The organism is Galbibacter sp. PAP.153, assembly GCF_037029175.1.
In the GTDB taxonomy this organism is placed as follows: Bacteria; Bacteroidota; Bacteroidia; order Flavobacteriales; family Flavobacteriaceae; genus Galbibacter; species Galbibacter pacificus.
Window position 1 is genome coordinate 1 of record NZ_JAZEUN010000016.1, and the last position, 57,671, is coordinate 57,671.

Here is a 57,671-nt window from a genome sequence, read left to right on the forward strand (position 1 = left end):
AAGCATCTCTCAATACCCAGTTAAACACAAAATCTCCTAGTTGTTTTACCGGTTGGTACACAACCGATGAATCGATGGTTTCTTGATCGATAAATTGAACGGTTTGGTTGGACTTATGTATAAATATTAAAACCGCACCAAGGATAACCGCTATCTTTAACCCACCAAACAAGGCGCCCAAAATTCGGTTTAAAATACCCAAGGCTACCAAATTTGCAATTTTTGTAAGAAGTTTTCCCAACAGGGAAACTATAATAATAATGCCTATAAAAGTTAGGGCAAAGGCCGTTAAACTTATGTATTTTTGGTCCCAGGTTACCTTATCCTGCAAATAATCGCCTATAAAGTAAGAAAAATTAATGGCGCCATATATTCCTAGAATAAGGGCTACCAAAGAAGCCACTTCAATAAAAAGGCCTTTCATGAACCCGCGGACGAGCCCAAAAAGAATTAATCCGCCCAAAACAATATCTATATAATTCATTTATGGCAATGTAGTTTCAACAAATATAAATCTTTTCTAAGCTTTTATCGCTAGTTATAAACATTCCGTGGACAAAAAAGGTTTTGATCAACTTACAAATGCAAACAATTATCTTATTCAAACCATAGAACTTACTATTTTTGCACAAAGTTTAATTATGGCAAGAGACGAAGAATTAAAAATGAAATGGGACTTACTGGTTACAAAGCTGTCCAGTCAGTTTGCCGATGGAGATACGTTAGAGCTGGATGCCATTATCTATTTGGTGGGCGTACAGGAACTGGGCCAATTGCATAGAACTTTTAAAAAAGATGAAAAGCTTAACCTAATGCACATAGCCATTTGCAGGTTGTTGGAGCCTTATGGATATTACGAGTTTGATTTTTTTGATAAAGATGGCTGGCCTCATTATAAGTTAAAAGAGCAGTTGCCAGTACTTAAGTCGGGGGAGCAGTCGGTATTAATGAAAGAAGCATTGGTTCAATATTTTGTTGAAAACGGTTTTATAGAGTAATGGCGATTCTGATTACCAGCCTAAAGTTGAATTTCGGTGGATGTGTTAAAGCATTACGATTAAGTTTGAGAAGGTGCATTATATTCTCGGGAAATCTTTAAATTTGCCTTTCCAAAGAAAAAATGGTTATGATCGATACTATAAAGGAGCATATTGAAAAAGTAAACAGCTTTACTGCTGGTACTTTAGATGAAGTAGAAGCTTTTAGAATTGAATATTTGGGTAAAAAAGGGTTGTTGAACGACTTTTTTGCCGAATTTAAAAATGTTCCTAACGAGCAAAAAAAAGTATTTGGGCAAACCATCAACGAATTAAAGGCTGCTGCTCAAGAAAAGGTAAATGCCTTAAAAAAGGCCTTGGAGCATAAAGACGTTGATAAAAGTTTCTATGGAGACCTCACGAAGCCCGCAATTCCTTTGGAGCTAGGGAGCAGGCACCCAATAGCTATTGTCAAGAACCAAATTATAGATATATTCTCCAGAATTGGCTTTAATGTTTCTGAAGGTCCCGAAATAGAAGATGACTGGCATAACTTTACCGCTTTGAACTTACCTGAATACCATCCTGCACGTGACATGCAGGATACTTTTTTTATTCAAACCGACCCCGATGTTTTGTTGCGTACGCACACCTCGTCGGTGCAGGTACGGTACATGGAAAACAATACGCCGCCAATTAGGACTATTTCTCCCGGGCGTGTTTATAGAAACGAAGCCATTTCTTCGCGTTCGCACTGCTTCTTTCATCAGGTGGAAGGACTTTATATAGACAAAGGGGTTTCGTTTGCCGACCTAAAACAAACACTTCAGTATTTTACCACGGAAATGTTCGGGAAGTCAAAAATCAGGTTAAGGCCTTCTTATTTCCCGTTTACCGAACCAAGTGCCGAAGTCGATGTGTATTGGGGGCTGGAAACAGAAACCGACTATAGAATGACCAAGGGCACGGGCTGGCTAGAAATTATGGGCTGCGGAATGGTAGACCCCAATGTGTTGGAGAATTGCGGAATAGACTCTAAAGAATATTCCGGGTTTGCTTTTGGTATGGGCATAGATAGGATTGCCTTGTTACTGCACCAAATTTCGGATATTAGAATGTTGAGCGAGAACGATATCCGATTCCTAAAGCAGTTTAAATCTGCCTTGTAGTTATTTTTATACACCATTAAATTAAGTTGCGTGAAAAAAGATATTGAAATTCCTGTTGCAGAAAATGTTTATGTGGCCGCTGTGCAAGAATGGGACGAAAAACGACTATCAAGAACTTGGTATGCATACTTAATAAATAACAGGGAAACCAGCCTGGTGGCAACCATTGTAGTTTCTAAAGGTTATGGGAGCGATGTAATAACATCAACTATGAGGCACGGCTTTGGCTTGATGGAGGCTAAATCGTACCGAAAAATCGAAATACTTCAAGAAGAAGTCTTCAAGTTGAAAAACGAATTTTTCCTTACTTTTTTTGATGATAATAAATTATACGAACGAAAGTTTGTTTTTGAAGAATATCAAATTTCCGAAGTAAATAAAGAGGTTATCCCTTTAATAACCGAAGAGGGGGTTCTTGCCCTATAATAAATACCCATACTTTATCTACACTACTATTTTCTTTATGTATAGATTTTTATAGGAATTATTGAATAGTTTCTATATGTTGCTATTCAATATAATCCATGGAAATAAATACACGATTGCCTTTAATTGTGTCTAAATATACAGCAGCCTATTGTATTGAATATATCTTTTAAAAACATGAAGAAACTTTTTTCGAAAAAAACCCGCAAAATCACATAGTTGAGGTTCTTGGCAGTTTTTGTAATATGGGTAACAATAGCGTCCGACGTTTATATTGAAGCTTGTGTAGACCATAACATTATTAAACTTTGGATAGATATATGGTTGTTAGTCTTAATGGTTTTGAGGCAATTTATGTTGATCAGGCTAAAATATATATTGATTAACAGCATAGAGGGCGAAGACACTACCTTTACGTTGATTCTGCCGTTTCAATGATTGTTTTTTAACATATCTTTTAAAATAACATCAAAAAATAACATTTTATTTTAATCATTTTTAAATAAAGCCATGTGGCTTTTGAAATATTCTCATAGGTTTTTTTGTCGGGCTGATATAACTTGTAGGGGCCTAATTTATAAATCTATAAGAAATGAAAACCAATTACAGAAACAGTAGAAGGGAATGGTTAAAGAAAGGTGCAATAGCTGCGGGCGCGCTTGCTTTTAGCCCCTACGAATTATGGAGTGCCAAAGTGCACGAAAGCCACATTGACCAACAACCACTGATGTTTAAAAATGCTTTGAGCAATTTTAATGAATTCACGCCCCCAAAATTTCCTGATTTAAGCACTGTTAAAGCAAGGTTGGTATGGAACGAAAATCCTTATGGTCCATCTTCAAAGGCATCTGCTGCCTTTCAGCAGGCAGTTACAGAGGGGAACCATTATTCGTGGGGTTCTTTAGGAAAACTGGTAAAAAAAATAGCCCGAAAAGAAGGTGTTGAAACAAAGAATATTATGATGGGGCCGGGTTCTTCCGATTTATTAGAGAAAACGGCAATGGTTTATTTTGGGGATGGAGGGAATGTTATTAGTGGGGATCCTTGCTATATGTCGCTTGTCCATGTAGCCAAAGCATCGGGTGGCGACTGGAAACCCATTAAGCTAACAAAAGACTTTCAGCATGACCTAGATGCAATGGAAGCAGCCATAGATAGTAATACAAAGTTAATTTATATAACAAACCCCAACAACCCGACCGCAACCTTAACAGACACAAAAAAACTATACGATTTTTGTGACCGGATTTCAGATAAAGTGCCTATTTTTATTGATGAAGCTTATATAGAACTTTCGGCAGGGGGATTAAAAAATAGCATGGCACCACTTGTGGCCAAAGGTAAAAATATATTTGTGGCACGTACCTTTTCTAAAATATATGGCATGGCCGGCCTTCGTATAGGGTACATGCTCGGGAACGAAAAGTCCCTTAAAGCCATTAACCAAATTACAAGGGGAGGTATGGGAATTACAGGGCCTACCATAGCTGCTGCAAATGCTAGTTTGGACGATGTTCCTTTTATTGAAGACTGTAAATCCAAAATAACTTCAGCAAAGAAGTTTACCTATAAATTGTTGGATGATAAAGGGATTAAATACCTTCCGTCTGAAACTAATTTTATACTCTTTCCCATTGAAATGGATGGCGATGAGTTCCTGGATAAAATTTACGAATACAAAGTAGTGGTCAGGGCCTTTAAGTTCTGGGACCAAAATTGGTGCCGGGTAAGCATGGGAACCCTAGAGGAAATGGAATATTTTGCCGCTGCAATTAATAAAATCTTAGTTTAATGGAATTCGCATTGCAAAAGACCATATCGTTATTGATTTTTATATTAATTGGCTTCCTCCTTAAACTTAAGTTTAAAAACCCGGAAGAAATAACAGGGCTTAAAAAAATAATCTTAAATCTGGCATTGCCCGCTACCATTTTTATTGCTTTGTTAAAAATAGAAATAAGCACAGGGCTGATGCTGCTTCCTTTTTTCGCCATATTGCTAAATGTGGTTTTGTATGCCATAACAGGATGGATGCTTCCTTTAATAGGTATTTCAAAAAATTCTGCAATAGGCAGGACCAGCCGCTTGCTTATCCCTTCGCTGGCACCCGGGCTATCGTGTTTTCCTTTTGTGCTGGAGTTTTTGGGTGATAGTTATTTGGCAAAAGCCGCTATGGCCGACTTGGGCAATAAAATCTTTGTGCTGGTGGTTTTGTACATTATAGCCATGAAATGGTTTTATAAAAACAATCATAGAGAAATGGGGAGGGTCAACAATTCAAAAAAAATTAAGGATTTGCTTTTAACCATGCTCAAAGAGCCAGTTAATATCTTCATATTTGGGGCACTTGTCTTTGTGTTGTCGGGGGTTCATTTAAATATGTTACCAGTTTTTTTAAAAGATACCTTTACAAGGCTTAGCCTTATTATGACGCCGTTGGTATTGCTATTTATCGGGTTGGCATTTAAAATAAAACGGTTGCAATTTGTCCAGATATTTTCAATGCTCATGTTGCGTGCCGGTATTGTTTTAATATTGGTTTCCCTATTTGCCCATATTGTCGGGATAGGCCAAAATGGCGATGTACTTTTAATGGTGTCTTTTTCGTTAAGTGCCTGTAGCTTTTGGCCATTTGCCCATATCTCTTTGGTCGGTTCTGCCGAAAAAAGCAAACATGCTAGCACTAAAACATTCGATTCTAATTTTGCAATTGGCGTATTGGCACTTTCACTTCCAATATCCACGATCCTTATTTTAGGAATCCTTTCGGCAGGAAATATGTTTGCCCATGCTTTTAACTTGTTAATTTTGGGTGTATTATGCTGTTTTTCAGGTATTTTTGCTGTACTTTGTAAAAATATAAAATTAATTAAACAAGTTTCCTCTTCCAAAGAATATTCAGAGAGCAACGCCTAGTTGCTGTTAACATATCTTTAACTAATAATTAACTTCTTTTAGTTCGGTTTTTGCCGAACTAAAAGTATTTTTGCACTTTTATTATAAAAGAATGGACCGGAAAGAACAAATGTCTAAGCTTAAAAAGGAGCTTATTGAAGAAATGGGCGTGTATTTTGAAAGTCAGGATATATTGTCGCCACTGTCTTCAAGGATTTTTGCTTTGTTGGCATTGGTAGGCTACGACGGTGTTACCTTTGATGAGATTGTAGATGAACTAGAGGTGAGCAAGAGTTCTGTTTCTACCAACCTTCAATTGTTACAGTCCATGGGGCGGATAAGTTATTATACAAAGCCGGGAGATAGAAAGAGATATTTTAAAATATCGGTAAATGATATGGTAAATAGATTGGATGATAAAATTGATTCATGGCAAAAAGAAAGAAAGCTCCACGAAAAAGTTGCGAATTACCGTAAGGAAATTATAGCAATTAGCGATAAAACCAACAGCGAAATACAAAAGGATCTTTCATTCAATATACATTACATAGAATTTGTAGATAAAATGATAGAAAACCTTCAAAAATTAAAAACAAACATATTAATAACAATCAATCAAGAGAAATAATGAGGTCAAAACTATATTTGAAATTACTTATTATAGGTGGAGCTGTAATGCTTTCAAGTTGCGGGGGCAAACAGGAAAGTAATTCGCAACAGCAAGCACCGCCATTTCCGGTAGTAAAAGTTGAAAGCAAAAAAGTAACAGGATACCAAACCTATCCTACAAGTATAGAAGGAATCGTAAACAGTGCCGTGAGGGCAAAAGTTTCCGGATATATAAAGCAGGTGTTGGTAGACGAAGGTCAGAAAGTAAACAAAGGCCAAACGCTATTTAGGCTGGAAACCGAAACATTGACCCAAGACGCCGATGCCGCCAAGGCAAGTGTAAATGTTGCACAAGTTGAAGTGGATAGACTAAAGCCCTTGGTGGAAAAAGGAATTATAAGCAATGTTCAGCTAGAAACAGCCAAAGCCAATCTTGCACAGGCAAAAAGCAATTACAATAGTATCAATGCCAACATTGGGTACGCAACCGTAAAAAGTCCTGTAGATGGGTATGTAGGGGCAATTCCGTTTAGGGAGGGGACCCTTGTAAGTCCAAGCGACCAAGTACCGCTTACAACTGTTTCAGATATCAAAGAAGTATATGCATACTTTTCCATGAATGAAAAAGATTACTTGGACTTTCTTCAAAATACAAAAGGCGAAACTTTAGAGGAGAAAATCAAGAACTTTCCCAAAGTAAACTTATTGCTGGCCAATGGGGAACAATACAAACAAAAGGGGGAAATAAAAACGGTAACGGGACAAATAAACGAAAATACGGGAACGGTTAGTTTCAGGGCTACTTTCGACAACCCAAACAGATTGCTTACCAACGGGAATAGTGGAAAAATACAAATTCCTGCCGTTTATACCGATTTACCCGTGATTTCCCAGGAATCTACTTTTGAAAGGCAAGGTCAGGTACTGGTATATCATGTAAATGGAGATAATAAAGTGTCATCGGAGGTTATAAAAATTAAAGATGGTGTAGACAATTTATACGTGGTAGAATCGGGGGTTAAAATTGGCGATATAATTGTTGCAAAAGGCGTGGGCAAGTTAAGGGCCGATATGGCAATAACCCCACAAGAAGTAGCCTACGATAGTATAACCAAGCCAATAAAAAAATTATTTAGAAACTAATCCAGAAGCTTAAAAAATAAGTCATGCTAAAGACATTTATAGAGAGACCCGTACTATCTACGGTTATCTCAATTATAATAGTAATCTTGGGGGTTTTAGGTATTTTAACCTTGCCTATCGAGCAATATCCAGATATTGCCCCTCCAACCGTTCAGGTAAATGCCACGTATCCCGGGGCCAATGCCGAAACAATCCTTGAAAGTGTAATTATCCCCATTGAAGAACAGGTAAACGGGGTTGAGGGAATGACCTATATTACTTCAACGGCAACCAATTCGGGAACGGCAAACGTTACGGTATATTTCGATCAGGAAACCGACCCCGATATTGCTGCGGTAAACGTGCAAAACAGGGTTGCCCGTGCAAATCCTTTATTGCCGCAAGAAGTAATACAAACCGGGGTAACCACTCAAAAGCAACAAACCAGTTCGCTAATGTTTATCTCGTTTTATTCTACGAATGAAAATTACGATGCCACCTTTGTTCAGAATTATTTAAAGATTAATGTAATACCCGAATTGCAGCGTGTTAATGGTGTTGGAGACGTAAGGGTGTTTTCCAGTCAGGATTATGCAATGCGTATTTGGTTAAAACCGGAAAAACTGGCCGCATACGATTTAATCCCTTCTGATGTAAGGGCGGCCCTTAACGAACAAAGTTTGGAAGCAGCAGCAGGATCCTTGGGCGAAAACAACGGCGAGGCCTTTTCGTATGTAATTAAATATAGCGGACGCTTTAAAACAGAAAAGCAATACGAAGATATTATTATAAAGGCTTTGGGGAACGGGCAATATTTACGCTTAAAAGATGTTGCCGATATCGAGTTGAACGCACAATCCTATGCATCCAATTCTACCACAAAAGGATATCCCAGTATCAATATGGCGATATACCAGACCAAAGGATCGAATGCACAGGAAATTATCGAGACCATCCGTGCTAAACTGGACGATTTAAAACCTAATTTCCCCAAAGGAATAGAAATTTTTATCCCATACGATACCAACGATTTCTTAACAGCATCAATCGATAAGGTAATACATACATTGATAGAAGCTTTTATTTTGGTGTTCTTGGTAGTGTTTATCTTCCTTCAGGATGTGCGGTCTACTTTAATTCCGGCCATAGCGGTTCCGGTGGCAATTATTGGGACTTTCTTTTTCCTTAATGTCTTTGGGTATTCCATAAACCTGTTAACATTATTTGCATTGGTATTGGCCATTGGTATTGTGGTAGACGACGCTATTGTTGTTGTAGAAGCGGTACATGCAAAAATTGAAGAAGGGGGCGCTAAATCGTCCCGCTCTGCAACCATTCATGCAATGGAAGAGATTTCAGGGGCCATTATCTCGATTACGCTTGTAATGGCCGCGGTATTCGTTCCGGTTACCTTTATTCAAGGGCCGACCGGGGTTTTTTATGAACAATTTGGTATTACCCTTATTGTTGCCATTGTTATATCGGCTGTAAATGCATTGACCTTAAGTCCTGCTTTATGTGCCCTGTTCCTTAAAACCCATACCGAAGAAGAAAAGAAAAACACCACTTTCCTGCAAAGGTTTTACAATGGGTTTAACAAAGGGTTTAATGCTACTACCGAGCGTTATGGTAGGTCGTTGGGCTTTTTGTACAAACACAAATGGATTACCGGCGTTGTTATTTTAACGGCCGTTGCCGGAATTGTGTGGGTTTCTTCTACAACGCCAACAGGTTTTGTGCCCAACGAGGACAGGGGTATTATTTTTGCGAATGTTGAATTACCTCCCGGAGCATCGCTCGATAGGACCGGGGAAGTAAACAATAAATTGTACAACGCCGCCAAAGACCTCCCCGGAGTAGAAGGGGTGTCGGTAATTAACGGCTTTAGCTTGCTCGGCGGGCAAGGGAGTAACTACGGACTTGGATTTATAAAATTGAAAGATTGGGAAGAAAGAGATGAAGATTCGCTCTCGGTCGATGCACTTACTAAAAGATTATTTGGCATTGCAGCTACCATTCCCGAAGCCAATATTATATTCTTTGCGCCTCCAAGTATTCCCGGCTTTGGTATTTCTTCCGGTTTTGAAGTGAATTTATTAGATAGGTCCGGAGGTGAATTTACGGCTCTTGATAAAACCAATCAGGATTTTATGATGGCTCTTATGAAGCATCCTCAAATTCAATATGCGCAGTCTTCTTTCAATACAAGTTATCCACAGTACGAAATGGAAATAAACGTACCTGTTGCAAAAGAAATGGGAGTACCCATCAACAGTATATTTTCAACATTGCAAGGATATATTGGCGGTGTTTATGCAGCCGATTTTGCCAGGTTCGGGAAACAGTATCGTGTGTATTTGCAAACGCTCCCCGGTGATCGTGAAAACAAAGGCTCGTTAAACGAACTGTACGTTAGGACCGGAAATGGAGAAATGGCTCCCATTACACAGTTTGTAAAATTAAAAAGGGTATATGGGCCACAATCTGTAACACGCTTTAACCTGTTCAATTCATCGAAAGTAACAGGAGCTTCAAATCCCGGTTACAGTACCGGTGACGCCATTGCCGTTGTACAGGAAGAAGCGGCCAAATTGCCCGGAAATTACGGTATTGCCTATTCAGGTTTAACCAGGGAAGAGGTCAACGCCGGAAGCCAAACCATATTGATTTTTATTTTAAGTATTGTGTTTGTGTATTTCTTGCTATGTGCCCAGTACGAAAGTTATTTGTTGCCTTTGTCGGTTATATTATCATTACCATTAGGGGTGTTCGGAGCCTATTTTACCACCAAAATGGTAGGGCTGGAAAACAATATATATTTCCAAATTGCGCTTATCATGCTAATTGGGCTACTTGCCAAAAACGCCATTTTAATTGTTGAATTTGCCATACAAAGACGAAGAAGGGGCGAAAGCCTTTCAGATGCCGCTATTCATGGTGCAAAAGCGCGTTTAAGACCAATTTTGATGACTTCTTTTGCCTTTATACTTGGGTTGATGCCATTGGCGTTGGCCGGTGGCGTAGGAGCATCAGGAAACCGATCTATTGGTACCGGTGCTGCCGGAGGAATGTTGATAGGAACAATTTTAGGGGTATTTATAATTCCTATCCTATTTGTAATCTTTCAATGGCTGCAAGAAAGAATTAGTGGGAAGCCAGAATCAGTAAAAGAAATTGAAGCTTAAAAATAAGATGATAATGAACGTTAAAAAATATAAAATTTTATTAGGTCTTTGCATCCCGTTACTGTTGCAATCTTGTTTTGTGGCTAAAAAATATGAAAGACCGGACGTAGAGACCGATAATTTGTACCGTACCGATCAAATTACTCAAGACAGCACTTCCATTGGAATGGTTTCTTGGCGGGAACTTTTTAAGGATCCCATACTGGAGCGGCATATAGACACTGCTTTGGTAAATAATTTAGATATAAGAATAGCCATACAGCAAATAGCCGCTTCTGAAGCATATTTGAAACAGGGAAAAGCGGGCAATTACCCCACATTGGGGCTTGATGCTTCGGTAACAAGGCAAGAGAACTCGCAAAACAGTCAGTTTGGGAGCATTTTCAGTCAGCCAATAGAACAATACGACCTAACGGCAAACCTCTCTTGGGAAGCTGATATCTGGGGAAAGATAAGAAGTAACAAAAGAGCTTTTGAGGCTACTTACCTACAGAGCTTGGAAGCACACAAAGCGGTTAAGACCGAGTTGGTTGCCGCTGTAGCTTCAAGCTATTATCAATTGCTTTCTTTAGACGAACAGCTTAGGGTAACAAACGAAACAATAGAAACGCGGGAAAGTAGCCTGGAAACCACTAAAGCTTTAAAAGATGCCGGAATGGTTACCGAGGTTGCCGTACAACAAACGGCAGCGCAATTGTATACTGCTAAAGCCATAAAAATAGATTTGGAAAACCAAATTAAGTTGCTGGAAAATGCTTTTTCTATTCTTTTGGCTCAACCGCCACATGCTATTGAACGCAGTAGTCTTGAATCGCAACAACTAACAACCGATTTAGTGGTTGGGGTTCCTTATTTGTTATTGCAAAACAGGCCCGACGTTGTTGCGGCAGAATTTGGTCTGAGAAATGCTTTCGAGCTTACCAATGTTGCCAGAAGTAGTTTTTACCCATCCATTACTTTGAGTGCAAGTGCCGGTTTTCAAAGTTTGGATTTTGACAATTGGATCGATGCCAGCTCTATCTTCAATACTTTGGTGGGTGGGCTAACACAACCCATATTGAACGGCAGAAAGATTAGAACTCAATATGAAGTTTCCAAAGCGCAACAAGAACAAGCACTACTGAATTATAAAAAGACGCTTTTAACGGCAGGACAGGAAGTATCGGACGCTTTGTACCGTTACGATGCCGCATCAGAAAAAATAGAAGTAAGGGAAAAAGAATACGAAGCTTACAACAAGGCTACCGAGTATTCTGAAGAATTGTTAAACCAAGGGTTGGCCGATTATTTAGAAGTACTGAACGCCCAAGAGAATGCATTAAATTCCGAACTGCTTTTAATAGAAAACAAATACACAAAACTTAATGCTGTTGTTACACTTTACCAAGCTTTGGGTGGAGGATGGCAATAGTATTTTTATGTCTCATAATTTCTAAATTTTATTCATGATTTTGCCCCGGTATTTATGGCCGGGGCATTTTTTTGGTTTTATTAAATAAAAAATGTTATTTAGTTCCCTAAACTATTTTACTATGTCTATAGATCATTTGTCACAAGAAGAAATTAAGGCAGAACAGGCCCGTTTTATGACCAAAGTATATGGGTGGATGTCCGGAGCCTTGATATTAACCGGATTAATAGCCGCTTGGGTGGCAAATACAGAAGCCATTATTAGTGTAATTTTTAGTAACCGTTTGTATTTTTACGGCTTATTAATTGCCGAATTTGCTTGTATTGCTTATTTAAGTGCTGTAATCGGTAAGATAAGGGCTAATACGGCAATTGCTTTATTTTTGGGATATGCCGTGTTAAACGGATTAACATTTTCTGTTATTTTTTTAGCTTTCACAACGGCATCAATAGCCACTACTTTTTACATTACGGCTGGGACTTTTGGCGTAATGAGCATGTATGGATATTATACTAAAACCGACCTCACTTCGGTTGGAAATATAGCTTTTATGGGACTTATAGGAATTATTATTGCTTCTGTGGTAAACTTCTTTTTTCAAAATGAAATGCTGTATTGGATCGTAACCTATGCCGGGGTATTAATTTTCGTGGCACTTACGGCCTACGATACCCAAAAGATAAAACAGCTTAACATAATTGGTAACGAAGGAACCGAAGAAGACACCAAAGAAGCTGTTATGGGAGCACTTACATTGTATCTGGATTTTATCAACTTATTTTTGTTTTTACTTCGCCTTTTTGGCCGAAGGAAGTAGGAAAAAAAGAAGTAAAAAAATAATTACTATAAATCTAGTTGCTTAGTTGGCCTTCTCAGCTTTCAATAAGGCATCAATTGTTGCTTGTAATTCTTCCTTGTTGTTGTAAATAGGGTTTAGGTCTACAATTTCAACCTTTCTAAATTCAACGGGGTGGCTTTCACTTTGTATGGAAATATAACCTTCTGTAAGTGGTTTTCCATCTTCTTTTATAGCCGGATCGAAGTTTTCTACGCCGCCATCGCCAATTTGTGGGTGTGTGTATTCTAAAACAGTTTTACCATCAATAATATGTTTTACAATAGAATCTTTAAGCACTAAAAAAGTAGCCCTTACCCATTGGTCTCCACGGTATGTTTTTGATGAAGAATTGGTGCAATGCGGGGTAAATATAGAATCGTTTAGCATAACGTTGGTGCCGGGGGTGCATAAATTTAAGGTTGGGCGTTCTTCATCGCTATTGGCATCGCCGCCTAAAAACTGCCCTTCTATACTTATGGGGAAATCTTGGTCTTTCAGCATAGTTTCCGGGGCCTGGCCATGCAACATGGCTCCGCTGTTTCTCCATGCCCAACCTTCTCCATCAGCTATTTGTTCGCCAACAAAGCGGTATTCTATTGCAAGAAAATATGCAGAGAAAGACTTGTTGTAAAAAAGATGCCCGTATTGTCTGTCAAAAACATTGTGGTAATCATCGTAATTAACAACAATTTTCCCGTCTTTTACAGAAAAGGTATTGGCATAGTTTTCGCCAACTTCGTGTTTAGAAATTTTAGGAACCCAACCGGAAAGGTCTTTGCCATTGAACAGTTGTTGCCATTCCGGTTGGATTGCTATATCAGTTTTAGATTTTTCAATGATGTTTTCCTTTTTCTCTTCTTTGCCCTTACAGCCAATAACGATTACAAAAAGGCTGCATAGAATAAACTGATATATTTTCATTTTTTAATTGCTTGTTATTCAACAATAAATTTTCCTTGCATAGCGGCAAAATGCCCGGGAAAACTACATAAAAAGTCATATGTTCCGGGAGCGGGTGCTTCAAATTCAATGGTGTCGCTTTCTCCGCCTCCTAATAATTTGGTATGTGCAACAACGGCATCTGTGCCTTCGGGAATATAGTCGTTTTCGGTAGCGGCAGTGGCAGCGGTGGCAAATTCAACCAAATCGACATCTTGTTTTAAAATTACCAAGTTATGCCCCATTACTTTTTTATCTAGTTTGCCCACATGTTTTAAGGTAATGGTAACTTTTTGCCCTGCTTTTACACGAATTTCACTTTTGTTGAATTTCATCATGTCGTTTGCAGTAATAACCACTGTGTTTTGATCTTCTTCTGCATCAGAAGCTTTGCTTGCACTTGTTGATTCTTGCTCGTACTGGAATTTTTCTTCTTTCTTCTCCTTTTTACCATCGCCACAACTAATAATGGCCAATGAAAAAAGACATGCAACAATTTTACTGTATAGTTTCATTTGATCTATTTTTAATTTGAATGCTAATATAAGTATTTCTATGGCTAATGCTGAAGCCATTACTTATAAAAATAGTTTTATAACGCTTTTTTGTATTATAGTGTTAATGTTATCTTTTTCGATTGGTCGACGGCCTTATAAATTGCTTCTATAATTTTTAGGTCTTTTAGTCCTTCTTCGCCATTAACGGGAATTGCGGGTTCTGTACCTTTTAATAGAATGTCTGCCATGGCATCCATTTGGAGGGTTTGCTGCGGGGTATGGTCTTCGGTCAGGGCTTTAAGGTGTGTGCTCCCTTTTATGGGGCCATAACCGGTAGCCGGATGTAGTTGGGCAAAGCCTTTGGCTCCGTTTAAAAAGAATTTGTCCAGATTGTTCATGGCATAGGTCGATAGACATGAGGCCACGGCACCGCTGGGAAATCCTAATTGAAATTGAATGGTCTCATCTACGCCTTCCTTGAATTTTTCGGGATTGGTTTTGGTTTCCTGGGCCGTAACCCAAATAGGTTCTTCGCCTACCATATATCGGGCTCCGTTTATGGAATAGATGCCAATATCTACCAAAGCGCCCCCGCCGGCCAATGCTTTGTCGAGCCTCCATTGATTGGGGTCGCCAATATTAAATCCCGACAGCCCTTGGAAAAAATCTATTTTTCCAAAATCCCCCTGTTTTCTCATGTTTACCACCTCTAGGGTATTGGGCTCAAAATGCATTCTGTAGCCAACTAAAAGTTTTACTCCGGCCTTTTTACAAGCATCGACCATTTCTTTTCCTTCTTGGGCACTTATTGCCATGGGTTTTTCGCAAATTACGTGCTTGCCGGCTTTGGCAACGCGAATGGTTTGGCCGTGGTGCAGGGCATTTGGGGTAATAATGTATACGGCATCTATATTTGGATTGCTGGCAATGGCATCAAAATTTTCGTAGTTGTACCTGCTTTCCTTTGGTACATTGTATTTTTCTCCCCAAGTTTCCAGTTTTTCGGGGGTACCGCTTATAAGGCCGGTTATAATTGCTTTATTGCATTGTTGCATTGCTTTGGCAACCCTGTTTGCATAGCTTCCCAAGCCCATGAGTGCAACCTTTAGTTTTGGTTCTTTTGAAGCGGGATTGTGTAAGTGCATTAAATAATTGGGAGAATTCCAACCTACAAGGGATAGTCCGGCAGTTGATATGGCTACTTTTTCTATGAATTTTCTTCGGCTTTTCATAATTAAATGGTTTTTGATTGTATTTTTAAAAGTAACGTATTTTTAGTGCATGGTTAAGCTTTGCGAGGGAAAATGCGCATCTTTTCATGGGTTACCATTTATTTTACGATGCTTTTAACAAAAGCGATGGCCCTTTTTTCATTGTAATAAACATTATCGCGGTCGAAAAAGCCAACATGCCCCCCGTATTTTGGGATTTCTAAATATAGGTTGTCTTTGTTTTTAGAAATTTCTGATGGATAACAGGAAGGCGATAAAAAAGAATCGTTTTGCGCATTGAGGATTAAACAGGGAACCTCAATATTTTTTAAATTGTTAACAGAACTGCTTTTATCGTAATAATCCAATGCATCATAAAAGCCGTGTGCCCTGGAAGTATATAGGTCGTCAAAATCTTTTAGTGTTTTAATGCTATCTATTTCTTCCAGAGAAACCTGGCCGGGGAAAGCCACTTGTTTTTGCCTTAATTTTTTTAGCAGTGTTTTTTTAAACCGCTTTGCATAAATAGTGTTTTTTAACTTGTGGATTTCTAGCATAGATCCATACAAATCGCATGGCACAGATACGGCCACGGCTGTTTTTATTTCTTTTGGTATGTTATGGGTGCCAAGATATTTTAACACTAAATTTCCACCGAGGCTAAAACCGTTCAATACAATAGTTTTGTAGGTGCCCTTTTTTATAAGATGATGAATTACAAGTTCGACATCGTTTGTAGCGCCCGAATGGTACGATTTAAACGTCTTGTTTGGTAATCCGCTACAGCTCCGGTAGTTAATGGACACTGCGTCAAAATTGTTTTCATTAAATATTTTGGCACTTCCGGTTATGTACGGGCGTTGTGCATTTCCTTCCAACCCGTGTAAAATTACAACTGCCTTTTCTGTTTTTTTAACCGAATAAGACCAATCGATATCTATAAAATCATTATCGGGGGTCTGGATTCGCTCCCTTTCCTGGGAAATACCTTTTACTTGACGGATGAGTCCTGAATAAATTGTTGAAAAATGGCCGTTTTTGAATAAATGCGGGGGATTGTAATTGGAAGGTACTAGTGGCATTTTCTTTTTGTTGAAATGATATTTGTATTTAGTTAAATATTATGCGTGCATAATAATAAGTTTGTAAATTTGTAGGGCTCCTTCAAAGTTAAAGTATTTTTAGGGCAATATAGTTTTCCTATAAAATATTCTTATAGATTTTCGAGGGGTTTTAATGGTAAAATAAATAGACTTAAATATGTACACTAAGGAATTTGAAATACGCTGGAACGATTTGGACGCTAACCGCCATTTGGCCAATAAGGCTTATATAGAATTTGCAGCACATACCCGGATGTCTTTTTTAATAGAAAACGGATTCGACCAACGCTTGCTGGGGAAGTTAAATATTGGGCCGGTGGTTTTTTACGAACATATCTATTATTTTAAGGAAGTTTTTTCCGGAAAGCCATTAACGGTTTCCTTGGAGCTGAAAGGAATGAGCGAAGACGGGATGTTTTTTGAATTTCATCATAATTACTACGATTACAAGGGAAGAAATGTTGCGCATTGCGAAATAATGGGGGCCTGGATCGATTTGGAAGCCCGTAAATTAATAGGTCTGCCAGAGGAGGTAAGTCATTTATTTGATAAAGTGGAGAGGGCAAAAGATTTTAGGGTGCTAACGAAGGAAGATACCCGAAGACACGCTAAAACCCCCGTCGACCTGAACGTTTAAAACATTTTTTGTGCTTTTATCACGCCTTTTCTTTAACAACGGGCGGTTTCTTGGTTTTTGTAACCATATAAACTCCCAAAAACACGAGCCCCGCAGCAATTACTTTTACAAAAGTTAGTTTATCGGCGCCCACAATAATGGCAAATAAAATACCTATAAGGGGTTGCAAATACACAAAAGCACCAATGGTAGATGCTTTTAACTGTTTTAGTGCAAATATGTTTAATAAATAAGTTGAAAATGTTGTGCCCACAACCACAAAGGCCATCCGCCATATGGCATCAAAAGGGAGCGAGGTCCATTTAACAGCCGTAAACTCTGTAATGGTAAAAGGGATGTTGATGATAATTCCAATGGTAAAAAGCCATCTCATAATGGTAAAAGCATGGTATTTTGCGGTTAATGGCTTAACCAGTACCAGATAAATTCCGTAAGAAGTAGCATTAATCATAAACAAAATATTGCCCAATGCTATGTTTGGGGCTCCTTGTTCCACGTTTTCGCCAAACAGGACAAGTCCCAGAGCACCGGCAAAGCCCAACAAAATGCCAAATGTTCTAATAAAGGTTACCCTTTCTTTAATGATAATTGCAGATAATATAAAAACAATTATTGGTGTAAGCGTAACAATAACGGCGCTGTTTATGGGTGTTGAAAGACTTAGTCCTTTAAAGAACATCAACATATTGATGACCATCCCGAAAACGGCACAGCATGCAAGCCGTGGCCAATCCTTCTTGTCAATTTTTTCTTTTGGTCCCCATATGCTTATTATCCAAAATAAAATGGCCGCACCGGAAACCCGCAATAAAATAAACCCGAAAGGCTGTATAAACGTGGGCATTACATCTTTGGCAACAGTATGGTTTATTCCGTAAATCAGGCTGGCACCAAAAGCTGCCAATAGCGCTAATATCCTATTGTTCATGTATGGCTTGCTTTGCGGTTTCTACGGTTTTTTTGCTGTTTCCTATAAAAATGGAATCGTTAACAATAATAACGGGCCGCTTTAAAAAAGTATAGTGCTCAAGAATGAGGTTTTTAAAATCGGTTTCTGATAATTTTTTGTTTTTTAGGTCGCGTTCTTTGTACAGCCTGGCCCTTTTGCTGAACAATGCTTCATAAGAGCCTGCCAGCTGTTTCATTCCTTCCAGTTGGTCGTTGGTAATTGGTTCGCTTTTAATGTCTTGAGAAATAAAATTTTCAGGAAGGTTGATTTCATCAATAATCCTTTTACAGGTATCGCAAGTACGTAAATGGTAAATCTTTTTCATGCTGCAAATTTAAAAGTATTAGTCGGAAATATGTTTCTTTATTTAAGATTATAACATCTTTTTAAAAAGTAGTTTCTACTTAAAATTTAAAAGTTATTTTTGATCATTAAATTCAATTAATAGCAACCCCAAAAAAACCTAAGAATGATCGATTATCAGTTTGATGTCCTCGAAAAAAGTAGGCGTCAGGTACTTAAATTAACCGAAGACCTTACGGAGGAAGAAATTAACCAAATTCCCAAAGGATTTAACAACAACATAGCCTGGAACGTAATCCACTTATTGGTTACCCAACAGCTGCTTTGCTATAAATTATCTGAAAAGGCAGGCTATGTAGACCAAGTTACCATTGACAATTATAGACGGGGAACAGCCCCAGACCCGGCAAGGCAAGTTTCTTTAAAGGAATTTGAAAAATTCAAGGAAGAATTAATGTTGAATGCATCGAGAATTAAAGCCGATTATCCCGAGTTTACAAAATTTAACAGCCTTACCACCAGTATCGGGATAAGCATTAACTCCATTGATGATGCCATTGCTTTTAACAATTATCACGAAGGGTGGCATATTGGTTATATTATTGCCCTTCGGCGAGCCATTCGGGCTTTATAAATTCTTCTGCTTTGCTGTATGGAATTTCAATTTTTGTCAATCCATCGGCATAGGCGGCAATTTCATAGGGATTGTAAATTAATACAATGCCCTGCCCGTTAAAGCCAATGCTATTTGGCAAATGGAAAGCATCGTTTTCAAACATAAACCCGGAGCTGTTAATATTGGCTTCGGGTTTTAGGTTTTCTTGTTTCCTAAAAGCTTCTTCGGCATAATTAACAAAAGCGTCCACATTGGTAAAAAGGTCTTCGGCACTCAATGCTTCGCCGGTAAGGTCGTTAAAGTTTAAAAAACTCACGCTACCATAACCATGTGCGCCACCGGTAAATACATAGCTTTCTATTTTTATAGATGAAAAATGCCCGTTTTCAAAAGAAGTTCCGCCTTTAATGCTAGCTTCCCATGGAACGATATCTTCTGGAAAGCGTTCTTTTAATTTTTTATAATCGTTTCTAAAAATGGCAATGGCCTCATTAATAGTTGAAGCTTTTTTTTCTTCAGAATAATTAAGGACATCAATAACAAAAGAATTGATTTCTGTATTTATCTTTTCGGTAACTGCATTTGCTGGTTGTGCCTGCGGGATATTGATTTTTACCTGGGGGCAATCGGTACAGTTATCGGTTACCATATCTTTGTTTACATAACTAATGGTTTCTTTGTTTTCGCACCCCAAAAACAATGCGGTACATACAATTATGAAGATTGAAAAAGACTTTCTGGACATAGGCTGTTAAATAAAAAATAAAGGTACGGCGTTCTTTGCAATCCCCAAAAGTAAACGATATTTTTGTTATACAATCTTCAAGTTATGAGTAAAGAGAATTTACGCTTTAATTCCAAGGCTATTCATGGCGGGCAAGAACCCGATAAAGCTTATGGGGCGGTAATGCCTCCAATTTACCAAACTTCAACATATGCACAATCTTCGCCGGGCGCGCACAAGGGGTTTGAGTATTCCAGAAGTGCCAACCCAACTAGGACGGCACTGGAAAATAGTTTGGCAAGTATCGAGAACGGCAAATACGGTTTGGCTTTTGCTAGCGGCCTGGCGGCAATAGATGCGGTAATGAAATTACTGCAACCGGGAGACGAAGTAATATCGACCAACGATCTGTATGGTGGCAGTTACCGCTTGTTCAGTAAAATTTTTGAAGGGTTTGGGATCAAGTTTCATTTTGTGAACATGGAAAACCCGGCAGTAATTGAAAACTATATAAATACAAACACAAGGCTTATTTGGGTTGAAACCCCTACAAACCCAATGATGAACATTATTGATATTGCCCAAGTAGCCAACATTGCAAAAAAACATAAGGTTTTATTGGGGGTAGACAATACGTTTGCCACGCCATATTTGCAATTGCCACTCGATTTGGGAGCCGATTTGGTAATGCATTCGGCAACAAAATATATGGGCGGGCACAGCGATGTGGTTATGGGTGCCTTGGTGGTAAAAAATAAGGACTTGGCCGATAAACTGTATTTTATTCAAAACGCAAGTGGTGCGGTTGCCGGCCCCATGGACTGTTTTTTAGTACTTCGCGGAATAAAAACCCTGCACGTGCGTATGCAGCGCCATTGTGAAAATGGAGCAGCCATTGCGAAATTTTTGGCAGATCACCCAAAAATAGAGAAAGTATATTGGCCCGGGTTTAAATCGCACCCCAATCATGAAATTGCCAAAAAGCAAATGAAAGGTTTTGGCGGGATGATTTCTTTTGTGACCAAGGGAAACAATTACCAAGAAGCTATTAAAATTGTGGAAAATTTAAAAGTATTTACATTGGCCGAATCGTTGGGGGGCGTAGAGTCTTTGGCGGGACATCCTGCAAGTATGACGCATGCCTCTATCCCCAAAGAAGAAAGGGAAAAAACAGGCGTGGTCGATGCCTTGATTAGATTGAGCGTTGGGATTGAAGATGTAGAAGATTTAATCGATGATCTTAGACGAGCAATAGGGTAACGAAAACGTTTGAGATTAACGATTTTTTAAAAAACAAGCATTTTTTTTCAATAAAAAGTATAATTTTGCTGTCAAATTATTAAATACACAATTAATCCATTTTTTATGAATGCAATGGACCAAAAAATAAAAACATTTATGGACGAAGTAAAAGTCCGTAATGCACACGAGCCAGAGTTTCTTCAGGCAGTACACGAAGTAGCAGAAACAGTACTTCCGTATATTGCACAGCATGAAATATACAACGGTAAAAACATATTGTTGCGCATGGTAGAGCCCGAGAGAGCTATAATGTTTAGGGTGCCGTGGGTTGACGATAAAGGGGAAATACACGTAAACAGGGGGTATCGAATCCAAATGAGCTCTGTTATCGGTCCGTATAAAGGCGGGCTACGTTTTCACCCAACGGTAAATATGAGTATTTTAAAATTCTTGGCTTTTGAACAGGTTTTTAAAAACAGTTTGACAACATTGCCAATGGGCGGTGGTAAAGGAGGGTCTGACTTTGATCCGAAAGGAAAGTCGGATGATGAAGTGATGCGTTTTTGCCATAGTTTTATGACCGAACTTTTTAGGCACATAGGGCCAAATACCGATGTCCCGGCCGGAGATATAGGCGTAGGAAGTAGGGAAATTGGTTTCTTGTTTGGAATGTACCGAAAAATTAAAAATGAATTTACGGGAGTTTTAACCGGGAAAGGGCTTTCTTGGGGTGGTTCCCTCATTCGTCCAGAAGCTACAGGATATGGAAATGTGTACTTTGCACAAAATATGCTGGAAAGAAAAGGAGATACTTTTCAAGGGAAAACAGTAACGGTTTCCGGTTCGGGAAATGTAGCGCAATATGCTACCGAAAAGGCCACGCAATTGGGCGCCAAAGTAGTTTCGCTTTCAGATTCTTCGGGGACCATTTATGATAAAGACGGAATCGATGCCGAGAAGCTCGCTCATGTAATGTTTATTAAAAACGTAAAACGCGGAAGAATTTCGGAATATACAGAAAAGTATCCTTCGGCAGAATATTATGCAGGCAAAACCCCGTGGCACATACCTTGCGATATAGCACTTCCTTGTGCAACGCAAAATGAGCTGAACGAAGAAGATGCAAAAGCATTAACTAAAAACGGATGCATATGTGTGAGCGAGGGCGCAAACATGCCTTGTACTCCGGGAGCTATTCTTCAATTCCAACACGCAAAAATATTGTTTGCGCCAGGAAAAGCATCCAATGCCGGGGGTGTTGCAACTTCGGGCTTGGAAATGGCACAAAATTCGTTACGTTATAGCTGGACAAGAGAAGAGGTTGATGATAAATTGAAAGGGATTATGAAGAGTATTCACAATTCTTGTATCGATCACGGAGAAGATCCAGACGGATATATCAACTATGTTCGGGGCGCAAATATTGCAGGTTTTGTAAAAGTAGCCGATGCAATTCTAGCCCAAGGAGTGGTGTAATTTATAGTTAAAAGAGACTGTCTAAAATCAAGTGTTTTTAGACAGCCTCTTACTTTTATATGTTTAATCAACAGAAGGGGACGTTGTTGATGCTAATAACGATTTTATTTTTGGATGAAATTTTGCATCAGAAACCCGAAGTATTTCATCCAGTAAATCTGTCGATATAGGTTTCGGGTTAGGATATTTGTATTTGCATAAAAAATTCTTCAAGGCTAAGTTCAACCGGTCTTCTCCAATTAACTTGCTTATTTCAGCAAAAATTACGGCTCCTTTAGAATAGGCTATATAAGGCTGGTTTTTGGTAGCCTTAATTAATGGGACGTCTTTATAGTAACCTTTTTCGGCATTATAAATTTGTCGATGTAATTGTATGCGCTCCTTCATTTTTTCTTCACCGTGCATTTTTTTATAAATCATCAATTCTGTATACATGGCAAGGCTTTCGGTAAGCATGGCATACCCTTCCCTATAATCTGGATTTATTTGATTGTTACCCCACCAAATATGTGAAACTTCGTGTCCAGCAAGCTCATTTATAACATCCTGCTTATCATCAGCCTTAATATTGGCATTGAAGATCATGTTTTCTGTCATAAAAATAACACCCGGGTAAGCTGTGCCGGCAAAACCACTGGTAAATGAAGATATTTCTGCAAAAACAATCTCTTTAAACGGGTATGGGCCAAAGTTTTTGGTGCAATAATCTAATGAAAGTATTGTGTTTTTTATAAGGTGGTCAACATTATTGTCATGCAATGCATTGTACAGAACTTTAATGGTTATGCCATTGTGTATGGTGCTTTTGGACAAATATTTGGCTGAAGATAATGCAAAGCGAAATGGAATGGCGTTTGCCCGATAGGTAAAATAATTTCGTTTTTTATTTTTCCAATGTTTTGTGAGCTCGCCGGTTCCCACGGCTATTTGGTTTTGAGGAGTGGAAATTTCCAACTCTAAATCAATAAAATCATCTGTATTTTCTTTAGGGGCTCCTAAAGGCTTAATGCCTGTGGCTTCCCCCAAATTATATTTATTTCTAATGTTGCTATCCATAGTTTCTTTGCCTTCATCATATCCAAACCGGGGAAAATAGTTGCTGATTCTCATGAAAGACCCATTTTCTACAATGGCATTAAAAGCATCGTGACCATTTACAGCGTACCATTTGTATTTTAATTCAAACTTCAATTTTGCGGTGTCGTTTGGTTGAAGTGGCTTTTGTAGGAAAAGTGCTGAAACCGGGTTGTCAATAATCAGTTTTTCATTTTTATATTGATATGAAAATGATTTGATTATAAAATCTTCCGGGATATGAAGCAATATCGAATCTATGGGTTTTTGGTGCATATTTTTAATGACATAACTTCCCGTAATTTTATATGCATGGTCTTCTGGAAACAAATCAATATTGGCAATAACTTTTTTTATGGTTGGTTGGGGAATGTTTTGATATTTTCTATAGGTTTTTTCATAACGAACGGCTTTTGTTATAGCCAGATCATTGTCCCGGGGGATATAGCCATGTAGAAAGATGTCGGAAATGATAATGCAGAGTACCAAGAGCACCAATGAACCAATAATTTTAGCAATACTGTTTTTATGGTTTTTGAAGGTTCCATACAATAAAAATAGCAGTGCAACTGCCAAAAACCCAAAAGACAAGCGCCATAAGAACAAGGGCAAATATCCGCCATAGCCTAAGAAATCACTATATGTTCCTTTATAATCGGATAGGAACCTAAATAATGGATTCTTGATGAACCCTTGAACCAATTTGGTGCCAAAAACTACAAAGAACGCCATAGAAATGCCCAATGCGAGATTTTTGTTTTTGATTAAGTTGTTTATGAAAAATAAGAAAAGCGATAAAAGTATAAGCGGGAATGTGTTGAAAACAATAACCCCATAATATGCATTCCAGTCAAAATAAGGAAAATTGTAAAGGAATTGAAAAGTTATAGCCTCCATTATCATCAATAGTGTAAAGTAGCTTATCAAGAACAAAATGCTTCCTATGTTGCCTATTAGTTTTTCTTTGGAATAATATGTAGTATCCTGTATAACTGAAAATCCTTCCGCTTTGCTTCGCCAGAAAACATCATTTACAAAATACACAATAGTCAATCCTCCAATAAAATAAAAAATACCGTTAATGGTTTGGGCCAAGAGCCCCGAACTGGCATAATATTGAGGAAGACGGATGCCTTTGTCTATATCGGCATACATTTCCATTCCTACATAAAAAAGCAACAAAACGGATATGGCAATTAAAGAGATGCTTTTAAATAAATAGATACAATCAATTTTTATAAAAGAAAGGATAGCGTACCATTTGGATTTAGAGTCGAATTTGGCGGTTACTTGTGTAAAAGGCGTGAGGGAGGGTTGTGTTTTTAGCAATGGCGCTTGCTTTTTAAATGCTTTGGGCGTAGAAAGGAAGGAAAATAGGTAAATGCCGCCATATAGAAAGCATATTGAACAAATAAAAAAAGAGAGCCTGTTTATCAACCATAAATTGGTGAAAGAAACCACTTGGGTATTACGTTGATAAACTGTAAGATCTTTTCCTTCAAAAAAGTAACTGGACAAACCAAAAGGGTCTACCAAGGCAGAAATGCGTTGTGCAAATAGCGATTGGGGTAATGCCTGCGCCATAAACGGGGCATTAGAAAATACCATAACCACCATATACAAAACATACAGCATTAATCCACTTATGGCAACCATAAGCTTGTTTTGTAATTTCTGCGCAATAAAAAATAGGATGCTACATATAAATAAGGCATTGCACATACCGAACGTAATAAATGGATAAAGGAAATGCCAAAGGTTGAATCCCGGGCTTATTTCAGTTTCTGTTTGGGTATACAAACCTGCCACATAGCCTGTTATAAGAATAAAAAAGCTGAATAGTGTTGTTGAATAGAAAGAAAAAAAACGTGCACAGGCAAAAGTTTTCTTTTTAATAGGAGTGGTAAAAATGATTAAATTGAAGTTGGAGTCTCTCTCTTTAAACAATAGGGCAAAAGCCAATAAAGTGGCCATTAAAATAATGGCAAGGCTTAATAGCCCAATCATGAAGCCTACCGAATATGGAGCGTTTATATAGATGCCTTCTCCAATATTAATGCTGAATTTGTATCCCGCCCAAAAGCCAATAACTGCTAAAACAATCAAGGCAACATAGATATACTTTTGCTTGAGTATTATATGAAGGTCGTTTAAAAATACCGTATTCATTTTTTGTACCTATTTAAATAATTAAAATACACATGCTCTAAAGAGGGCGTAATAGCGTGAAAACCTATCGGACAAACATCTTCATTAACCGTTATATGCATTACTTTCTCTATAAGTTGCTTGCTAATAACACGGTATTCTGTTTCCAATTTTGACAGTTCGCTTTTTTTAATGGCCTTGGCCCATAATTTACCATTTAGCTGTTCTATAAAATATGTTGGAGCACCTTGAGAAATAATAGCCCCCTTTTCTATAATGGCCATAGTAGAACAAAGATTTCTAACATCTTCTACCAAATGGGTAGAAAACACTACAATAATATCTTCGCTTAGTTCGCTCAACAAGGTGTTAAAACGGTTGCGCTCCTCGGGATCCAGACCTGCCGTAGGTTCGTCTACAATTACTATTTTGGGTTCTCCCAATAATGCTTGTGCTACACCAAAGCGTTGTTTCATTCCACCGGAAAAAGTATGTACTTCTTTATTTTTTGCATCCAATAGGTTTACCTTTTCGAGTAAGTTCATGATTTGTTCGTGGCGTTGCCCCGAATCTTGAATGCCTTTTAATTTTGCTATATGGTCTAATAAATTATAAGCGGAAACCTTTGGATAAACACCAAAATATTGTGGCAAAAACCCTAAATGTTTTTGTATTTTAAAAGGCTCGTTAACAATATCAGATCCGTTAAAAGTGAGGCTTCCTTTAGAAGGTTTTTGGAGCCCCACAATTGTTTTCATTAACGAAGATTTACCGGCACCATTGGGCCCTAATAAGCCAAATATGCCATTTTTAATTTCTAAATTTACGGCATTAAGAGCCTGGTATCCGTTGTTGTAAACAAGGGATACATTTTTAATTTTCAATGTGTTCATGTATGCTGTTTTATATGTGAAAGAGGTGGTTAATCTACATAATCTATAATATCTCCGGGTTTACATTCAAGTGCTTTGCAAATAGCCTCCAGGGTTTCAAACCGAATGCCTTTTGCCCTTCCTGTTTTAAGAATGGATAAATTGGCGGGCGTAATGCCAATGGTATCAGCTAAATCCTTGCTCTTTATTTTGCGCTTTGCAAGCATAACGTCCAGGTTGATAATAATTGGCATAATTTATATATATAAATCTTGTTCGTTTTGTAAATCTAATCCTTGTTGAAAAATTTCTGAAATAATAAAAATAAAGATGCCCAGAAACATATGTAAGGCTATAATCATATATATTTCTCTTTCAATTTCCGTAAAAAAGGATGAAATAATAACCAACAGAATGGGTAAAAACAAATTGATGGCATAAAATCGTTTTAAATGGGCAATGTTGGCTACAGTAAATAATTTTTGTTGATAAAAGACCTGAAAAACATTAGAAAGTAGCCAGAAAAACAGCGCATATGCCAAAGTGGGAAGCAAAAATGAAAATACTAAATAAGGTATGCTGTTGTCCAGAATTAAAAAAGGAACATCTGTAAAAGGATATTCAATAATAGTTTGGCCTGCCACAGATTTAATATTGGTTTTTGTTACCGAACATATAAACCCATAAATAGCTGTAAAAAAATAAAGCCACGCCAGAACTCTTGTTACAGCGTATAATATTTTGGAAATAATATTGGTTTTTTTCATTGTCTAAGTTTCAATTATTATTGCAAATATATAAAAATTATTGTAAAACAATAATTAATTGTTGTTTTGTTGAAATTTAAAGGCACCTTCTTTTATCTTGAAATCAAGCTATATAGAAAAAGCAAATTCCTATTTTTGTTTATATTCCTATAAAATATGATTGTAACAACCCGGGCTATTGTGCTTTCAGCTATAAAATATGGCGATACCAGTTTGATTGTAAAGCTTTTTACGGAAAGTGACGGGGTAAAATCGTATATGTTGAAAGGGGTATTGTCATCAAAAAAAGGAAAATTAAAAAAAGGATATTTTCAGCCGTTAACACAACTAGAAATAGTTGCCAACCATAAAAATAAAGGCACTTTAGAAAGTTTGCGGGAAGTAAAACTTGCATATTCGTATAAAAACCTACAAACAGATGTAAGTAAAAGTTCAGTGGCAATTTTTTTATCCGAAATGTTAGTAGTTTCCCTTCAGGAAGAAGAAGAAAATACCGCTTTGTATAAATTTATAGCTACGGCTTTTATTTGGTTGGACGAACACGACGAAATAGCCAATTTCCATATTTCTTTTTTGTTGGAGCTAACAAAATACCTGGGCTTTTACCCCGACGATTCACAGCGGGAAGCTCCTTATTTTGATCTTTTAGAAGGAGAATTTGTATATTCCTTGTACAATCAGGTTATCGAGGGGCAACAATTGGCGGTTTTTAAGCAACTGTTGCAACATGGTTTCGAGGATGCAAATATTGTTAAAATGAATAAAACGGTGCGGGCAGATTTGTTAAATAGCTTAATCCGTTATTACCAATTGCACCTGTCCGATTTTAAAAAGCCTAAATCACTGGAAATTCTTCAGCAGATATTTGCTTAAATAATTACAAGTCATTGTAAATATTAATATTAACCTAATAACATCCCCATGGATTGCTTTTAGGATGTTTAACATGGGTCAATTCACTGGAATTTAGTATTTTTGCCAACTTAAATACGACAAAGGAACTGTTTAAATGAAGTTTACAGAATATAAAGGATTGGATTTGCCCAAAACTGCGGAAGAAGTTCTGAAATTTTGGGATGAGCAAGCAATTTTTGAGAAAAGTATCACCAGCAGGGAAGGTAAAGAGCCTTTTGTTTTCTATGAAGGCCCTCCATCTGCCAATGGGTTGCCGGGAATTCACCATGTCATGGCCCGGGCCATTAAGGATATTTTTTGTCGTTATAAAACCCAAAAAGGATATCAGGTAAAACGCAAAGCGGGGTGGGATACACACGGGCTTCCGGTAGAATTGGGGGTTGAAAAAGAACTGGGTATTACCAAAGAAGATATTGGTACCAAAATATCGGTAGAAGAATACAACCAGGCTTGTAAGAAAGCGGTAATGCGCTACACGGACATCTGGAACGATATGACCCGGAAAATCGGGTATTGGGTAGATATGGAGCACCCCTATATTACCTACAAGTCCAAATACATGGAAAGCGTATGGTGGCTATTAAAGCAAATCTACGATAAAGGATTAATGTACAAAGGGTACACCATTCAGCCGTATTCGCCTAAGGCAGGAACCGGTTTGAGTTCGCACGAATTAAACCAGCCGGGAACCTATCAAGACGTGTCCGATACAACAGTGGTGGCACAATTTAAGGCCATAGAAGAAACACTTCCCGAATTTTTAAAAGGGTTTGGGGCCGTTCATTTCCTGGCATGGACAACCACGCCATGGACACTTCCGTCCAATACAGCTTTAACAGTAGGCCCTAAAATTGATTATGTGTTGATAAAAACATACAATCAATACACTTTCGAGCCCATAAATGTGGTGGTGGCCAAACCATTGCTTAAAAAACAGTTTTCTGGTAAATATTTTGAAGCTGAAAATGAAACTGCTTTTACCGATTATGAAAGTGGGGCCAAAAAAATACCATATTTGGTAATGGCTGAAGGGAAAGGAGCAGATTTAATTGGAGCCCAATATGAGCAATTGTTGAATTATGCATTGCCATACCAAAACCCCGAAAATGCCTTTAGGGTAATAGGCGGGGATTTTGTTACCACCGAAGACGGTACCGGAATTGTGCATACAGCCCCAACTTTTGGTGCAGACGATGCCAAGGTAGCCAAAGAAGCTACGCCAGAAGTACCGCCAATGTTGGTATTGGACGAAAATGATAATCCCGTTCCTTTGGTAGATCTTCAAGGCCGCTTTAGGGCAGAATTGCCTGAAGTTGGCGGTAAATATGTAAAAAATGAATATTATACCGATGGCGAAGCACCCGAAAAGTCTGTAGATGTAGAAATAGCTATTAAATTAAAAGAAGAAAACAAAGCCTTTAAGGTAGAAAAATATGTGCACAGTTATCCGCATTGCTGGCGTACCGACAAGCCGGTTCTTTATTATCCGTTAGATTCATGGTTCATTAAAGTAAACGAGGTTAAAGACCGGATGTACAATTTAAACAAAACCATCAACTGGAAACCAAAAGCAACCGGGGAAGGGCGTTTTGGAAATTGGTTGAAAAATGCAAACGATTGGAACTTATCGCGTTCCCGTTTTTGGGGAATTCCGTTGCCGATATGGCGTACCGAAGACGGTAGGGAAGAAATTATCATCGGCTCGATTGAAGAGCTAAAAGATGAAATGGCAAAAGCGGTAGAAGCTGGCGTTATGGAAGCTGATATTTTTGCCGATTTTGAAGTGGGGAACATGAGTGAAGCAAACTACGAAAAAGTAGACCTTCACAAAAACATAGTCGATAAAATTGTATTGGTTTCTCCATCGGGAAAACCCATGAAACGAGAAGCCGATTTGATTGATGTTTGGTTCGATTCCGGTTCCATGCCTTATGCACAATGGCATTATCCGTTTGAGAACAAAGAAAAAATAGATCAAGGGGGAGGCTTTTTCCCCGCCGATTACATCGCAGAAGGAGTAGACCAAACCCGTGGGTGGTTTTACACCTTGCACGCCATTGGTACAATGGTTTTCGACTCCGTGGCCTATAAAAATGTAGTGTCAAACGGTTTGGTGCTCGATAAAAACGGACAAAAAATGTCCAAGCGTTTGGGCAACGCCGTAGACCCTTTTGAAACATTAAAAGAATACGGCCCCGATGCCGCGCGTTGGTACATGATTTCCAATGCAAATCCATGGGATAATCTAAAATTTGATATTGAAGGGGTTGCAGAAGTGCGTAGAAAATTCTTCGGAACGCTATACAATACCTATTCTTTTTTCAGTTTATATGCCAATATCGATGAATTTACCTATGCTGAAAAGGACATTCCATTGAATGAAAGGCCAGAAATTGACCGCTGGATACTTTCAGAATTAAATACATTGGTGCAAAAGGTTGATGAAGCATATGCCGATTACGAACCCACAAGAGCAGCAAGGGCAATCTCCGATTTTGTTCAGGAAAACCTGAGCAACTGGTATGTGCGTTTAAGCAGAAGGCGTTTCTGGAAAGGCGATTATGGGCAAGACAAAGTAAGCGCCTACCAAACATTGTATACGTGTTTGGTTACGGTTGCAAAGCTTGGTGCGCCAATTGCACCTTTCTTTATGGATCAGTTGTATAAAGATTTAGTGGCCGCCACCGGAAAGGAAAACTTTGAAAGTGTGCATTTGGCAGAATTCCCCCAATTTGTAGAAAACTTTGTTGATAAATTGTTGGAGCGCAAAATGGAGAAGGCTCAAACAATATCTTCCTTGGTACTTTCGTTGCGTAAAAAGGAAATGATAAAAGTACGTCAACCGCTTCAAAAGATAATGATTCCAGTACTTAACGAGGAACAAAGAAATGAAATTAAAGAGGTGGAAGACTTGATAAAGTCTGAAGTAAATGTAAAAGAAATTGCATTGATTGATGATGCTTCCGGGGTTTTGGTAAAACAAATTAAGCCTAATTTTAAAGTTTTAGGGCCACGTTTTGGAAGAGATATGAAGCTGATTGTCAATGAGATAAATAAATTTAACCAGCCCGAAATTCAAAAAATTGAAAGTGAAGGGGCTATTTCTATTGAAATTAATGGAAAAAACGTTACTTTAGGAATCGATGAAGTAGAGATTTCATCACAAGACATAGAAGGGTGGTTAGTAGCCAGTTCGGGCGCAATCACTGTAGCATTAGACGTAACGATCACAGAAGATTTGCGTAACGAAGGAGTAGCCAGGGAACTGGTAAATAGAATTCAGAACTTACGTAAGGATTCTGGTTTTGAAGTGACAGACAAGATTGATGTTAAGTTACAAAAGGATGGTTTTGTAGAAAAAGCTGTTGAAAACAATATAGAATACATTAAGGCAGAAACCTTAACGGCACAGCTAAATTTCGAGGAGAACTTAGATAATGGTACAGAAATTGCTTTTGATGAGGTAAACACCAAGTTAATTATTCAAAAACACTAGTACTATGGAAACAGATATGAAAGTAAGGTACTCAGATAAAGATCTAGCAGAGTTTAGGGAACTGATTGAAGGAAAAATAGAAAAAGCATATCAAGACCTTGAGCTTTTAAAAAGCTCTTATAAAAACGACGGCAACAATGGTACAGACGATACTTCTCCTACATTTAAAGCATTCGAGGAAGGGTCTGAAACAATGAGCAGGGAAGCAAATACACAACTGGCTTTGCGTCAGGAAAAGTTTATCCGCGACCTAAAAAATGCATTGGTACGTATCGAGAACAAAACGTATGGTGTTTGTAGGGTTACCGGGAAGCTTATCAACAAAGAGCGCTTAAAGCTGGTACCGCATGCTACCTTGAGCATCGAAGCTAAAAATATGCAAAGTTAATTGCAAAAAAACAACACTTAAATGTAAAAAAAAGCGCTCTGTTAAGAGCGTTTTTTGTTGCATAAACCTTGCCCGCCAATTGGTTGTTATTTTAAAAAGTATTTTACATGAAGTACATTTTTGCTTTCATTATTTTTCTCAGCGGAGCATACGCATATTCCCAAAAGGCCATAAAAAAAGTTGTCCTTGCCAAGGAGGTTTCTTTTATAGAGGTAGATGCCAATAATGTATTCAATGTTTCCATGCAAACGCACAAGGGCGATGATGTAATTATTGTAACCAAGATGGAAGGGGAATATCAAAACGAATTTGTAAATACTGTAAAAGAAGAAGGAACCACCTTGTTTATAGGCGTAGAGCAAAGACCGTTGTTTAATAAGCCCAACGATAAATTAGGGGCGCATAAAGTAATTTCGGTTTCATTGGAGATTGAAGTCCCCGAATACAAAGAAGTGCATATTTCTGGAAATTATACGGGAATGGAACTCAGGGGCCATTATAAAAGTATAGAGGCCATAACGGCCAACGAATTGATAGTGCTGGACAATATTTCTGGCGGAACCATAAAGGCAAGGACGCGAAACGGAAATATAGTTGCAGAAAAAATAAGTGGAGAGGTATGGGCCAAGAGCGAATACGGAAAAGTATACAAAGGCTCTTTGAAGACCGGAAATACTAACTTCGAGTTAAATTCGTTGAACGGTAACATTTACATCAATAAAACAGAATAATATCCTTATTTTTACCGCCGTTGAAATATGTATGCCACTAGAAAAGGCAGTTTACTTAAAAAATATGTCATTAAAAAAAGCATCCCTGATTATAGTCTTGGTCCTGTTAATAGATCAAGTATCCAAAATATATATTAAAACCCATTTTATTTTAGGAGATTATGTTGAGGTTTTCAGCTGGTTTAAAATTTTGTTCATAGAAAACGAAGGAGCTGCGTGGGGCACTAAAATAAGTGATATAATTCCTTTTATTTCAGATGAGGCCGGAAAACTTTTTTTAACCATATTCAGGCTTGTTGCAATATGCGGAATTGGCTATTGGTTGTACGATTCGGTTAAAAAAAATGCCACACCAACTTTGGTTATCGCTATATCGTTAATTTTTGCCGGTGCTTTGGGGAATATTATCGACTCGGTTTTTTATGGACTTATTTTCAACGACAGTTATGGGCAAGTGGCAACATTGTTTCCCCAAGACCCATACGGTTCCTTATTCCACGGGAGGGTTGTAGATATGCTTCATTTCCCGATGATAGACACGGTCTGGCCAGAATGGATGCCTGTTGTTGGCGGGAAAACTTTTAGGTTCTTCGAGCCTGTATTTAATATTGCCGATGCGGCGATAAGTATTGGCGTAGGTGTATTATTGGTGTTCAATAAAAAGGCTTTTCCAAAAAAATAATTCTTTTACCGTTATTTCAAAATTCATAAATGGCATCAGGGGTTGCACAAATATCCAATGCAATATCTTGGTGGTGCAGGTCGTTGAATGCTTCTTCCGGAGGAAAGAAAGAGAGCCCTATTTTTATAACATCTTTTCTGCAAGTGGCCAAAAAACGATCGTAAAACCCTTTTCCATAGCCAATTCTGTTCCCTTTTTTATCAAAAGCCAACAATGGTATAAAAACAACGTCAATTTTTTCACTCGCTATTTCGATCCCGTTTTCGGGTTCGGGAATGCCATATTCGTTGATTATTATTTTGGTGTTGTCTGTAAGGAGGTAATTGGTTAAGGTGCTATTTAAAAAATTGCTTTTGGGAATAACCACTTCTTTGTCTTTTCCCTGTAAAATGCTTAAAATAAACGAAGTGTCTATCTCCTTGTGTTTTTCAATGGCAAGAAAGATATGGTAAAAGATTTGGTCCCATATTTTAAGGGATAAGAGTTGGTTGGCAATCTGTATGCTTAAATTTTCAATTTCGCTTTTTGTAAGAGCAAAGCGTTTTTCTTTGTAGAGTTGGCGAAGCTCTTTTTTGTTCATCTACTAAACTTTTTCAAACATTTCCTCCAGTTCACCCAAAGAGATTGGTTTTACCCAATAATCAGATACTTCTTCAAAAGCTTTAGCCCTTTGAATATCTTCCGGGTTAATGGACGAGCTTACCACGTACAAGGTTATGGGATGTTCTAAATCTGACTTAATTTTTACAAATTCCTCCAAAAATTGCCATCCGTCCATGACAGGCATATTAAGGTCCAAAAGAATAACTTGTGGTATTCTCTCTTTTTCGGGTTGTTCAAAAACACCTTTAAAGTAAGAAAACGCTTCACTTCCATTTTCAAAAACCAAAAACTCTTTGCATAATTTTTTGATGTCTAGCAAGCGGGACAGCATTTTTACATAGAGTTTGTCATCGTCAATGATACAGGCTAGGTCAATTTTATGGTTCATTTACATATTTGTTAGGGGTCCAATTATCATAAATCAGCAGCTAAAGATAGTTTTTTTTTAATATTTCAACCTGTTAAAATGTAATAGTAATCGGTATTTGTACAAAATAATTTTTTTAAGCTAAAAATTGTAATCTTTTTCTCTCATAATTAATAAATAAGGTCTGTTGTTTATGATGTAATTTTAGATTCATTTATCTTTGAAGAATAAATTGTCGTACTTTCATGAGCCAAACCCCAATAGAAATACAATTGCAAACGTTGCCCAACAATCCGGGGGTTTATCAATTTTATAACAAGGACGGGAAAATTATTTATGTCGGTAAGGCCAAGAATTTAAAAAAAAGGGTTTCTTCTTACTTTCATAAAAACCATGAATATGGCAAAACCAGGGTGCTCGTCAAAAAAATTGAAACGATTAAGCATATTGTGGTGCCTACCGAAACAGACGCACTTTTACTGGAAAACAACCTCATAAAAAAATACCAGCCGCGCTATAACGTTATGCTGAAGGACGATAAAACGTATCCTTGGATCTGTATTAAAAACGAGCGTTTTCCACGAGTATTTACCACACGGAACATGATAAAGGATGGGTCGGAATACTTTGGCCCATACACAAGCATGAAAACCGTAAGGATACTTTTGGACCTTATTAAAGGGCTGTATTCGTTGCGCACCTGTAATTACGATCTTTCCAAAGAAAAAATCGATGCCGGAAAATATAAAGTGTGTTTGGAATACCATTTAGGAAATTGCCTGGGCCCCTGTGAAGGATATCAAACCTTAGGGGAATACAATAAACAAATAACCGCTATCCGGGAAATTATAAAAGGAAATTTTAAAGATTCGTTAGGCGATTTTAAAAGCCAGATGAAAGCCTTGGCTGCCGAAATGCAATTCGAAGAAGCACAGCAGATAAAAGAAAAAATAGATGTTCTGGAAAATTATCAGGCAAAATCCACTGTGGTAAACCCGAAAATAAGCAATGTAGATGTGTTTTCAATTGTTAGCGACGAAAGCTTCGGCTATGTCAATTTCCTTCAATTGTCTTACGGTGCCATTATAAGGGCGCATACCGTAGAAATTAAAAAGAAACTCGACGAAAGCAATGAAGAGTTATTGGAGCTGGCCGTAACAGAACTGCGAACAAGGTTCAACTCCCAGTCTAAAGAAATATATGTGCCTTTTTCTATTAATGTTGCTGAAGGAATTAAGGTTACCATTCCAAAATTGGGCGATAAAAAACGTATTTTAGAACTCTCCGAAAGGAATGCCAAATTATATAGGCAGGAGCGCTTTAAACAGATTAAGATTGTAGACCCGGAACGTCATGTAAAAAGAATCATGGCGCAAATGAAAAAAGATTTAAGGTTGTCTGAAGATCCGCGACATATAGAATGTTTCGACAATTCAAATATACAAGGGACAAACCCGGTTGCCGCATGTGTGGTATTTAAAGACGGAAAACCAAGCAAGAAAGACTATAGGCATTTCAACATAAAAACAGTTGTGGGCCCCGATGATTTTGCATCGATGGAAGAAGTGGTGCACAGGCGCTACAAACGGTTGCTGGAAGAAGCTGAACCGCTTCCGCAGTTAATTGTAATAGACGGTGGGAAAGGGCAGCTATCATCGGCATTGAAAAGTCTGGACAGGTTAGGCCTGCGTGGAAAAATAGCCATTATAGGAATTGCCAAAAGGTTAGAAGAAATATATTATCCGGGAGATTCTATTCCGTTGTATCTGGATAAAAAGTCTGAAACATTAAAAATTATCCAGCAATTGCGTAACGAGGCACATAGGTTTGGAATTACTTTTCATAGGAATAAGCGAAGCAAGGCTGCTATAAGTTCGGCATTGGAAAATATTGATGGAATAGGCAAGAAAACCGCAAACGACCTGTTGAAAACATTTAAATCAGTTAAACGGGTTAAAGAAGCCTCCTTGGAACAAATAGTATTAGTTGTGGGAAAAGCAAAAGCCAAAAAAGTGTACAATGCTTTTCATAAAAAATAGGTATATGTATTTAAAAAGAATATGGCTGGTTATAGCAATCTTGTTTTCATTGCAGGTAAATGCCCAGCAAGTAGGCCAGAAAGACCCCAAGGTTGGGCTTGTCCTTAGTGGTGGTGGGGCAAAAGGTTTAGCGCATATTGGTGCTTTAAAAGCCATTGAAGAAGCCGGAGTACGGATTGATTATATTGGCGGTACCAGTATGGGCGCTATTGTTGGCGCTTTGTATGCGGCTGGGTACACTCCAACGCAACTTGACTCCATTTTCAAGGAAACAAATTTTGACGTGTTATTGCAGGATAAAATGCCACGTTCGGCCATGTCTTTTTACGAAAAAAATAATTATGAGCGGTATGCAGTAACGCTTCCGTTTAATAGATTTAAAATTTCGTTGCCCACATCCTTGTCCAAAGGGCAAAATCTCTATAACTTGCTTTCAGAGTTGCTTTTTAACGTAAATAATATTGACGATTTTAACAAGTTGCCCGTCCCATTTTTTTGTATGGCTACCGATGTTGAAACCGGAGAGCCCGTACAATTAAACAAAGGTTACCTGCCCAAGGCTATTTCGGCAAGTGCGGCAATCCCTTCTTTTTTTGAGCCCGTCCCCATAAACGACCAACTTTTGATAGACGGTGGCGTGGTAAACAATTACCCGGTAGATGAAGTAAAGGCAATGGGGGCAGATATCATTATCGGAGTAGATGTACAGGACCCCTTGTACAAAAGGGATAAGTTAAATTCGGCTACGGACATATTGGTGCAAATAAATTATTACAATACGGTAAACGATATGAAGGAGAAGCTGAAAAAAACAGATGTTCATATCAAACCCGAAATAGACGGTTTTGACGTGCTCTCTTTCAGTAAAGGGGCGTCTATTATAGAAAACGGCTACGAAGCCGGCCAAAAAAAGGAAATGCAATTGGATAGCATTGCACAGCTTCAACTTAAAAAACCCGAAAAAAAATATCCCGTTAAAATAATAGATACCTTCCTTATTAATAAACTCTCTTTTGAAGGAAACGATAAATATACCCGTGCATACCTTAAGGGAAAACTAAGGTATACTACAGAAGAATATACCAATTTTGACAATCTGGACCAAGGAATGAGCAATTTGGCAGCTACCAACAATTTTAACAGCGTTAAGTACGAAATCAGGCCCAATAAAGATGGCTATAAACTTACCGTGCCCATTGTGGAAAAGCATACAGACATGTTTTTAAAATTGGGTATACATTACGATGGCTTATACAAAACGGCGGGATTGGTTAATATTACCAAGAAGCATTTATTTTTTGATGACGATGTCATCTCTTTCGATTTTATTGTAGGGGATTATATACGATATGATTTTGAGTACTATCTAGACAAAGGCTTTTATTGGAGCTTCGGACTCAGGTCCCGCTATAATTCCTTTGCCAAGGATGTCTCTTTCGATTTTGTTCAGGGAAAAGCAGTTGAAGATCTTCCCGATGTAAACAAGCTCGACATTAGCCTGGACGATATTACCAACCAGATATACATGAAAACCGTCTGGAAGGAAGAATTTACTTTTGGACTGGGGCTGGAACATAAATTCCTGAAAATTGAAACAGAAACGGTAGCCAATGAAGAGGGGAACGAAATCTTGCTGGAAAAACAAAACTATTTTAGTAGCTATGGGTTTTTAAAATTCGATACTTTAGACGATAAATATTTTCCTTCAAAAGGACTGTTTTTTGACGGCGATTTTCATTGGTACCTTCTTTCAAGCGGAGAAGTGGAAGATTTTACCCAATTTTCGGTAGCCAAAGCAAAATTAGGTTTTGCCATGCCATTTGCACGTAAGTTTTCTGCAAATCTTTTTACCGAAGGCGGTTTTAAATTGGGGAGCTCCAATGCAAATACCTTCGACTTTATTTTGGGAGGATGGGGAAACGATTTTATTAACAACATAACCCCATTCTTAGGGTACGATTATCTAAGCTTTGGGGGCGATAGTTTTGTAAAGGCAACAATAAGTACCGATTGGGAATTTATAAGGGGAAACCATGTAAACTTAACCGCAAACTTTGCCAATGCCGGGAACAATATTTTTGAGCGCGGAGAATGGTTTACACTGCCCGATTATTCCGGATATGCCATTGGGTATGGATACGAATCTATTTTAGGGCCAATTCAGGCAAAATTCAATTGGTCGCCCGAAGTAGATGAGAAATTTTTTACAGTAAGCGTGGGCTTTTGGTTTTAAGATTTTATTTAGTAAAAAACCCCCAAAAATTTCCGATATTTGCAGAAATCAAACGTTTTCGCTATGCCTTTTTATCATAAATTGGGTAAGATACCTCATAAAAGACACACAATCTTCAAAAAACCAGATGGGAGCCTCTATTACGAGCAGCTTTTTGGAACCATTGGTTTCGACGGAATGTCTTCAAATTTATACCATGTTTATCGCCCAACACAAGTAAAGGAAATATCATCAAAAATAAATGTCGCTCCACAAATAGCAACGGCAAACAACATAAAATCCTATCGTTTTCATGGGTTTAAAGTCAAACCGGAAAATGATTATTTAAAAAGTAGGACCCCTATTTTAACCAATGCAGATTGTACCATAGAATTGGCGGCTCCCAAAAAATCAACAGCAAATTATTTCTATAAAAATGCCGATGCCGACGAGCTGATTTTCATACACAAAGGAACTGGAAAATTAAGGACCCACTTGGGGAACTTGGACTTTAAGTATGGCGATTATCTGGTAATCCCCCGGGGGATTATTTATAAAATAGATTTTGAAACCGAAGATAACAGGCTGTTCATCGTGGAATCACGCAGGCCCATTTATACCCCAAAAAGATACAGAAACTGGTTCGGGCAACTTTTGGAGCATTCCCCTTTTTGCGAAAGGGATATCCGCAGGCCTTACGAATTGGAGACCAACGATGAAAAAGGAGACTTTTTAATGAAGATCAAGAAGCAGAACGAGGTTTTCGATATGATATATGCAACCCATCCTTTTGATGTGGTTGGGTACGACGGGTTTAATTATCCATATGCATTGAGCATTCACGATTTTGAACCCATTACCGGAAGGATACATCAACCACCTCCGGTGCACCAAACTTTCGAGACAGATGCCTTTGTAGTGTGCAGTTTTGTGCCTAGGCTGTACGATTATCACCCTGAAAGCATTCCCGCGCCTTACAATCATAGCAACATCGACTCTGATGAGGTGCTGTATTATGTAGATGGAGATTTTATGAGCCGTAACGATATCGAGAAGGGCCATATATCCTTACATCCGGCCGGGATCCCTCACGGTCCGCATCCGGGTGCAGCAGAAAGAAGTATCGGGAAAACCAAAACAGAGGAGCTGGCCGTTATGGTAGACACTTTTAAACCGCTTCAGTTAACCAAACAGGCCATGGAAATTGCCGATGAAACCTATCATAAATCTTGGCTGGAATAATTTAATTGTTATATTGAAACCGTTGTTGGATAAATATTATTAATGCAAATGTTGAATTTTAGAGTAGATATAACCCCTCATTTAAGGGCGATGTGGTAAATTTTGGATAAGAAACAAAATCCAATACCAATTAGCAATAAGGTATACAATACAAATTTTCAAACAAAAAATAATTATGTCACAAGATACAACATCCTTAAAATTAAATAAAGAAGTAGAAGCAGCCGAAGACTTTCTTCCATTGCTCGGCACAGATTATGTAGAACTGTATGTAGGGAATGCAAAACAAGCGGCACATTATTATCAGGCGGCCTGGGGCTTTCAGCCAATTGCCTATTCTGGGCTGGAAACCGGGATTAAAGACAGGGTTTCATATGTGCTTCAGCAGGATAAAATACGGTTGGTGTTAACTTCGCCATTACAACAAGGCGGAGAGGTAAACCGCCATATAGAAAAGCATGGCGATGGGGTAAAAGTAGTAGCCCTTTGGGTAGACAATGCCAAACAAAGTTATTTGGAAACTACCAAAAGAGGCGCCAAAAGTTATATGGAGCCTAAAACCATTAAGGACGATCAAGGGGAAGTGGTACTCTCAGGAATTCATACATATGGAGAAACTATCCATATCTTTGTTGAAAGATCCAACTACAAAGGGGTTTTTATGCCCGGATTTAAACCGTGGAACCCAGAATATAAGCCCGCTGAGGTTGGGTTAAAATACATAGACCATATGGTTGGGAACGTAGGCTGGAACGAAATGGGTAAATGGTGCGAGTTTTATGCCAAGGTAATGGGCTTTGCCCAATTGGTATCTTTCGACGATAAAGATATTTCAACCGATTATACGGCGCTCATGAGTAAAGTAATGAGTAATGGAAATGGAAGGATTAAGTTCCCCATAAACGAACCCGCCGAGGGAAAGAAAAAATCTCAAATAGAAGAATATATAGAATTTTATAACGGCGCTGGCGTGCAGCATATCGCACTGGCTACAGAGAATATTATTGAAACGGTAAAAGCACTTAAGAAAAGGGGCGTGGAGTTTTTGCATGTTCCCGAAACTTATTACGACACAGTTTTGGACCGCGTAGGTGAAATTGACGAAAAATTGGAGCCTTTAAAAGAACTGGGCATTCTCATAGATCGGGATGACGAGGGTTACTTGCTCCAGCTTTTTACAAAACCGGTTTTGGACCGGCCCACAATGTTTTTTGAAATTATCCAGCGAAAAGGTGCAAAATCGTTTGGAAAAGGAAACTTCAAAGCGCTATTTGAAGCTATTGAGCGCGAACAGGAAATGCGAGGAACGCTATAAAATATCAATTTTTTTGCTTTTTTGATAATTAGAAACGCAACAAATTGCGTACTCGGTGTTAAAAAAGTTAAACTTATTTATTATGCTTGCATAACATTTGTTTTGCATTAACTTTGCATCCGCAAAAGGGGTGGTGCCCTTTGCAGACTTTAAGTAAAGTTTTCATAATTTAAAGTTTTGGTTGGTTAATGAAAAAAACTCGGCTTCGGCCGAGTTTTTTGCTTTTATAATGTTCGATTATAATTTTTTGGAACAATAATTGTTAATTATATGAACAGGAAACGGTAATGTAATTGATTTTATTATTTTTACGTCGATTATTGCCTCATGCAGAATATGTTGAATTTTTAATGATGTGTAATTAACGCTATTTCGGATTTATAAAAATAGCCAAAAACCCCAAAACAGGGATTTAATTGAACTATGAAAAAGATACTTTTAACGCTACTTATATTTTGGCTTTCGGCCTTCACAAATCAAAGTCAGCCCATAAAAACCAATTCTTCGTATAAAGGTGGGGAATGGTTTCAATTCAGGATTCATTACGGTATTTTTAACGCAAGCTTTGCTACCTTGGAACTTAAAGAGGAATCTTTAAACGGTAAGGAAGTATACCATGTTGTGGGAAATGGCCAAACTACTGGGCTTGCAAGCCTGTTTTTTAAGGTAGACGATAATTACGAAAGCTATTTCGACAAACAAACGGGGCAACCCTATAAATTTATAAGGAAAATAGATGAAGGTGGCCATACAAAAGATTTAGAAATCAATTTTGATTATAAAACCAACAAGGCCGTTCTGGAAGATCATAAACACGATACTGAAAAATCCTTTAAAATAAAAGAAGGCATACAAGATTTATTGTCGGCTTTTTACTATTTAAGGGACCGGGTAGATATTAACAACATCAATAAAGGCGATGAATATGTTTCTGATATGCTTTTTGACGATGATGGGATATTTAAGTTCAAACTTAAGTACCTGGGCAGGGAAACCCTCAACACAAAATTCGGGAAAGTAAGATGCCTTAAGTTTAGGCCTTTTGTGCAGTCGGGGCGTATCTTTAAAGAAGAAGAAAGTTTAACCCTCTGGGTTTCAGACGATGATAATAAAATGCCAATACGCGTAAAGGCAGATATCCTTGTGGGGTCTATTAAGGCCGACCTTGAAGCGTTTAAAGGACTGAAGCATCAGTTTAAAATCCATATGAACTAATTGTAATGAAACTAGAAATCGAAGCTCAAATTAAAAGTCTTGAAGAAAAATATAAAAATTCTGGACAAGACTTAAGCTCTTATTTAGACGGACTTTTATACGAACGTTACCTAACATACTGGGATTACATACATTTGGATACCCTGTTAAGCCTTCAAATACCGCGCACCCATTTTCCGGATGAGGAAATATTTATCATGTACCATCAAATTACAGAATTGTATTTTAAGTTGATTATACATGAACAAAAACAAATTATAGACGACAAGGTCCAAAAGGCAGACTTCCTCATTACCAAAATAGAGCGTATCAATAATTACTACAAAATTTTAATCAATTCCTTTAATGTAATGATTAACGGAATGGACCGCGCCCAGTTTTTAAAATATAGAATGGCGCTACTTCCCGCCAGTGGGTTTCAGTCCGCTCAATTTAGAATGATAGAGCTTTACTCCACGTCCATGTACAATTTGCTACATCCGTCGGTAAAACATAATTTTTCGTCAAATAGTGCGTTAGAAGATTTATACGAGAACATTTACTGGAAAAAAGGAGCTGTAGATACCGAGACCAACGAAAAAACGCTTACCTTAAAACAGTTTGAATATAGATACACGCCAAGGTTTATGCGCATAGCAAAAGAAGTTCAAGGTACAACCATATACGAAAAATACTTAAATTTGCCCAAAGAAGTAAAAAACAACAAGTTACTAATAGAGGCAATGAAGCAGCTCGATGTAAATGCCAATGTAAACTGGAACTTAATGCACATGGGCGCTGCATATAAACACCTGAGTAAAGAAAAACAAACAATTGATGCCACTGGAGGCACAAATTGGAAAGAATATTTGCCCCCAAGTTTTCAGAAAATCATCTTTTTTCCTGAAATTTGGAGCGAAAACGAAAAAGCCGACTGGGGAAAGCAGTGGGTGGAACATATGTTTAATCCTCAAAAATGAGTAAATGCCAAAAAATGTTGTAGCACTTTTGTTAATGGTCTTTATCGCCATGACATCGTGCAAAGATGAACCTAAGAAAGAAGTGAAGGAAGCGAGCACCTTAAAAACGGAGGAGCTTAAGCCTGTTGAAGTGAAAGAATTTGGTTATACCCTAAAAAATTACCTGGTTGTAAGGGATACTATTAAAGCCGGCGATAGCTTTGGAGAAATTTTACAGAGAAACAATCTCGAATACCCGCAAATATACAATATCGTTGAAGGAGCAAAAGATTCTTTTGACATTGCAAGCCTGCAAGTAGGAAAACCCTACACGCTGTTATGTACCAAGGAAGACTCCCTCCAACGTCCAAAATGCTTTATCTACCAACCTAACAGTATTGATTATGTGGTGGTAGACTTTGCCGATTCTACTTTGGTGAAAAAGGGAAAGAAAAAAGTGAAATTGGTAGAAAGGGAAGCATCGGGCGTTATTAATAATTCTCTTTACGTTACCTTGCAGGACCAGGGTTTAAGCCCCATTGTTGCATATAAAATGTCTGATATCTATGCATGGACCGTTGATTTCTTTAGAATACAAAAAGGAGATAGGTTCAAAGTTATTTTTACTGAAAAATATATAGACGACAGTATTTATGCCGGAATAGATAAAATTAAGGCCGCCTATTTTGAGCACAAAGGAGAATCTTTCTATTCGTTTAGGTACGAAACCGACTCCACAAAGCACATTATCGATTATTTTGATGAAAATGCAAAAAACCTCCGCAGGGCATTTTTAAAGGCCCCCGTTCAATTTAGCAGGATATCCTCAAGGTACAATCTCAACAGGAGAATTGCATATTACGGGAATAGGGTAAGGCCGCACAAAGGAACCGATTTTGCGGCTCCCATTGGAACACCAATTTTATCGACGGCCAACGGTACCGTTATAGAATCGGCAAGAAGGGGAGGAAACGGAAATTATGTAAAAGTAAAGCACAACGGCACCTATACCACCCAGTACCTTCATATGAAAAAAAGAAAAGTACATGTAGGAGATTATGTCAAGCAAGGAGATGTTATCGGTTGGGTCGGGATGACCGGGAATACCAGTGGGCCGCACGTTTGTTACCGTTTCTGGAAAAATGGAAGACAAGTAGACCCATTTAAACAGGACTTGCCAAAGGCAGAACCTATTGGAGATTCGTTAAAAGTAAAATACCTGGATTATATCAAGCCGATCAAGCATCAATTGGATGCTATAGTATATCCTTCAGAAAAAACATCAAATGAAGAAGAATTTTTAACCGAATTAAACCAACAGAATGCCATTAGCGACAATCAATCCAACTAAAACCGAAGCTTGGAAAAAACTTCAAGAACATTACAATAGCTTTAAAGATACGCCCATGAAAAGTTTATTTGCCCAGGACAAGGACCGGGCAGATAAATATACGCTTCAATGGAACGATTTTTATGTAGATTTTTCAAAAAATAGAATAAACGATACCACTGTTAATTTGCTTTTGGAACTGGCCAAAGAAGTAAAACTTCAAGATGCAATTGAAAAGTATTTTACAGGAGACATTATTAATCAAACCGAAGGGCGCGCTGTTTTACACACAGCATTGCGGGCTAGGGAAAACGATAAAATATATGTAGATGGTGAAAATGTAGTCCCGGAAATATATCAGGTAAAAACGAAAATAAAGAAATTTACAGAAGCAATTATTTCTGGTGATAAAAAAGGATATACAGGAAAACCGTTTACCGATGTGGTAAATATAGGTATCGGTGGCTCCGATCTGGGCCCCGCCATGGTTACCGAAGCACTTCAGTATTACAAAAACCACTTAAATGTACATTTTGTAAGCAATGTAGATGGCGATCATGTTCATGAAACCATTAAGAACCTAGATCCGGAAACCACTTTGTTCGTTATTGTTTCCAAAACATTTACAACACAGGAAACCTTAAGCAATGCAACTACCATAAAAAAATGGTTTTTAAAAACCGCGACCCAAAAAGATGTGGCGGCGCATTTTGTGGCTGTTTCTACCAATTTGGAAAAAATAGACGAGTTTGGCATTGATGCCGATAATGTTTTCCCGATGAAAGATTGGGTAGGGGGTCGTTTTTCTTTGTGGAGTGCTGTTGGGCTGTCGATTGCATTATCGGTGGGATATAAAAATTTCGACAAATTATTGGCAGGCGCACAGGCAATGGACATTCATTTTAAGGAAACGCCTTTTAAAAAAAACATCCCGGTAATATTAGCGCTTTTAAGTGTTTGGTACAATAATTTTTACGGAGCAGAAAGTGAAGCATTAATACCGTATTCTCAATATCTGCACAGGCTCTCGGCATATCTTCAGCAGGGAACCATGGAAAGTAACGGCAAGAGCATCGACCGGAACGGAGCCCCGGTAAATTACCAAACCGGAACGATTATTTGGGGAGAACCCGGAACAAACTCTCAGCACGCATTCTTCCAGTTGATCCATCAGGGGACAAAATTGATACCTACCGATTTTATTGGTTTTGTAGAGTCCCTGCATGGAGACAAAGACCATCACGATAAATTAATGGCCAATTATTTTGCACAAACAGAAGCTTTGTTAAACGGTAAAACCGAAACAGAAGTTAGGGCAGAACTAAAAAGTAAAAACACTCCCGAAAATGAGATAGAAAAACTTTTGCCATTTAAACTTTTTGCCGGGAACAAGCCAACAAACTCCATTCTTATAGATAAGTTAACACCACAGGCATTGGGTGGGATTATTGCCATGTACGAACATAAAATTTTCGTTCAGGGAATTATCTGGAACATTTTTAGCTTCGATCAGTGGGGCGTAGAATTGGGAAAACAATTGGCATCAACGATACTTGACGATATAAAATCGGAAAAGATTAGCAATCACGACAATTCAACGTTAAATCTTTTAAGATTCTATAAAAACAGTTAACATATTTTGTTAAAATCCGAAAACGTAACATTGTAATCCCCATCAGATTATATTGTTACGTTTTTTGTTTACTTTTGCTTATATGTTAAATTATTTAACATTGGCTTAATGTGGGAATCTATTTTATATAAGATTTTTGCAACGTTAAATTAAATCAAACAACAAATGAAGACAATTTACAATTGGATTTTAACAGCAGTAATTGCATTAATTACTACTACGGCCTTCTCGCAAGGAACAATCACGGGAACTGTAGTAGATGGCAGCCTAGGGGAGCCATTGCCCGGGGCAAACGTAATGGTTAAAGGCTCTTCAACAGGGACTTCAACCGATTTTGATGGTAACTTTACTTTAAATGTGTCTCAAAACTCAGGAACTGTAACGGTTTCATACATCGGGTTTATAGCACAAAGCGTTAGTTATACCTTGACCAACGGATCGGCTAATATAGGAGAGATATCCTTACTGCCTGATGCTGAAGAATTGGAAGGGGTTGTGGTAACTGGAGTTATAGATATAGCTAAAGATAGAGAAACGCCCGTTGCGGTATCTACAATTAGAGCTTCTGAAATACAAGAAAAATTAGGCTCTCAGGAATTTCCTGAAATATTGAGGTCAACACCATCAATTTATGTTACAAAGCAAGGAGGTGGTTACGGAGATTCTAGGATTAATATTCGAGGGTTTGACACTAATAATTCAGCTGTTATGATTAATGGAGTTCCAGTGAATGATATGGAGAACGGATCGGTATATTGGAGCAATTGGGCTGGTTTAAGCGATGTTACTTCGGCTATGCAGGTGCAAAGAGGTTTAGGGTCTTCAAAACTTGCTGTATCTTCTGTTGGTGGTACTATAAATGTAATTACTAAAACGTCAGAAAGACAAGAAGGCGGGTCAGTTTCTACAAGTGTTGGTAATGATAATTATTTGAAGATGGTGGCATCATACAATACGGGTGTGATGGATAATGGTTTTTCAATGTCTGCATTATTCAGTAGAACGGCAGGAGATGGTTATGTAGATGGAACAGCATTTGAAGGCTATAACTACTTTTTAGCATTTGGATATAAACCTAACGATAAGCATGATATTCAATTTACGGTAACAGGAGCTCCTCAACAGCATAATCAAAGAAGTTTTTCTCCTTATCTGAGTGATTATATTAAATATGGAGAAAATGGTGACCCAGATAGAAGGTATAATAGTGATTATGGATATAGGAATGGAAAGGAATTTACTTTTGGAGGGAATTTTTACCACAAACCTGTAGCTTCGTTAAATTGGGACTGGAATATCTCTGATAATTCTTCATTGTCTACAGTTCTTTATGCATCATACGGACGTGGAGGTTCAATAGGGTCTATAGGTAAAATTAACGATAATCAATCATATTCATCTACCTTTAAGGATGCTAAAGGTTTAATTAGAGTTGATGATATTGTAGCTTGGAATAGTGGTGCAAATATCCCCGCTTTTGGAGCGCCAAGACAAACATATACGTCAGGAGGAGAATTATCGAATCAAGGCTATTATATCAATGGTAATAATAGTTCGTTTGGTTTTGTTGATGACGAAGCGTTTGTGGAGGGGCCTGAAAATGGGATTTCTCAGCGTTCTTCTGTTAATTCTCATAACTGGTATGGAGCTATTATAAATTTTAACAATAAAATCAATGAAAATTGGAACTGGGATGTTGGAGCAGATTTAAGGACGTATAAAGGCTATCACTATAGAAGGTTAGTAGATTTATTAGGAGCCGATTATTATGTTGATAACGATGACATAAATAACACCTATAATTTTGTGAACAAAACATATTCGCCATCTGTTGGGAATACTTGGAATGTTTTTAAAGATGTAGATAAGGAAGAAAAAATAGATTACTATAACTTAGGTTATGTAAACTGGGTTGGTGGATTTGGACAATTAGAGTATTCTAATGATATAATATCTGCTTTTGTACAAGGTGCAATATCTAATCAAGGTTTTAAAAGGGAAGATCCATTTAATTATTTAGATTCCGATCCAGAACAAGAGACAGATTGGATAAACCGTGTTGGTGGAAATATTAAAGGAGGAGTTAACTATAATGTAAATGATCATCATAATGTTTTTGTTAATGCTGGATATTATTCAAAACAGCCTTTATTTGATGCTGTTTTCTTAAATTTTGTAAATGATGTAAATGAAGATCTTATAAATGAGAAAATTCTAGGTCTAGAATTAGGGTATGGATATAGATCTACTGAGTTTACTGCTGACATTAACTTATATAGAACTTCGTGGAAGGATAGATTTTTGTCGGAAAGCGTTATTATAAATGATGGTGAAGATAGAGGGACTGCAAACTTTAAAGGGATTGAGCAAGTACATAGTGGAGTTGAATTTGTAGCAAACTATCGCCCATTGCATAGATTTTTTGATATTTATGGAATGCTCTCTGTTGGTAATTGGGAGTATAAGGGAAATGTAGATGCTTCAGTATTTGATTCAGGGCAAAATCTTTTGGGAACATATACTTTATACTTGGACGGAGTTAAAGTAGGTGATGCGGCACAAATTACTTCACGTTTAGGAGTCGGTATAATGCCAGTTGAAGGATTAAGATTTGATGCAAGTTGGGATAGAGCTGATAAACTATATGCAGATTTTGCTGGAGATAGCGGAAATTTTGTTGAACAGTTTGGGACTCCAGATAATCAAGGAGCATTAGAGCTGCCAGATTATAATTTATTTGATGCAGGGATTTCATATAGAATGACTGTTGGAAAAGATAATAATAAATCTGTTAACTTAAGATTGAATGTGAACAACGTCTTTGATACTACTTATATCTCAGAGGCTGATACAAATAATTTTATAGAGGAAGGTGATAGTACTTATAAAGGGATTAGTACTAATAACAGAGTTTTCTTTGGTTGGGGTAGAGCATGGAACTTTACATTAAGATACAACTTCTAAACCCCATAAACAATAAATATAAACCCCGTCATGTAATAGCAGTGTCGGGGTTTTTTTATGTGCCATTTAAAAGTATAAGTGCAACTATTTCCTTACTTTTGGTAAACTAACAAAACAATAATTTACATGTACTCTACAGTTAACGTTTTACATTCTTATTGGGCCTACCTTACACTATTGGTATTGGTAATAGCTGTGCTCAATGCCATGATCGGTTATTTTAAAAATAAAGATTTTAGTTTGGCAAAAGACTTCCGAATTAGCTTGTTTGCACTTATTTTTACCCATATACAACTGGTTCTGGGGCTAATACTTTATTTTACAACTCCGCGCTTTTCTTCATGGCAAACCGGAGGTGTTATGAGCGACAGTATCCTTAGGCTGGTCCTGGTCGAGCACCCTTTTATCAATATTATTGCCATTGCTTTGATTACCATTGGCTGGAGCAAGCACAAAAAAGAAACTACTTCCAAAAGAAAATTTGGTAAAATAGCACTTTTCTACGGAATTGGGCTTTTTCTTATCCTTCTAAGGATTCCTTATATGCTTTGGTTTGATTAAATACAGACATGCATAGGAGTTGAGAATTAATCAACTTCCTTGACCAAGTACAGATATACCGGAAAATGATCTGCATACCCCTTTGTATTTTCCGGTTTTGGAAAACCGGTATTTTTTGTTGTCCCTTACAAGGTTGCTTGTCATGTAAAACTGGTCGAACAAACTCCATCGACCTCGATAGGTCAAGCTACCAAATCCTATTTTAAAGAGTTTTTCCATAAGGTTGTATAAATCTACCATGTCCAGATTTTCTCTTTCTCCTTTGGTACGGAGTATTTTTTTAAAGGAATTATCGGTGGGGTTGTCGTTGAAATCGCCCATACCTATAATTTTATATCGGGATGCCTTTTTATAACAGATCTATGATCTTCTTATTTATAACCTTGCTACGGCTTTCCTAAGCGGTTTGCTCCGGGTTTTGCCCCCACTTATGGATGGAGTCAATAGTTAACAATAAAACAAAAGCGTTCACTGTCATTATAGCTGTTTGCAACCAATTGTTTCCTTGTTTAGTCGTGAAACCCATCTTCGTCGTAAATCAATAGTTTCCCGTATTGAACATGGCTGGAAATAAAGCTGCTTCTTAAATGTGATATGACCACATCTACCCCATGTCCATTTAGGGGATCCTAGTGTATTATTGATCTTGAGAATAATGCGAAGAAGATAATGGTCCATTAATGCGCGGTTCCAGGAAGAAAACGTGCCCAATGGAAAAGGAAAATTAACAGGAATACCAACGCCAAGCGGCTTTTATGTAAGGAATGTAAACGATTTTGATTTTAATAGGCCTTACGAAGATTGCTCTTTAAAATATACGAGCGAACATGTTTTTATTTCTGAAATAGCCGACCCCGATAATAATACTTCTGAGGCAAATGTGAGGTTTATAGAATAATACAATTTAAGTGAAAAAGAAGTATAGTTGAATAACTGGAAATTACGCCGATACACAAATGCCAATATTGAATATAGAGAAAGGAGCCTGGTGGACCTTTTTGGGCTTAGCATTGCTCCCAATGGTATTTTTATAATTTCGGTAATTGCCGAGAATTTTACCAACATGTATGGATTTGCTCCAGATCTTGAAAGGGGCACGGGAGGTGTGCAGCTGACTCAAACGACGATGATAATATCGAATTGGTTGATGGAAACGGTAAGGTTGTCGATGTTTTTGGTGTACCCGGTGAAGACGGGCGTGCTGTGCGCAGGTCTGAAGTTGTAAAAACAATGCAACATATATTTTTTCTGAATGGGTAATCTTTAACGATACAGGGGCGTTCGGACCCATAAAAGACCACAAATAGCGCTTCAAGATTTTAGTCCGGGAAAACGTTAGGCCATTTATGAGTTAAACCCATAAAGCAAACTTGTAATTTTTATAATTTCCCTTACCTTTAGAATATGGCATCAGCATTAAAAATAGCTTTGATACAAGCTTCGTTGGCGTGGGAAAACCCACAAGAAAACAGGTTGCTTCTTGAAGAAAAAATTATGGAAGTAAATGCCGGGACCGATGTGGTGGTCTTGCCCGAAATGTTTAATTCGGGATTTACAATGAACGCCCAAAAAGTATTCGAAACCATGGATGGAAAAACATTGGTCTGGATGAAAAAACTAGCAATAAAAAAAAACACGGCCATTACCGGAAGTATAGTGATAAAAGAGAAAGGAAAATTTTATAACCGGCTTGTTTTTGTAAAGCCAGATGCATCGGTAATAACCTATGATAAAAGACATACCTTTACTTTGGCTGGAGAACATAAAGTATATGCGGCAGGAACACAAAAAATAACTATTGAATATAAAGGCTGGAAAATTTGCCCATTAGTATGCTATGATTTACGTTTTCCAGTATGGGCCCGAAATACAGAAAACTATGATGTTTTATTATATGTGGCCAATTGGCCCAAAAAAAGGATTAACGCTTGGGATATTTTACTACAGGCACGGGCCATTGAAAATATGAGCTATTGCATAGGTGTAAACCGCATAGACAAAGACGGGAATGGCTATGAATATTCGGGGCACTCGGCAATTTACGATCCATTGGGGAAAACATTGGTTTACAGCGAAGATGAAGCCACGCTTTATGCAACATTAAACAAAGCAGAAATTATTGAAACCCGTGAAAAATTAAAATTTCTTGCCGACAGGGATAGTTTTACTGTAAATTAAAGGTTTGTTCAATTTCCCAATTGGCCCTTAATTCAACCGGGTCCGGATAATAGCTAATACGTTCCGGTTGTATTTTTTTCAAGTAGTTACCAGTATCCCATTTGCCATTACCATTATCATCATGGATAACACGGATTAAATACGTGGCCGGGTTTATGTTTCTAAACTCATACCCGTATTTGGCCTCTTTAATAGATTGTTCGTATAGTACTTCCCCCTTGTTGTCGGTAAGTTGCAGGATGACCGGGTATTTTTCTATGTTGTTAAGCGTTATCCTGATACTACCAAGGTCGGCTAGGCTTTTGGTAGAAACACCGTATGTAAGTGTATCGCTTTCTTCTCCATAAAAATCGGTAATGGCACCGGGAAGCATGGTAACCCGATATTTTTGGTCGGGCTGGGTTTCCCAGTGAATATTTAAAATATTTTTCTTTCGGTCGAGATTTGTGTCAAATTCTAAAGCAGTAGAATCTTTGTCCATGACAGAAATCTTTTCATTATTAAGGGTCTCCATCGGGGTGCTTGTATGGAGCTTTAGGGAATCGTTCAGTTCGAAGCTTTTATTAAGCTGGGCAACAACCAAGGTATCTGGATAGAGTTCTTTAACGCGTACGGTAAAAGTATCTATAACTTCTTGTTTTCGTACTTCAAAAACCAAAGAATCTGCTTCAAACGGGGTAAAGAAATAATTAAGCGTATCGGTTTCCATATCGGGGAAAATTCTATAATCGTAATCGGCAGGTTTTTCGGTAAGCAATTTAATTTCCATTCCTTCAGGATCTCCTTCATACCCAAAAAATATTTTGTTTTTGGCAATAAGCGATGGCCTTCCTGCTTTGTATGCGGGAATTTCCTTAAAGAGGTTCAAACCATATATGGAATCGGATGGAATTTTTATGAAATGGTCGATATACCCTATTTTATCCGTTTTCGGGTCGAATTTATAATTGCCGGATTCATCTTTCATGGCTACCAATTTGTAGGTTCCTTCTTTTAAATTTGTCAATCTAAAATTTGTAGAGCTATCCAAGGTGTTAGTAATATATGTTGGTGGTTTTTGGTAGATAACAGAATCGGTGTAAGCGGTATCTACTTCATACAACATAACCGAAATAAAGTTTTCGGGTTTTTTTTGTAAGGCATCAAAAACAAAGCCTTCCAGTTCCAGGGAATCAATATAATCCCCGGTAGAAAAAACATATTTAAAAAAAGAGTAGGGATTGGCCTCGTTATTATCTACCACACTTTGACCAAAATTAAAAACATAGGTGGTATTTTCCTTTAAGGTATCAACAATTTCAATTTCCAAGTATTTGCTGGCGCCCGATTGCGGATAAATATACGGTTGGTATTCCAAAGGAGGGGAAACGATAAGTTGTTTCTGTAAGTCTTTTAATTTGATGTATTCATCAAAATTAATCCGGATTTTCTCGGCATTAAAATTTATGGTATTGTTATCGGGAACCGAGGAAGTTATGGATGGAGGGGTTATGTCTTTTGGCCCGCCTTCTGGAGTACCTCTTCGTGCACAGCTGGCTAGGCTTGTTAGTAAAACGAAAAACAGACTTAAAATTAAAAGATTCTTAGCTTTCATGAAACCTGATTAAAGCTGCAAATTAACGATTAATTTTAGTAACGTTGAAATTAAGCTGTAATTGCAATGGTGTTGATACTTATTTTTAATTGTTGTTCTTTAGGGGATGTATTTATGCATCATTCCATATTCATTAATGGAATAACATCGGCTGTCAATTTAGGATATGCATGTTCTGTATAGCTATTTATGGGAACACGGTTTCTCCAGATTTGGATATAGTATGTTTTAAGGTCATTAAAATAGGTTTTGAGTATTGTGCGCTTATGTGTTTAGCAATCATGTCGATGCCATTGAACCTGACCGAACTTTTTAGCTCTTGTCCCATCCATTTCCCGAAGAACGACACGATTTCCTACCGGTTTTTATATTTTAATTGATGAACAAGCTGCTGAACGATTCCTTTTTTGTAATATCGTAGAAATGAAGCGTCGTTTATAATTTTTGCCCTTCCAAACAAAATTTTTTCGGTAGGGTTGTCGTTTTCGTTAATAAATTGGGTAAGTGGTAATTGATGTCGGCAATGTACACAAAGAATTTTTTTATTTGGGGTAATCAAATTAATACAGCCCAAACAAGTAGGGGAAAAAACAAATTTTGCAGATCATTTATTATCTTTACGGCCTTAATCAATTATGATACTTTAAGTTATATTCAAATCTAACTAATTTAAATGAGTGCTCAAAAAAGGCAACTTGGTCAAAAAATAATATTAGGGGTTTTGCTTTTGTGCATTGCCGCGCTCACGGGCTTTTCTTATTTTAACTATGTAGAAAGCGAGGAGAAGGTTTCCTTTTTGGAAAATGCCAAAGGAATGATTGTTGAAGACCTGGAAAGCATACAAAACGAACTTAACGAGCTTGCCAAAGAAAACGAATCTCATATAAAAGAGATCGACTATAGCAGAAAACGCATTGCCAGTCTTATGGATTCCATACAATTTCTTGAAGTAGATTACCAAATATTGGGGCATTACAGGCGCGAGCTTGCAGAAATACGGAAAGAGAACAAATACCTGCACAAAGTAACAGACTCTATTAAAAAACAAAATTTCTTGTTGTCTAAAGAAATAGACAGCACCCGGTTGAGGTATACCGAGCTGGAGCGTTATTCCAATGCCTTGAAAAGTGCCAATGAAAACCTTACCCAGTTCAACGATTCGTTAATCAACGAAAACATTGAGCTTTCCAAGCAAATAGATAAAAATCCTGCTTTAAAAGTATCTGCATTGGTCGGGATGGCATACAAAATAAGGAACAACGGCAAGGTGATAGAGACCAACCGCTATACCAAAGCCGACCGTTTAAGGGTATGTTTCAACATAGCTCCAGGAACCTTGCTACAACCGGGCGAGAGGGAATTTTACGTGCAGTTTATAGACCCCAGGCACAACATTCTGGGAACTAAAAAGGCAATTAACTTCAATGCCAAAAAGTTGGTTTACAGTAAAAAAATTGTAATCGATTATGAAAACAAACCCATGGGGATCTGTGATTATATTATTGTAAAAGACCTCGATATGGAAGGCGATTACAGAGTGAACATATTTTATAAAGAAAATTTGCTGGCCACTACTGTTTTTAAGCTGAAATAAAATCTTAAATTCTTTTAAAAAGTATATTTTTGCGACATGGCAAATCAAGACGATCAATTCAAGAAAGTAATATCCCATGCTAAAGAGTATGGATATATTTTTCCTTCAAGTGAAATTTATGACGGGTTAAGTGCAGTATACGATTATGCACAAAATGGTGTTGAACTTAAAAAAAATATCCGCGAATACTGGTGGAAGGCCATGGTGCAAATGCACGATAATATTGTAGGGATAGACGCCTCTATTTTTATGCATCCCACAACCTGGAAGGCCTCTGGCCACGTAGATGCGTTTAACGACCCGTTGATCGATAATAAGGACTCTAAAAAAAGATACCGTGCCGATGTTTTGGTTGAAGACCATGTAGCCAAAATTGAAGCTAAGATTAATAAAGAAATAGCCAAGGCCCAAAAACGGTTTGGTGATGCCTTTGATAAAGAACAATTTGTTAACACCAACCCAAGGGTTGTAAAATATAACGAGCAAGCGCAGGCCATTTTAAAACGTTTAGGACAATCGCTTGAAAAAGAGGACCTGGCCGATGTGAAGACCCTTATTGAAGAACTGGAAATAGTCGATCCCGAAACGGGAAGCAAGAACTGGACAGACGTAAAGCAGTTCAACCTAATGTTTGGCACCAAGCTGGGAGCTTCAGCAGACTCTGCAATGGACCTGTATTTAAGGCCCGAAACAGCGCAAGGGATTTTTGTAAACTTTTTGAACGTGCAAAAAACAGGACGTTTAAAAATTCCTTTCGGGATTGCACAAACCGGGAAAGCCTTTCGTAACGAAATCGTGGCCCGTCAGTTTATTTTCCGTATGCGTGAGTTTGAGCAAATGGAAATGCAATTCTTTATCAAGCCGGGAACACAAATAGAATGGTACGATTACTGGAAAGAAACACGCTTAAAGTGGCACCTGTCTTTAGGCATGGGCGAAGATAATTACCGTTTCCACGATCATGAAAAACTGGCACATTATGCCGATGCTGCTTCTGATATCGAGTTTAAATTTCCTTTTGGGTTTAAGGAACTGGAAGGAATTCACTCCCGAACCGATTTCGATTTGTCGCAACACGAACAGTTCAGCAATAAAAAATTACAGTATTTCGATCCGGAAGAAAACAAGAGTTATGTTCCTTATGTGCTCGAAACTTCAATTGGCCTGGACAGGATGTTCTTGGCAGTATTTTCAAATTCACTTCAAGAAGAAGAATTGGAAAATGGCTCTACCAGAACGGTGCTTAAATTACCGGCCGTGCTGGCGCCTACCAAAGTGGCCATACTTCCATTGGTTAAAAAAGACGGTTTGCCCGAAGTGGCCAAAAAGATTTTTGAAGACCTTAAATGGGACTTTAATGTTGCCTATGATGAAAAAGATGCTGTTGGAAGGCGTTACCGTAGACAAGATGCCGCAGGAACTCCTTTTTGTGTAACGGTAGACCACGACACGCTTGAAGATAATACGGTAACAATAAGGCACCGCGACACAATGGAACAAAAACGTGTTAAAATTGAAGAACTTCAGGAAATAGTTAAAAAAGAAGTTGATGTAAGGTATTGGTTGATGAAGACCAAATAACCTTTCGACCCAGAATATTTTAAATCCCAAAGGCCTTTTTAAAGTCTTTGGGATTTTTTTATAAAAGATATTTCAATTTAAGGCCACCGTAATAATTAATAGGCAATCCGGGATAATAATAACGCGGTTCCGAATCCCCAAAACCAACGGCATTTATTAAAATGGAAGCGGCATACTTTTCATCAAACAAATTATTGATGCCGGCAAGTATTTCCAGCTTAAAATTATTGGTAATTTGCTTTTGGTAGCCCCCTTTAATGTTGATTAAATTATAAGCATCAGTATACAACGAATTGGCGTCGTTCATAGGCAAACTCCCAACGTGCTGATATGTGGCCGTAAAATAAATTCCGTTATCGTGTTTAAACTGAACTCCCCCGTTGATAAGGTTTTTGGGAACACCCGTAAGGTCTTTTCCGGAATAATCGTTGTTTTCTTCCACAAAGTCTTCAAATGTGTGATGGTTAAATGTGGCATTTAAATACGGTTGTAACGTAGCATCTGGAAATAAATTGAACAAGTAATTTATACTTACTTCAAATCCTTTATGGGAAGTAACCCCGGCATTTCTTCCAATGTATTGATCTTCGCCTACGCGGTCGGCTACCAAGAGGTTTTCAACATCCATGTAATAAAAGGTGGCCGCGGCCTTAAGCTTTCTGTTAAAAAAATAATTTTCGGTACCTATCTCGTAATTTGTTCCGGTTTCTGGGCCGATATCAGGGTTTATAATACCTTCGGGAGTTAGCGTTTCTTCCAGATTGGGATAAGAATATCCGTAACTAATATTTCCAAACACAATATTTGCGGGCGTAAACAAATATTTTATACTAAAACTTGGCGCCCAAATAGCATCAAAATCCCGATTTGCACTTTTATTGTTTTCTCCGGTATTGTAGTGGT

Annotated in this window: 51 protein-coding genes (1 of these 51 running past the window's edge); 33 read left to right on the forward strand and 18 right to left on the reverse strand. The window is 37.9% G+C overall.

The annotated features are described in order from the left end of the window. Nucleotides 1-484 (reverse strand): CvpA family protein (locus UXI14_RS11425; RefSeq protein ID WP_277900378.1); only part of this gene is annotated, 484 nt, incomplete at its 3' end. Between the two features lie 157 nt (nucleotides 485-641). Here UXI14_RS11425 and UXI14_RS11430 point away from each other — a divergent pair. The 10 genes from UXI14_RS11430 to UXI14_RS11475 all read left to right on the forward strand — a co-directional run bounded on the left by UXI14_RS11430 (nucleotide 642) and on the right by UXI14_RS11475 (nucleotide 12,611). Continuing rightward, nucleotides 642-998: a hypothetical protein gene (locus tag UXI14_RS11430; RefSeq protein WP_277900575.1), complete on the forward strand. Its 357-nt coding sequence runs from the start codon at nucleotides 642-644 to the stop codon at nucleotides 996-998. A gap of 128 nt (nucleotides 999-1,126) precedes the next feature. Next, entirely contained in the window at nucleotides 1,127-2,146 is a 1,020-nt protein-coding gene (gene pheS / locus UXI14_RS11435; protein WP_335966237.1) for a phenylalanine--tRNA ligase subunit alpha, read from the forward strand. Between the two features lie 30 nt (nucleotides 2,147-2,176). Next, complete coding sequence (locus UXI14_RS11440) at nucleotides 2,177-2,572, forward strand: hypothetical protein (RefSeq protein ID WP_335966239.1); 396 nt, start codon at nucleotides 2,177-2,179, stop codon at nucleotides 2,570-2,572. Between the two features lie 592 nt (nucleotides 2,573-3,164). Beyond that, the gene (locus UXI14_RS11445) at nucleotides 3,165-4,364 is read left to right on the forward strand and encodes a histidinol-phosphate transaminase (protein ID WP_335966240.1); all 1,200 of its coding nucleotides are present in this window, start codon (nucleotides 3,165-3,167) and stop codon (nucleotides 4,362-4,364) included. Further along, nucleotides 4,364-5,488, forward strand: coding sequence for a permease (locus UXI14_RS11450; protein WP_335966241.1), 1,125 nt, complete (start codon nucleotides 4,364-4,366; stop codon nucleotides 5,486-5,488). Before UXI14_RS11445 ends, UXI14_RS11450 begins: the two co-directional genes overlap by 1 nt. 91 nt (nucleotides 5,489-5,579) lie before the next feature. Further along, nucleotides 5,580-6,095 (forward strand): helix-turn-helix domain-containing protein, encoded by a 516-nt coding sequence (locus UXI14_RS11455; RefSeq protein WP_335966242.1) that lies wholly within the window; start codon nucleotides 5,580-5,582, stop codon nucleotides 6,093-6,095. Continuing rightward, entirely contained in the window at nucleotides 6,095-7,219 is a 1,125-nt protein-coding gene (locus UXI14_RS11460) for an efflux RND transporter periplasmic adaptor subunit (protein WP_335966243.1), read from the forward strand. Before UXI14_RS11455 ends, UXI14_RS11460 begins: the two co-directional genes overlap by 1 nt. A gap of 23 nt (nucleotides 7,220-7,242) precedes the next feature. Continuing rightward, complete coding sequence (locus UXI14_RS11465; RefSeq protein WP_335966244.1) at nucleotides 7,243-10,383, forward strand: efflux RND transporter permease subunit; 3,141 nt, start codon at nucleotides 7,243-7,245, stop codon at nucleotides 10,381-10,383. A gap of 13 nt (nucleotides 10,384-10,396) precedes the next feature. Further along, nucleotides 10,397-11,794, forward strand: coding sequence for a TolC family protein (locus UXI14_RS11470; RefSeq protein ID WP_335966245.1), 1,398 nt, complete (start codon nucleotides 10,397-10,399; stop codon nucleotides 11,792-11,794). 121 nt (nucleotides 11,795-11,915) lie between these two features. Next, a complete protein-coding gene (locus UXI14_RS11475; RefSeq protein WP_335966246.1) occupies nucleotides 11,916-12,611 on the forward strand; it encodes a Bax inhibitor-1/YccA family protein in 696 nt (231 codons plus the stop codon). Nucleotides 12,612-12,653: 42 nt separating this feature from the next. On the opposite strand, the gene UXI14_RS11480 is transcribed toward UXI14_RS11475, so the two are convergent. From UXI14_RS11480 to UXI14_RS11495, 4 genes are all read right to left on the reverse strand, one after another. Further along, nucleotides 12,654-13,553 carry a DUF1080 domain-containing protein gene (locus UXI14_RS11480; protein WP_335966247.1) on the reverse strand — a complete coding sequence of 300 codons (900 nt, stop codon included), beginning with the start codon at nucleotides 13,551-13,553 and terminating at the stop codon, nucleotides 12,654-12,656. 14 nt (nucleotides 13,554-13,567) lie between these two features. Further along, nucleotides 13,568-14,086, reverse strand: a complete 519-nt coding sequence (azu, locus tag UXI14_RS11485; RefSeq protein WP_335966312.1) for an azurin — start codon at nucleotides 14,084-14,086, stop codon at nucleotides 13,568-13,570. A 95-nt stretch (nucleotides 14,087-14,181) separates the two neighbouring features. Continuing rightward, complete coding sequence (locus tag UXI14_RS11490; protein ID WP_335966248.1) at nucleotides 14,182-15,300, reverse strand: Gfo/Idh/MocA family oxidoreductase; 1,119 nt, start codon at nucleotides 15,298-15,300, stop codon at nucleotides 14,182-14,184. A gap of 98 nt (nucleotides 15,301-15,398) precedes the next feature. Beyond that, nucleotides 15,399-16,361 (reverse strand): alpha/beta fold hydrolase, encoded by a 963-nt coding sequence (locus tag UXI14_RS11495; protein WP_335966249.1) that lies wholly within the window; start codon nucleotides 16,359-16,361, stop codon nucleotides 15,399-15,401. Nucleotides 16,362-16,539: 178 nt separating this feature from the next. Between UXI14_RS11495 and UXI14_RS11500 the strand changes: the two genes are divergently transcribed. Further along, nucleotides 16,540-17,019, forward strand: a complete 480-nt coding sequence (locus UXI14_RS11500; RefSeq protein WP_277900365.1) for a thioesterase family protein — start codon at nucleotides 16,540-16,542, stop codon at nucleotides 17,017-17,019. Between the two features lie 19 nt (nucleotides 17,020-17,038). Here UXI14_RS11500 and UXI14_RS11505 read toward each other — a convergent pair whose 3' ends face one another. Together UXI14_RS11505 and UXI14_RS11510 are read right to left on the reverse strand one after the other, a co-directional pair. Further along, nucleotides 17,039-17,947 (reverse strand): DMT family transporter, encoded by a 909-nt coding sequence (locus UXI14_RS11505; RefSeq protein WP_335966250.1) that lies wholly within the window; start codon nucleotides 17,945-17,947, stop codon nucleotides 17,039-17,041. Next, complete coding sequence (locus tag UXI14_RS11510; protein WP_335966251.1) at nucleotides 17,937-18,293, reverse strand: ArsC/Spx/MgsR family protein; 357 nt, start codon at nucleotides 18,291-18,293, stop codon at nucleotides 17,937-17,939. The genes UXI14_RS11505 and UXI14_RS11510 overlap by 11 nt, the downstream gene beginning before the upstream one ends. Nucleotides 18,294-18,437: 144 nt before the next feature. Here UXI14_RS11510 and UXI14_RS11515 point away from each other — a divergent pair, with 144 nt between their 5' ends. Continuing rightward, a complete protein-coding gene (locus tag UXI14_RS11515) occupies nucleotides 18,438-18,905 on the forward strand; it encodes a DinB family protein (protein WP_335966252.1) in 468 nt (155 codons plus the stop codon). On the opposite strand, the gene UXI14_RS11520 is transcribed toward UXI14_RS11515, so the two are convergent. After that, nucleotides 18,871-19,632 carry a DUF3298 domain-containing protein gene (locus UXI14_RS11520; RefSeq protein ID WP_335966253.1) on the reverse strand — a complete coding sequence of 254 codons (762 nt, stop codon included), beginning with the start codon at nucleotides 19,630-19,632 and terminating at the stop codon, nucleotides 18,871-18,873. The genes UXI14_RS11515 and UXI14_RS11520 overlap by 35 nt on opposite strands. An 84-nt stretch (nucleotides 19,633-19,716) precedes the next feature. Between UXI14_RS11520 and UXI14_RS11525 the strand changes: the two genes are divergently transcribed. Further along, the gene (locus tag UXI14_RS11525; protein ID WP_335966254.1) at nucleotides 19,717-20,871 is read left to right on the forward strand and encodes a cystathionine gamma-synthase; all 1,155 of its coding nucleotides are present in this window, start codon (nucleotides 19,717-19,719) and stop codon (nucleotides 20,869-20,871) included. 114 nt (nucleotides 20,872-20,985) lie between these two features. Continuing rightward, on the forward strand, nucleotides 20,986-22,329 hold the full coding sequence (gene gdhA, locus UXI14_RS11530; protein WP_277900573.1) for an NADP-specific glutamate dehydrogenase: 1,344 nt from the start codon (nucleotides 20,986-20,988) through the stop codon (nucleotides 22,327-22,329). A 63-nt stretch (nucleotides 22,330-22,392) separates the two neighbouring features. Here gdhA and UXI14_RS11535 read toward each other — a convergent pair whose 3' ends face one another. Genes UXI14_RS11535 through UXI14_RS11550 form a run of 4 tightly spaced genes read right to left on the reverse strand, consistent with a single transcriptional unit; the run spans nucleotide 22,393 to nucleotide 27,190 of the window. Continuing rightward, nucleotides 22,393-25,572, reverse strand: a complete 3,180-nt coding sequence (locus UXI14_RS11535; protein ID WP_335966255.1) for a M1 family aminopeptidase — start codon at nucleotides 25,570-25,572, stop codon at nucleotides 22,393-22,395. Further along, nucleotides 25,569-26,444 carry an ABC transporter ATP-binding protein gene (locus tag UXI14_RS11540; RefSeq protein WP_335966256.1) on the reverse strand — a complete coding sequence of 292 codons (876 nt, stop codon included), beginning with the start codon at nucleotides 26,442-26,444 and terminating at the stop codon, nucleotides 25,569-25,571. Before UXI14_RS11540 ends, UXI14_RS11535 begins: the two co-directional genes overlap by 4 nt. Nucleotides 26,445-26,473: 29 nt before the next feature. Continuing rightward, nucleotides 26,474-26,677, reverse strand: coding sequence for a helix-turn-helix transcriptional regulator (locus UXI14_RS11545; protein WP_277900357.1), 204 nt, complete (start codon nucleotides 26,675-26,677; stop codon nucleotides 26,474-26,476). 3 nt (nucleotides 26,678-26,680) lie between these two features. Further along, nucleotides 26,681-27,190 carry a DUF2975 domain-containing protein gene (locus UXI14_RS11550; protein ID WP_335966257.1) on the reverse strand — a complete coding sequence of 170 codons (510 nt, stop codon included), beginning with the start codon at nucleotides 27,188-27,190 and terminating at the stop codon, nucleotides 26,681-26,683. A gap of 156 nt (nucleotides 27,191-27,346) precedes the next feature. Here UXI14_RS11550 and recO point away from each other — a divergent pair, with 156 nt between their 5' ends. The 5 genes from recO to UXI14_RS11575 all read left to right on the forward strand — a co-directional run bounded on the left by recO (nucleotide 27,347) and on the right by UXI14_RS11575 (nucleotide 33,402). Further along, nucleotides 27,347-28,063, forward strand: a complete 717-nt coding sequence (gene recO, locus UXI14_RS11555; RefSeq protein ID WP_335966258.1) for a DNA repair protein RecO — start codon at nucleotides 27,347-27,349, stop codon at nucleotides 28,061-28,063. A gap of 136 nt (nucleotides 28,064-28,199) precedes the next feature. Continuing rightward, nucleotides 28,200-31,601, forward strand: coding sequence for an isoleucine--tRNA ligase (ileS, locus tag UXI14_RS11560; RefSeq protein WP_335966259.1), 3,402 nt, complete (start codon nucleotides 28,200-28,202; stop codon nucleotides 31,599-31,601). Nucleotides 31,602-31,605: 4 nt separating this feature from the next. Continuing rightward, entirely contained in the window at nucleotides 31,606-31,989 is a 384-nt protein-coding gene (locus UXI14_RS11565; RefSeq protein ID WP_335966260.1) for a TraR/DksA C4-type zinc finger protein, read from the forward strand. Between the two features lie 107 nt (nucleotides 31,990-32,096). Next, a complete protein-coding gene (locus UXI14_RS11570; RefSeq protein WP_335966261.1) occupies nucleotides 32,097-32,720 on the forward strand; it encodes a hypothetical protein in 624 nt (207 codons plus the stop codon). A 64-nt stretch (nucleotides 32,721-32,784) separates the two neighbouring features. Beyond that, nucleotides 32,785-33,402, forward strand: a complete 618-nt coding sequence (locus tag UXI14_RS11575) for a lipoprotein signal peptidase (protein WP_335966262.1) — start codon at nucleotides 32,785-32,787, stop codon at nucleotides 33,400-33,402. A 16-nt stretch (nucleotides 33,403-33,418) separates the two neighbouring features. Here UXI14_RS11575 and UXI14_RS11580 read toward each other — a convergent pair whose 3' ends face one another. Together UXI14_RS11580 and UXI14_RS11585 are read right to left on the reverse strand one after the other, a co-directional pair. Next, nucleotides 33,419-33,982: a 5-formyltetrahydrofolate cyclo-ligase gene (locus UXI14_RS11580; protein ID WP_335966263.1), complete on the reverse strand. Its 564-nt coding sequence runs from the start codon at nucleotides 33,980-33,982 to the stop codon at nucleotides 33,419-33,421. 3 nt (nucleotides 33,983-33,985) lie between these two features. Beyond that, nucleotides 33,986-34,393 carry a response regulator gene (locus tag UXI14_RS11585; RefSeq protein WP_277900349.1) on the reverse strand — a complete coding sequence of 136 codons (408 nt, stop codon included), beginning with the start codon at nucleotides 34,391-34,393 and terminating at the stop codon, nucleotides 33,986-33,988. A 224-nt stretch (nucleotides 34,394-34,617) separates the two neighbouring features. On the opposite strand from UXI14_RS11585, the gene uvrC reads away from it, so the two are divergent. The 10 genes from uvrC (at nucleotide 34,618) to UXI14_RS11635 (ending at nucleotide 49,821) form a co-directional block, all read left to right on the forward strand. After that, nucleotides 34,618-36,411, forward strand: coding sequence for an excinuclease ABC subunit UvrC (uvrC, locus tag UXI14_RS11590; RefSeq protein WP_335966264.1), 1,794 nt, complete (start codon nucleotides 34,618-34,620; stop codon nucleotides 36,409-36,411). A 4-nt stretch (nucleotides 36,412-36,415) separates the two neighbouring features. After that, nucleotides 36,416-38,644 (forward strand): patatin-like phospholipase family protein, encoded by a 2,229-nt coding sequence (locus UXI14_RS11595; RefSeq protein WP_335966265.1) that lies wholly within the window; start codon nucleotides 36,416-36,418, stop codon nucleotides 38,642-38,644. A 63-nt stretch (nucleotides 38,645-38,707) separates the two neighbouring features. Continuing rightward, nucleotides 38,708-39,865, forward strand: coding sequence for a homogentisate 1,2-dioxygenase (locus tag UXI14_RS11600; protein WP_335966266.1), 1,158 nt, complete (start codon nucleotides 38,708-38,710; stop codon nucleotides 39,863-39,865). Between the two features lie 175 nt (nucleotides 39,866-40,040). Further along, nucleotides 40,041-41,180 carry a 4-hydroxyphenylpyruvate dioxygenase gene (gene hppD / locus UXI14_RS11605; RefSeq protein ID WP_335966267.1) on the forward strand — a complete coding sequence of 380 codons (1,140 nt, stop codon included), beginning with the start codon at nucleotides 40,041-40,043 and terminating at the stop codon, nucleotides 41,178-41,180. A 423-nt stretch (nucleotides 41,181-41,603) separates the two neighbouring features. Further along, nucleotides 41,604-42,395: a DUF3108 domain-containing protein gene (locus tag UXI14_RS11610; protein WP_335966268.1), complete on the forward strand. Its 792-nt coding sequence runs from the start codon at nucleotides 41,604-41,606 to the stop codon at nucleotides 42,393-42,395. A 5-nt stretch (nucleotides 42,396-42,400) separates the two neighbouring features. After that, nucleotides 42,401-43,354: a tryptophan 2,3-dioxygenase family protein gene (locus UXI14_RS11615; RefSeq protein WP_335966269.1), complete on the forward strand. Its 954-nt coding sequence runs from the start codon at nucleotides 42,401-42,403 to the stop codon at nucleotides 43,352-43,354. A 4-nt stretch (nucleotides 43,355-43,358) separates the two neighbouring features. After that, nucleotides 43,359-44,684, forward strand: a complete 1,326-nt coding sequence (locus tag UXI14_RS11620) for a peptidoglycan DD-metalloendopeptidase family protein (RefSeq protein ID WP_335966270.1) — start codon at nucleotides 43,359-43,361, stop codon at nucleotides 44,682-44,684. Next, nucleotides 44,656-46,296 carry a glucose-6-phosphate isomerase gene (pgi, locus tag UXI14_RS11625; protein ID WP_335966271.1) on the forward strand — a complete coding sequence of 547 codons (1,641 nt, stop codon included), beginning with the start codon at nucleotides 44,656-44,658 and terminating at the stop codon, nucleotides 46,294-46,296. Before UXI14_RS11620 ends, pgi begins: the two co-directional genes overlap by 29 nt. Before the next feature lie 165 nt (nucleotides 46,297-46,461). Beyond that, nucleotides 46,462-49,260: a carboxypeptidase-like regulatory domain-containing protein gene (locus UXI14_RS11630; RefSeq protein WP_335966272.1), complete on the forward strand. Its 2,799-nt coding sequence runs from the start codon at nucleotides 46,462-46,464 to the stop codon at nucleotides 49,258-49,260. A 126-nt stretch (nucleotides 49,261-49,386) separates the two neighbouring features. After that, nucleotides 49,387-49,821 (forward strand): hypothetical protein, encoded by a 435-nt coding sequence (locus tag UXI14_RS11635; RefSeq protein WP_277900339.1) that lies wholly within the window; start codon nucleotides 49,387-49,389, stop codon nucleotides 49,819-49,821. Between the two features lie 30 nt (nucleotides 49,822-49,851). On the opposite strand, the gene UXI14_RS11640 is transcribed toward UXI14_RS11635, so the two are convergent. Further along, on the reverse strand, nucleotides 49,852-50,181 hold the full coding sequence (locus UXI14_RS11640) for a hypothetical protein (protein WP_335966313.1): 330 nt from the start codon (nucleotides 50,179-50,181) through the stop codon (nucleotides 49,852-49,854). A gap of 343 nt (nucleotides 50,182-50,524) precedes the next feature. Between UXI14_RS11640 and UXI14_RS11645 the strand changes: the two genes are divergently transcribed. Next, nucleotides 50,525-50,719: a hypothetical protein gene (locus UXI14_RS11645; RefSeq protein WP_335966273.1), complete on the forward strand. Its 195-nt coding sequence runs from the start codon at nucleotides 50,525-50,527 to the stop codon at nucleotides 50,717-50,719. Nucleotides 50,720-50,761: 42 nt separating this feature from the next. Here UXI14_RS11645 and UXI14_RS11650 read toward each other — a convergent pair whose 3' ends face one another. Beyond that, on the reverse strand, nucleotides 50,762-51,136 hold the full coding sequence (locus tag UXI14_RS11650; protein WP_335966274.1) for a hypothetical protein: 375 nt from the start codon (nucleotides 51,134-51,136) through the stop codon (nucleotides 50,762-50,764). Nucleotides 51,137-51,225: 89 nt separating this feature from the next. Between UXI14_RS11650 and UXI14_RS11655 the strand changes: the two genes are divergently transcribed. After that, on the forward strand, nucleotides 51,226-51,999 hold the full coding sequence (locus UXI14_RS11655; RefSeq protein WP_335966275.1) for an amidohydrolase: 774 nt from the start codon (nucleotides 51,226-51,228) through the stop codon (nucleotides 51,997-51,999). On the opposite strand, the gene UXI14_RS11660 is transcribed toward UXI14_RS11655, so the two are convergent. Further along, nucleotides 51,986-53,593 carry an Ig-like domain-containing protein gene (locus UXI14_RS11660; protein ID WP_335966276.1) on the reverse strand — a complete coding sequence of 536 codons (1,608 nt, stop codon included), beginning with the start codon at nucleotides 53,591-53,593 and terminating at the stop codon, nucleotides 51,986-51,988. The two genes, UXI14_RS11655 and UXI14_RS11660, sit on opposite strands and share 14 nt — an antisense overlap. Nucleotides 53,594-54,266: 673 nt before the next feature. On the opposite strand from UXI14_RS11660, the gene UXI14_RS11665 reads away from it, so the two are divergent. Both UXI14_RS11665 and UXI14_RS11670 read left to right on the forward strand, forming a co-directional pair. Next, a complete protein-coding gene (locus UXI14_RS11665; RefSeq protein ID WP_277900332.1) occupies nucleotides 54,267-55,187 on the forward strand; it encodes a hypothetical protein in 921 nt (306 codons plus the stop codon). A gap of 36 nt (nucleotides 55,188-55,223) precedes the next feature. Beyond that, nucleotides 55,224-56,768 carry a glycine--tRNA ligase gene (locus tag UXI14_RS11670; RefSeq protein ID WP_335966277.1) on the forward strand — a complete coding sequence of 515 codons (1,545 nt, stop codon included), beginning with the start codon at nucleotides 55,224-55,226 and terminating at the stop codon, nucleotides 56,766-56,768. 58 nt (nucleotides 56,769-56,826) lie between these two features. Here UXI14_RS11670 and UXI14_RS11675 read toward each other — a convergent pair whose 3' ends face one another. After that, on the reverse strand, nucleotides 56,827-57,671 hold the end of the coding sequence (locus UXI14_RS11675) for a TonB-dependent receptor (RefSeq protein ID WP_335966278.1). Its footprint extends 1,210 nt past the window's final position; 845 of the gene's 2,055 nt are visible here — the last part of the coding sequence; its start codon lies beyond the right edge, outside the window; it ends in the stop codon at nucleotides 56,827-56,829.

Excerpts from the sequence above, each read along its gene's own strand:
- UXI14_RS11635 (WP_277900339.1), top strand. The coding sequence starts at position 49,387 with ATGTACTCTACAGTTAACGTTTTACATTCTTATTGGGCCTACCTTACA.
- uvrC (WP_335966264.1), top strand. The coding sequence starts at position 34,618 with ATGAGCCAAACCCCAATAGAAATACAATTGCAAACGTTGCCCAACAAT.
- UXI14_RS11595 (WP_335966265.1), top strand. The coding sequence starts at position 36,416 with ATGTATTTAAAAAGAATATGGCTGGTTATAGCAATCTTGTTTTCATTG.
- UXI14_RS11470 (WP_335966245.1), top strand. The coding sequence starts at position 10,397 with ATGAACGTTAAAAAATATAAAATTTTATTAGGTCTTTGCATCCCGTTA.
- pgi (WP_335966271.1), top strand. The coding sequence starts at position 44,656 with ATGCCATTAGCGACAATCAATCCAACTAAAACCGAAGCTTGGAAAAAA.
- UXI14_RS11600 (WP_335966266.1), top strand. The coding sequence starts at position 38,708 with ATGCCTTTTTATCATAAATTGGGTAAGATACCTCATAAAAGACACACA.
- UXI14_RS11480 (WP_335966247.1), bottom strand. The coding sequence starts at position 13,553 with ATGAAAATATATCAGTTTATTCTATGCAGCCTTTTTGTAATCGTTATT.
- gdhA (WP_277900573.1), top strand. The coding sequence starts at position 20,986 with ATGGACCAAAAAATAAAAACATTTATGGACGAAGTAAAAGTCCGTAAT.
- UXI14_RS11615 (WP_335966269.1), top strand. The coding sequence starts at position 42,401 with ATGAAACTAGAAATCGAAGCTCAAATTAAAAGTCTTGAAGAAAAATAT.
- UXI14_RS11515 (WP_335966252.1), top strand. The coding sequence starts at position 18,438 with ATGATCGATTATCAGTTTGATGTCCTCGAAAAAAGTAGGCGTCAGGTA.
- UXI14_RS11665 (WP_277900332.1), top strand. The coding sequence starts at position 54,267 with ATGAGTGCTCAAAAAAGGCAACTTGGTCAAAAAATAATATTAGGGGTT.
- UXI14_RS11460 (WP_335966243.1), top strand. The coding sequence starts at position 6,095 with ATGAGGTCAAAACTATATTTGAAATTACTTATTATAGGTGGAGCTGTA.
- recO (WP_335966258.1), top strand. The coding sequence starts at position 27,347 with ATGATTGTAACAACCCGGGCTATTGTGCTTTCAGCTATAAAATATGGC.
- UXI14_RS11490 (WP_335966248.1), bottom strand. The coding sequence starts at position 15,300 with ATGAAAAGCCGAAGAAAATTCATAGAAAAAGTAGCCATATCAACTGCC.
- UXI14_RS11620 (WP_335966270.1), top strand. The coding sequence starts at position 43,359 with ATGCCAAAAAATGTTGTAGCACTTTTGTTAATGGTCTTTATCGCCATG.
- UXI14_RS11575 (WP_335966262.1), top strand. The coding sequence starts at position 32,785 with ATGTCATTAAAAAAAGCATCCCTGATTATAGTCTTGGTCCTGTTAATA.
- UXI14_RS11660 (WP_335966276.1), bottom strand. The coding sequence starts at position 53,593 with ATGAAAGCTAAGAATCTTTTAATTTTAAGTCTGTTTTTCGTTTTACTA.
- UXI14_RS11475 (WP_335966246.1), top strand. The coding sequence starts at position 11,916 with ATGTCTATAGATCATTTGTCACAAGAAGAAATTAAGGCAGAACAGGCC.
- UXI14_RS11565 (WP_335966260.1), top strand. The coding sequence starts at position 31,606 with ATGGAAACAGATATGAAAGTAAGGTACTCAGATAAAGATCTAGCAGAG.
- UXI14_RS11655 (WP_335966275.1), top strand. The coding sequence starts at position 51,226 with ATGGCATCAGCATTAAAAATAGCTTTGATACAAGCTTCGTTGGCGTGG.
- pheS (WP_335966237.1), top strand. The coding sequence starts at position 1,127 with ATGATCGATACTATAAAGGAGCATATTGAAAAAGTAAACAGCTTTACT.
- UXI14_RS11585 (WP_277900349.1), bottom strand. The coding sequence starts at position 34,393 with ATGAACCATAAAATTGACCTAGCCTGTATCATTGACGATGACAAACTC.
- UXI14_RS11570 (WP_335966261.1), top strand. The coding sequence starts at position 32,097 with ATGAAGTACATTTTTGCTTTCATTATTTTTCTCAGCGGAGCATACGCA.
- UXI14_RS11580 (WP_335966263.1), bottom strand. The coding sequence starts at position 33,982 with ATGAACAAAAAAGAGCTTCGCCAACTCTACAAAGAAAAACGCTTTGCT.
- UXI14_RS11630 (WP_335966272.1), top strand. The coding sequence starts at position 46,462 with ATGAAGACAATTTACAATTGGATTTTAACAGCAGTAATTGCATTAATT.
- UXI14_RS11465 (WP_335966244.1), top strand. The coding sequence starts at position 7,243 with ATGCTAAAGACATTTATAGAGAGACCCGTACTATCTACGGTTATCTCA.
- UXI14_RS11510 (WP_335966251.1), bottom strand. The coding sequence starts at position 18,293 with ATGAAAAAGATTTACCATTTACGTACTTGCGATACCTGTAAAAGGATT.
- UXI14_RS11520 (WP_335966253.1), bottom strand. The coding sequence starts at position 19,632 with ATGTCCAGAAAGTCTTTTTCAATCTTCATAATTGTATGTACCGCATTG.
- ileS (WP_335966259.1), top strand. The coding sequence starts at position 28,200 with ATGAAGTTTACAGAATATAAAGGATTGGATTTGCCCAAAACTGCGGAA.
- UXI14_RS11445 (WP_335966240.1), top strand. The coding sequence starts at position 3,165 with ATGAAAACCAATTACAGAAACAGTAGAAGGGAATGGTTAAAGAAAGGT.
- UXI14_RS11550 (WP_335966257.1), bottom strand. The coding sequence starts at position 27,190 with ATGAAAAAAACCAATATTATTTCCAAAATATTATACGCTGTAACAAGA.
- UXI14_RS11610 (WP_335966268.1), top strand. The coding sequence starts at position 41,604 with ATGAAAAAGATACTTTTAACGCTACTTATATTTTGGCTTTCGGCCTTC.
- azu (WP_335966312.1), bottom strand. The coding sequence starts at position 14,086 with ATGAAACTATACAGTAAAATTGTTGCATGTCTTTTTTCATTGGCCATT.
- UXI14_RS11525 (WP_335966254.1), top strand. The coding sequence starts at position 19,717 with ATGAGTAAAGAGAATTTACGCTTTAATTCCAAGGCTATTCATGGCGGG.
- UXI14_RS11500 (WP_277900365.1), top strand. The coding sequence starts at position 16,540 with ATGTACACTAAGGAATTTGAAATACGCTGGAACGATTTGGACGCTAAC.
- UXI14_RS11535 (WP_335966255.1), bottom strand. The coding sequence starts at position 25,572 with ATGAATACGGTATTTTTAAACGACCTTCATATAATACTCAAGCAAAAG.
- UXI14_RS11450 (WP_335966241.1), top strand. The coding sequence starts at position 4,364 with ATGGAATTCGCATTGCAAAAGACCATATCGTTATTGATTTTTATATTA.
- UXI14_RS11505 (WP_335966250.1), bottom strand. The coding sequence starts at position 17,947 with ATGAACAATAGGATATTAGCGCTATTGGCAGCTTTTGGTGCCAGCCTG.
- UXI14_RS11540 (WP_335966256.1), bottom strand. The coding sequence starts at position 26,444 with ATGAACACATTGAAAATTAAAAATGTATCCCTTGTTTACAACAACGGA.
- UXI14_RS11545 (WP_277900357.1), bottom strand. The coding sequence starts at position 26,677 with ATGCCAATTATTATCAACCTGGACGTTATGCTTGCAAAGCGCAAAATA.
- UXI14_RS11430 (WP_277900575.1), top strand. The coding sequence starts at position 642 with ATGGCAAGAGACGAAGAATTAAAAATGAAATGGGACTTACTGGTTACA.
- UXI14_RS11455 (WP_335966242.1), top strand. The coding sequence starts at position 5,580 with ATGGACCGGAAAGAACAAATGTCTAAGCTTAAAAAGGAGCTTATTGAA.
- UXI14_RS11670 (WP_335966277.1), top strand. The coding sequence starts at position 55,224 with ATGGCAAATCAAGACGATCAATTCAAGAAAGTAATATCCCATGCTAAA.
- hppD (WP_335966267.1), top strand. The coding sequence starts at position 40,041 with ATGTCACAAGATACAACATCCTTAAAATTAAATAAAGAAGTAGAAGCA.
- UXI14_RS11495 (WP_335966249.1), bottom strand. The coding sequence starts at position 16,361 with ATGCCACTAGTACCTTCCAATTACAATCCCCCGCATTTATTCAAAAAC.